Here is a 55,445-nt window from a genome sequence, read left to right as displayed (position 1 = left end):
CTTGTGGGCGGCTCGGGTGAGCGCCTCACGCGCAACCTTCTCGTTCGGGAAGGACAGCTCGAACATCACCCGACCGGGCTTGACGTTCGCGATCCACCACTCCGGGGAACCCTTACCGGAACCCATGCGGGTTTCGGCCGGCTTCTTCGTGAGCGGACGGTCCGGGTAGATGTTGATCCAGACCTTGCCGCCACGGCGGATGTGACGGGTGATGGCGATACGAGCGGACTCGATCTGCCGGTTCGTCACGTACGCGGGGGTGACGGCCTGGATGCCGTACTCACCGAACGCCAGCTCGGTGCCACCCTTGGCCATGCCATCACGCTTCGGGTGGTGCTGCTTACGGTGCTTGACCCGACGGGGGATCAGCATGGGGGTCAGGCCTCCGTTCCGGTGGTCTCCGCAGCCGGAGCCTCAGCGGTGGTCGCCTCGGCCTTGGGGGCCTGGGCGTCACCCTGGGGACGACGGCCACGGCCGCCGCGCTCGCCACCGCGGCGCTGCGGACGGTCGTTGCCACCACCACGGGCCGGGCGGTTGCCGGCACGGGCGGCGGCGTTGTCGGCGCGGACCTCGGCGATGTTCTTGACATTGCCCTTGTAGATCCACACCTTCACGCCGATGCGGCCGAAGGTCGTACGGGCCTCGAAGAAGCCGTAGTCGACGTTGGCGCGCAGGGTGTGCAGCGGGACGCGACCCTCGCGGTAGAACTCCGAGCGGGACATCTCGGCGCCGCCGAGGCGGCCACCGCACTGGATCTTGATGCCCTTGGCGCCGGCCTTCATCGTGCTCTGCATGCTCTTGCGCATGGCACGACGGAAGGAGACGCGGGAGGACAGCTGCTCGGCGACGGCCTGGGCCACCAGCTGAGCGTCCGTCTCCGGGTTCTTGACCTCGAGGATGTTCAGCTGGACCTGCTTGCCGGTCAGCTTCTCCAGGTCGCCGCGGATGCGGTCGGCCTCCGCGCCGCGACGGCCGATGACGATGCCCGGCCGGGCGGTGTGGATGTCGACGCGGACGCGGTCACGGGTGCGCTCGATCTCAACCTTCGAGATGCCGGCCCGCTCCATGCCCTGCGTCATCATCCGGCGGATGGCGACGTCTTCCTTGACGTAGTCCTTGTACAGCTTGTCGGCGTACCAGCGGGACTTGAAGTCCGTGGTGATGCCGAGCCGGAACCCGTACGGGTTAACCTTCTGGCCCATTACCGGGTCCCTTCCTTGCTGCTGACGACCACGGTGATGTGGCTGGTCCGCTTGCGGATCCGGTAGGCACGGCCCTGCGCACGCGGACGGAACCGCTTGAGGGTCGGGCCCTCGTCCACGAACGCCTCGCTGATGTACAGCGACTGGGCGTCGGTGTGGTCGTAGTTGTGCGCGGCGTTGGCAATGGCGCTGTCGAGCACCTTGCCCACCGGCACGCTCGCGGCCTGCGGGGCGAAACGCAGGACCGCCTGAGCCTCCGTGGCACTCATGCCACGGATGAGGTCCACCACGCGGCGGGCCTTCATGGGCGTGACGCGGATGTACCGCGCCTGGGCCCTGGCTTCCATGGTTGTCCCTTCGGTGTCTGTCTTCGTCGTCACTGTTCCGCTCCGCAGGTCAGCGACGACGCGACTTGCGGTCGTCCTTCTCGTGGCCGCGGAAGGTGCGGGTCGGCGCGAACTCGCCGAGCTTGTGGCCGACCATCGACTCGGTGACAAACACCGGGACGTGCTTACGGCCGTCGTGCACCGCGATCGTGTGGCCCAGCATCGCCGGGATGATCATCGAGCGGCGGGACCAGGTCTTGATGACGTTGTGGGTACCGGCCTCGTTCTGAACGTCCACCTTCTTGATCAGGTGGTCGTCGACGAAGGGCCCCTTCTTGAGACTGCGCGGCATCTAAACCCGCTCCTAGCGCTTCTTGTTCGTCTTGCGGCGGCGGACGATGTACTTGCTGCTGGCCTTCTTCGGCGAGCGAGTACGACCTTCCTTCTGGCCCCACGGGCTGACCGGGTGGCGACCACCGGAGGTCTTGCCCTCACCACCACCGTGCGGGTGGTCGACGGGGTTCATGGCCACACCGCGGACGGTCGGGCGGACGCCCTTCCAGCGCATACGGCCGGCCTTGCCCCAGTTGATGTTCGACTGCTCGGCGTTGCCGACCTCGCCGATGGTGGCGCGGCAGCGCGCGTCGACCAGCCGGACTTCACCGGAAGGCATGCGAAGGGTGGCCATGGAGCCCTCCTTCGCCAGCAGCTGCACGGAAGAACCCGCGGAACGGGAGATCTTCGCGCCGCCGCCGGGACGCAGCTCGATGGCGTGGACGGTCGTACCCACCGGGATGTAGCGCAGCGGCAGGTTGTTGCCCGGCTTGATGTCGGCGCCAGGGCCGTTCTCGATCCGGTCACCCTGGCTCAGCTTGGCCGGGGCCAGGATGTAGCGCTTCTCGCCGTCCGCGTAGTGGAGCAGCGCGATGCGCGCGGTGCGGTTGGGGTCGTACTCGATGTGCGCGACCTTGGCCGGCACGCCGTCCTTGTCGTGACGACGGAAGTCGATCACGCGGTAGGCGCGCTTGTGGCCACCACCCTGGTGGCGAACGGTCACACGACCGGCGTTGTTACGGCCGCCCTTGCTGTGCAGGGGGCGGACCAGCGACTTCTCCGGCGTGGACCGCGTGATCTCGACGAAGTCGGCGACGCTGGAGCCACGACGGCCCGGGGTCGTCGGCTTGTACTTGCGGATACCCATTTCTCAGTCCTCGGAATATTCCGGACTTCGACACGTTCCGGTCCCCGTTAGGAGACCGGGCCGCCGAAGATGTCGATGCGGTCGCCCTCAGCGAGGGTCACGATGGCGCGCTTGGTGTCCTTGCGCTTGCCGAAACCGGTCTTGGTGCGCTTGCGCTTACCCTGACGGTTGATCGTGTTGACCCCGGTGACCTTGACCGAGAAGACCGCCTCGACGGCCTGCTTGATCTGGGTCTTGTTGGCACGCGGGTCGACGACGAACGTGTACTTGTTCTCGTCCAGCAGCGCGTAGCTCTTCTCGGAGACCACCGGCTTGACCAGGATGTCGCGGTGGTCCGTGAAGGTCTTGCTGGTGATCGCGGTCTGCTCGGCCATCAGGCGTCGCTCCCTTCGGTCTCGGCGGCGCCGTTACCGGTGAAGCGGTCGAAGGCGGCCTTGGTGAAGACCACGTCGTCGGAGACGAGCACGTCGTACGTGTTCAGCTGGCCGGCCTCCAGGATGTGGACCTGGGGCAGGTTGCGGGCGGAGAGCCACGCGACCTCTTCGGCGCGGTCGGCGACGAGCAGCACGTTCTTGCGGTCGCTGATCTTGCCCAGCAGCGTCTTGGCGGACTTGGTCGACGGGGCCTCGCCCTCGACGACGCCGGTCACTACGTGGATGCGGTTGTGACGAGCCCGGTCGGTGAGGGCACCGCGCAGGGCGGCGGCCTTCATCTTCTTCGGGGTCCGCTGCGAGTAGTCACGCGGCACGGGACCGTGCACGACGCCACCACCGGCGAACTGCGGGGCGCGGGTCGAACCCTGACGGGCGCGGCCGGTGCCCTTCTGGCGGTACGGCTTCTTGCCGCCACCGCGGACCTCGCCACGCGTCTTGACCTTGTGCGTGCCCTGACGGGCAGCGGCCAGCTGCGCCACGACGACCTGGTGGATCAGCGGGATGCTGACCTTGGCGTCGAAGATCTCGGCGGGGAGCTCTACGGTCCCGGCCTTGTCGCCGGCGGGCGACAGAATGTCAATGGTGCTCATATCCTCAGGCCCCCTTGGCCGCGGTGCGGACCAGGACGAGGCCGCCGTTCGGACCGGGAACCGCGCCCTTGATGAGCAGCAGGCCCTTCTCCGCGTCAACGGCGTGAACGGTCAGGTTCTGGGTGGTCACCCGCTCGTTGCCCATGCGGCCCGCCATGCGCAGACCCTTGAACACACGGCCCGGGGTGGCGCAGCCACCGATGGAGCCGGGAGAGCGGTGCTTGCGCTGGGTGCCGTGTCCGGCGCCGAGGCCCTTGAAGTTGTGACGCTTCATGACACCGGCGAAGCCCTTGCCCTTGCTCTTGCCGGTGACGTCCACCTTCACGCCGGCCTCGAACACCTCGGCGGTGATCTCCTGGCCCAGGGTGTACTCGGCGGCGTCCGCGGTGCGGAGCTCCACCAGGTGGCGACGGGGGGTCACGTCGGCCTTGGCGAAGTGACCCTTGAGGGGCTTGTTCACCTTGCGCGGGTCGATCTCGCCGAAGGCGATCTGGACCGACTCGTAACCGTCGACGTCGTTCGTGCGGACCTGGGTCACGACGTTCGGGCCGGCCTTGACCACGGTCACCGGGACGACACGGTTGTTCTCGTCCCAGACCTGGGTCATGCCGAGCTTCTCGCCCAGGATGCCCTTGATCTGCTTAGCCATCTGTTCCGCGCCTCTCAGAGCTTGATCTCGATGTCGACGCCGGCCGGAAGGTCCAGGCGCATCAACGAGTCAACGGTCTTGGGCGTCGGGTCGAGGATGTCGATCAGGCGCTTGTGCGTGCGCATCTCGAAGTGCTCGCGCGAGTCCTTGTACTTGTGCGGCGACTTGATGACGCAGTACACGTTCTTCTCAGTGGGCAGCGGCACCGGGCCCGCGACCTGCGCACCAGTACGCGTCACCGTCTCGACGATCTTCTTCGCCGAGGAGTCGATGACCTCGTGGTCGTAGGCCTTGAGCCGGATGCGGATCTTCTGTCCCGCCATGGCTACTTCGTAGTCCTGTCTGCTAGTGAACGCTCTGGAACTCGGTGGTTCGACCGTCTTCTCCGACCCACGCGGTCGGGCGTGTCGCTTCCCTTCCCTTAAATCTCCGCATGGCGGAGACCCTCAGGGAGGGGATACGTGGGAGAAGACACCCACCGAGCACCTGGCGAGCACCCCGCTGACGCTTCCCGGAAGATTCCCGTACGTCCGTCCCGCGAGGGACGACGAGTACTGTGGGACTCGCTTCCGGTCCTCCCGACGGGAGGCGCGCAGCATCGGCGCTCGACCGAGCAACCCGGCTAGTCTGCCATACCGGACGCGTCGGACGCCAATCGGGGCGCAGTACCTTACCCCCCGCCCCCGTTCCTCCAAACCCGGGTCACAGTCCGGATGTGTAGACCAGCAGCCGCGGGGTGCCCGCCGGGGCGTCGACCGGGACGCCAGGGGTGGCGTTGGCCAGCAGCCAGGCGGCGAGGGAGGGCGTGGAGGCGTCCCCGAAGGTGTCCTTGTAGAGCGCCGCCACCCCGGTCACGTGCGGTGCGGCCATCGAGGTACCGCTCATGCGGACCAGGCCGCCCCCCATGGCCGCGGAGGTGATCCCCGTGCCGGGGGCACTGATGTCCACGCAGCCGCCCCAGTTGCTGAACGACGCCTTGTGGTCGGTCTCGTCGGTCGCCGCGACGGTGAACGCGCCGGGCGCCCCCGCCGGGGAGACCTCGCAGGCGTCCTCGTCGGAGTTGCCCGCGGCGACGACCGGGAAGACGCCCGCGGCGGCCAGGCCCTCCACCGCGCGGTCGGCCGTCTCGCTGCGCGCGCCGCCGGTCGACAGGTTGGCGACCGCCGGCTTCACCGCGTGCTCGGCCACCCAGTTCATCCCGGCGACCACCGTGGCCACCGAACCGCGCCCGTCGCAGCCCAGCACCCGCACCGAGACCAGCTTCGTCGCCCGGGCGACCCCGGTGGTGGCGCCGCCGACCGTCCCCGCGACGTGCGTGCCGTGCCCGTTGCAGTCGGCGCCGTTCCCGCCGTCCCCCACCGCGTCGAACCCCGGCACCGCCCGCCCGCCGAACTCCGCGTGCCCGAAGTCGATGCCCGTGTCGATCACGTACGAGGTGACCTCGGCGCCCGTCGCCCGCACGCCGAAGGCGGCGCCGTCGCGGGCCCGGCTGCCGATCCGGGCCAGGCCCCAGGACACCTCGGCGGCGGCCGCGGCCGTCTGCGTGTCCGGCTTCGGCGCCGCGACCTCGGCGTCCTGCTCCACGGTCTCCACCCCCGGCACCGCGCGCAGCCGGGAGACCTGCCCGTCGGTCAGCCGGGCGGCGAAGCCCACCAGCGCGCTGGTGAACGTGAACATCGCCCGCGCCTCGACGCTGCGCAGCACCGAGCCCGGGTCGGTGCCCGGCCGCAGCATCACCAGGTACTGCCCGGTGATGCCGCCGTGCGCCGCCATCCGCAGCGGGGCCCCGGGCGGCTCCGGCGCCGCGGCGGCCCCGCCGAGGGCGGGCAGGACGGCCGTCAGGACGGCGGCGACGACCACTGCCCGGCGCTGGGACAGGCGCATGGCGGGGCTCCTCGGGAACTCGTACGGGTGTGCACCGAACGTCACAAGTCGTAACACCGAGTGCTCAGGCCCTGCTCGCGCAGCGCGCCAATCGGGCGAGCGGGCGCGGCGGTCCGCCGCCACGCGGACACGCCGTCACGCGGACACGCCGTCACGCCGCCGGGTCAGGTGTCGCCCCGGTGACGTACGCGCGTCGCCCGAGTGGCGCACGCCGCAGGGGCGTCCGGCAACCTCGCGGACGGAACGGCCCTCTAGCCGGGCGTGAAGATCGTTGCCACCCGCCGGCGCCTCCTCTCCGCCGCAGCCGCCCTCGCCGCCGGCACCGCGGCCGCCGCCGTGGGCGGCTGCGCCCGGCCCGGGACCGCCGCGACCGGTCCGGCGCCCGGGCCCCTGGCGTTCCGAGCCGTGCCCGCCCGGGCACGGCTGCTGCAGGTGCTGGCGCACCCCGACGACGAGCTGTACTTCATGAATCCGGACACCGTGCAGCTCGTCGAGGCGGGCGTCCCCGTGGTGTCGGTCTACGTCACCGCGGGCGAGGCGCACGGCGTCAACCGCCCACCGGGGCAACCCCGTCCGGCCCCCGACAAGGCCGCCTACTCCGCCGCCCGCCACCAGGGACTGCGGCAGGCCTACGCCGCGATGCTCGGCACCGACGTCTTCACGCCCTGGCGGCGCGGCACCACACGGCTCGCCCACGGCCTCACCGCCGAGGTCGACACGCTGCGGGTGCGCGGCCGCGAGGCGGTGCTGGTCTTCCTCAACCTCGCCATGCACGGCACGACCGTCAGGGTCGGGCTGCCGCAGTTGTGGCAACTGCCCGGCATGACGCTGCCGACCTTCACCTCGGCGGGCTCACCGAACGCCACCAAGGGCACCTACACCCACGAGCTCCTGGTGGACGTGCTCGCCGGCCTGCTGCGCCGCCACCGGCCCACCGTCGTCCACACGCTCGACCCCGACCCGGACCTGGAGGCCAACGGGGCCACCTGGCGACGGGACATCGAGCAACTCGGCTACAGCGACCACTGGGACCACACCGCGACCGCGCTGTTCACATGGAAGGCGATCGCCCGGTACGCCGACACCGTGGCCCGCGAGGAAGGCGTCGCGCCCGCCTTCCTGACGACGGCCTACCGCGGCTACTACAACCGCCACTGGCCCCATAACCTCCCGCCCGCGCTGCTGCGCCGCAAGGCCGGCTACCTCGCGCCGTACGGCGGCGCCCCGGACTGGCCGTGCGGCGACCCCTCCGGCTGCGGCGACTACCAGGTCGGCCTGGGCAGGCCGTTGACCAACCGCAAGGGCTGGGTGCGCAGCACCCACTACCGGCACCCCGGCACCCGCCTCGTGCCGGGCACCGACGCGCGGGGGCGGCTGGTCGCCCACGGCGTGCTCGGCACGCGGGCGGTGCGCTGGCGGGAGACCGCCCCCGGCAGCGGGCGCTGGGGCCCGCCGCGGGACCTGGGCGGCGGACCGCTCGCCCCCGCGCTGAGCGTCGTCACCGACCCGGTGGGCGGCGGGCCGCTGCTGTTCGCGCTGCGCTTCGCCTCGCTGGAGAGCGACCGGGCGGCCGACACCCGCGACGTGGTGGTGCTGGAGGAGGGCCGCGACTGGCAGGGGCTCGGCTGCCCCGAGGACGACCCGGACCGGGGCCGCAGGATCGGCGTGCCCGTCGCGGTGGCTGCGCCGGACGGCCGGGTGCACCTGTTCGTGCGCAACGCCGCCAAGGGCCTGAGCACCCGCGTGCGAGACCCGGAAGGCGGCTGGTCCGGCTGGCGGGACCTGGGCGGCGGCGAGGTGCAGGACGGGCTGAGCGCGGTCGTGGACCACGAGGGGCGGGTGCATGTGTTCGCCGCCGGACGCACCGCCGTCCACCACTGGTCCCAGGACGCGCCGGGCCGGCCGCTCGCCTGCCGGGCGCTGACCGCACTGCCGGTCCCCGCCGATCCCCCGGCCGCCGCGGCGGAGCCCGACGGCTCCCTGTCGCTGGCGTACCGGCCGCCCGCGAGCGACGAACTCCTCGTCCACCGGCTCGGCCTCGTCCGCGCGGCGCTCGGGTCGGACCGTACCCGGCACTTCGACGGCTACGGCCCCCTCGCCCTGGCCCACGGGCTGCTCGCCGGCCGCGCCGGCGACGGCACCGCCCACGTCGCCGGCCTCGCGCACCCGGCCGCCGCGGCCCGCCCGGGCGCCCCCGGGTACGGGTTCCCGGCGCTGCACACCGGCCCCGGGGACCGGCCGGCCGTCGTGGGCTTCGGTACGGACGCGACGCCCTGGATCTGGCGGCCGCGACTGCGCACCCCGGTGTGAGGACCCGTCCCGACCCGTCCCCGGAACGACGGCGAGGGCCCCGGCCCACCGCGTGAACGGTGGGCCGGGGCCCTCGTACGGCTCGCCTACGGCAAGCGGCAGATCGCCGGGATCCTTACTTGAGGATCTTGGTGACCTGGCCGGCGCCGACGGTCCGGCCACCCTCGCGGATGGCGAACTTGAGGCCCTCCTCCATGGCGATCGGCTGGATCAGCGCGACCGTCATGGCGGTGTTGTCGCCCGGCATGACCATCTCGGTGCCCTCGGGGAGGGTCACGACGCCGGTCACGTCCGTGGTACGGAAGTAGAACTGCGGGCGGTAGTTGTTGAAGAACGGGGTGTGACGGCCACCCTCGTCCTTCGACAGGATGTAGGCCTGGGCCTCGAAGTCGGTGTGCGGCGTGACCGAACCCGGCTTGATGATGACCTGGCCGCGCTCGACGTCCTCGCGCTTGATGCCGCGGAGCAGCAGACCGACGTTCTCACCGGCCTGGCCCTCGTCGAGCAGCTTGCGGAACATCTCGATGCCGGTGACCGTGGTGGTGGTCTTCTCGGTCTTGATGCCGATGATGTCGACGGTCTCGTTGACCTTGAGGATGCCGCGCTCGATACGACCGGTGACGACGGTGCCACGACCGGTGATCGTGAAGACGTCCTCGATCGGCATCAGGAACGGCTTGTCGACGTCGCGCTCCGGGGTGGGAACGGCCTCGTCCACGGCCTTCATCAGGCCGAGGAGCTTCTCGCCCCACTCCTTGTCGCCCTCCAGCGCCTTCAGCGCGGAGACGCGGACGACCGGCAGGTCGTCGCCCGGGAACTCGTACTCGGAGAGCAGCTCACGGACCTCGAGCTCGACGAGCTCCAGGATCTCCTCGTCGTCCACCATGTCGGCCTTGTTCAGGGCGACGACGATGTACGGAACGCCGACCTGGCGGGCCAGGAGCACGTGCTCCTTGGTCTGCGGCATCGGGCCGTCGGTGGCGGCGACCACCAGGATGGCGCCGTCCATCTGCGCGGCACCGGTGATCATGTTCTTGATGTAGTCCGCGTGACCGGGGCAGTCGACGTGGGCGTAGTGGCGCGCCTCGGTCTGGTACTCGACGTGCGCGATGGAGATGGTGATACCGCGCTGGCGCTCCTCGGGAGCCTTGTCGATCTGGTCGAAGGCCGAGGCCTCGTTCAGGTCCGGGTACGCGTCGTGCAGCACCTTGGTAATGGCGGCCGTGAGGGTCGTCTTACCGTGGTCGATGTGACCGATGGTGCCGATGTTGACGTGCGGCTTAGTCCGCTCGAACTTCGCCTTCGCCACTGGGGTCCTCCTGTGGAGTTGCTGTACGCCTTACTTCATCGGCGCCAGGGTGATCTTTGCTGGGTTACGGGCGGCCGGGGCATCCGACGCTCCCCTTGCGGTTCGCGGCGGAATGCCCCCAAGCCTCCCGGTCAAGCCTAGTGCGGGAACAACTGCTGGATTACTCGCCCTTGGCCTTCGCGATGATCTCCTCGGCGACGTTCTTGGGAACCTCGGCGTAGGAGTCGAACTGCATCGAGTAGCTCGCGCGACCCGACGTCTTGCTGCGGAGGTCGCCGACGTAGCCGAACATCTCCGACAGCGGCACCAGGCCCTTGACGACCCGGGCGCCACTGCGCTCCTCCATGGCCTGGATCTGGCCACGGCGGGAGTTGAGGTCGCCGATGACGTCGCCCATGGACTCCTCGGGCGTGGTGACCTCGACGGCCATCATCGGCTCGAGGAGGACGGGGCTCGCCTTGCGGGCGCCCTCCTTGAAGGCCTGCGAACCGGCGATCTTGAACGCCAGCTCGGAGGAGTCGACCTCGTGGTAGCCACCGTCGAGAAGGGTGACGCGGACGCCGACCATCTCGTAGCCGGCCAGGATGCCGAACTTCATGGCCTCCTGGGCACCGGAGTCCACCGACGGGATGTACTCGCGGGGGATGCGGCCACCGGTGACCTTGTTGACGAACTCGTAGGAGGCGTCTCCGCCCTCCAGCGGCTCCAGCGCGATCTGCACCTTCGCGAACTGGCCGGTACCGCCGGTCTGCTTCTTGTGCGTGTAGTCGATCCGCTCGACCGCCTTGCGGATGGTCTCGCGGTAGGCGACCTGGGGCTTGCCCACGTTCGCCTCGACCTTGAACTCGCGCTTCATGCGGTCGACCAGCACCTCGAGGTGCAGTTCGCCCATGCCGCCGATGATCGTCTGGCCGGTCTCCTCGTCCGAGTGGACCTGGAAGGAGGGGTCCTCCTCCGAGAGACGCTGGATGGCGACACCCAGCTTCTCCTGGTCGCCCTTGGACTTGGGCTCGATCGCGACCTGGATGACCGGCGCCGGGAAGTCCATGGACTCCAGGATCACCGGGTTCTTGTCGTCGGACAGCGTCTCACCGGTGGTGGTCTGCTTCAGGCCCATGACGGCGACGATGTCGCCGGCGCCCACCGACTCGATCTCCTCACGCTTGTTCGCGTGCATGCGGTAGATCTTGCCGATGCGCTCCTTCTTGCCCTTGACGGAGTTCAGCACGGAACTGCCGGACTCCAGGCGGCCCGAGTACACCCGGACGAAGGTGAGCTTGCCGAGGTGCGGGTCGCTCATGATCTTGAACGCGAGGCCGGAGAAGGGCTCGTCGTCCGACGGCTTGCGCTTGATGATCTGCTCGGCGTCGCCGACCGCGTGGCCCTCGATGGCCTCGACGTCCAGCGGCGACGGCAGGTAGCGCACGACCGCGTCGAGCAGGGGCTGGACGCCCTTGTTCTTGAACGCGGTGCCGCAGAACACCGGGGTGACGGTGACGGAGCCCGCGCCGCCCTTGGAGGCGAGGGTGATGCGGCGGATGGCCGCCATCAGCTGCTCCTGGCTGGGCTCGGTGCCCTCCAGGTACAGCTCCATCATCTCTTCGTCGTTCTCCGCGACGGCCTCGAGCAGCTTGCCGCGCCACTCGTCGGCGGCCTCGGTGTGGGTCTCCGGGATGTCGACGATGTCGTACATCTCGCCCTTGGTGGCCTCGGCGGACCACACGAGGGCCTTCATCTGGACGAGGTCGACCACGCCCTTGAAGTCGGCCTCGGCACCGATCGGCAGCTGCATGACCAGCGGAACCGCACCGAGGCGGTCCACGATCATGTCGACGCAGCGGTGGAACTCGGCGCCGGTGCGGTCGAGCTTGTTGACGAAGCAGATGCGCGGCACACCGTAGCGGTCCGCCTGACGCCAGACGGTCTCGGACTGCGGCTCGACACCGGCGACACCGTCGAACACCGTCACGGCACCGTCGAGCACGCGCAGCGAGCGCTCCACCTCGACGGTGAAGTCGACGTGACCCGGGGTGTCGATGATGTTGATGGTGTGGTCGACGTTCTCCAGCGGCCAGTGGCAGGTCGTCGCGGCCGACGTGATCGTGATGCCGCGCTCCTGCTCCTGCTCCATCCAGTCCATGGTGGCAGCGCCGTCGTGGACTTCGCCGATCTTGTACGAGACACCGGTGTAGAACAGGATCCGCTCGGTGGTCGTCGTCTTGCCCGCGTCGATGTGGGCCATGATCCCGATGTTGCGGACCCTGGCCAGGTCAAGTGAAGTGGTAGCCATAAGGCTTCAGTCTTCTCTCGGTTCTCTCGATGGGGGCGCGGACTACCAGCGGTAGTGCGCGAAGGCCTTGTTGGACTCGGCCATCTTGTGGGTGTCCTCGCGACGCTTGACCGCGGCGCCCAGACCGTTGCTGGCGTCCATCAGCTCGTTCATCAGACGCTCGGTCATGGTCTTCTCGCGGCGGGCGCGGGAGTAACCCACCAGCCAGCGCAGCGCCAGGGTGTTGGCGCGGCCGGGGCGGACCTCGATCGGCACCTGGTAGGTCGCGCCACCGACACGGCGGGACTTGACCTCCAGGGAGGGCTTGACGTTCTCCAGGGCGCGCTTGAGCGTGATGACCGGGTCCTGCCCGGTCTTCTCGCGCAGGCCCTCGAGGGCGCCGTACACGATGCGCTCGGCGGTGGAGCGCTTGCCGTGCAGCAGGATCTTGTTGACGAGCGACGTCACCAGAGGAGAACCGTAGACCGGGTCGATGATGACCGGGCGCTTCGGGGCGGGGCCCTTACGAGGCATTCTTACTTCTCCTTCTTGGCGCCGTAGCGGCTGCGGGCCTGCTTGCGGTTCTTGACACCCTGGGTGTCGAGCGAGCCGCGGATGATCTTGTAGCGAACACCCGGCAGGTCCTTCACACGGCCACCACGCACGAGCACGATGGAGTGCTCCTGCAGGTTGTGACCCTCACCCGGGATGTAAGCGGTGACCTCGATGCCGCTGGTCAGTCGCACACGAGCGACCTTGCGCAGGGCAGAGTTCGGCTTCTTCGGGGTGGTCGTGTAGACGCGCGTGCAGACGCCGCGGCGCTGGGGGGAGCCCTTCAGCGCAGGCGTCTTGTTCTTCTCGACCTTGTCCTGCCGGCCCTTTCGGACCAGCTGCTGGATCGTAGGCACCGTTTCTCCGGTTTCTGTGTGCCGACTCGATACTTCTAACCTGGGGTTTCAGCGGCTCACGCCGACCCACGCGGTCGGGTGTGTCGCGCACCTCATACGATTTCCGTCGAAGCGAAAATGCGTATTTGTCGGCGTATCGGCCTCGGTGTCCCGTACGGACAAGTGCACGCACGAGAACCCGGGCACACCCCAGGCACAAGGTCAGAGCGTACCCAGCGCTCAGCCTTCGGTCAAAACATATGGTCTCGGCCGATGCCGCACCCTCCCGCCGGGCCCCTCCGGGGCTCGCGTGAACGCACTCAGCCGTGACTGACCGCCACTACCACCATAACGACGATCGCGGTGATCGCGACCGTGAACGCGGTCAGAAGGTATCCCATCACCAGACCGCACACCGCGAGCGCGTCGCCCCGCTCACCCGTGCGCCGGATCTCCCGCCGCGCCATGTGTCCCAGCACCACGGCCGGTATCCCCGGGACCAGCAGCCCGAACATCCCCACCGCGCCGCAGACCAGCGAGGCGACCGCCTTGGCGTTGACGGGCGGTGGCGGCGTGGGCAGCCGGCGGGGGCGCGGGATGTCCGCGGTGAGTCCGTACAGCTCCTGGAAGGTCACCGCCTGGTAGGCCAGCCCGACCCGGTCCTCGAACTCCGGCTGGGTCAACCGGCCTTCGGCGAACGCCACCTTGAGCACGTCCACCGTACGCTCACGATCATCGTTGGCAGCCCGCATCGCTCCATTATGCCCGGAAAACCACGTTCCGAGGGTGTCCCGTCGCACGGTCGGCCGGACCGTGCCGCCCCTCCCCCGGCCGGACCGCCCCGCAGGGCCCCACAGGCCCTTCAGGGAAGGCGGAAAGCCGCTGGGCGGCCACCCCCGAAGGGATGGCCGCCCAGCGGCTTCGAGCGGACGACTCAGCCGTTGTACGGGCCGTAGTCGTAGTCCTCCAGCGGGACGGCCTGGCCGGAGCCGGTGCCGAACGGGCTGTAGTCGATGTCGTCGTAGCCGACGGCCGAGTACATCGCGGCCTTGGCCTCCTCGGTCGGCTCGACCCGGATGTTGCGGTAGCGGGACAGACCCGTACCGGCCGGGATGAGCTTGCCGATGATGACGTTCTCCTTGAGGCCCAGCAGGGAGTCGGACTTGGCGTGGATCGCCGCGTCCGTCAGGACCCTGGTCGTCTCCTGGAAGGAGGCGGCCGACAGCCAGGACTCGGTGGCCAGCGAGGCCTTGGTGATACCCATCAGCTGCGGACGGCCGGAGGCCGGGTGGCCACCCTCCGCCACGACCCGACGGTTCTCGGTCTCGAAGCGGCCGCGCTCGACCAGCTCGCCCGGCAGCAGCTCCGCGTCGCCGGACTCGATGATCGTCACCCGGCGGAGCATCTGCCGGATGATGATCTCGATGTGCTTGTCGTGGATCGACACGCCCTGCGAGTTGTAGACCTTCTGGACTTCCCCGACCAGGTGGACCTGGACGGCCCGCTGACCCAGGATGCGCAGCACGTCGTGCGGGTTGGTGGCACCCACGGTCAGCTTCTCGCCGACCTCGACGTGGTCGCCCTCGCCGACCATCAGACGGGCACGCTTGGAGATCGGGTAGGCGATCTCCTCGGCACCGTCGTCCGGGGTGATGACGATCTTCTTGGTCTTCTCGGTCTCCTCGATCCGGATGCGGCCGGCCGCCTCCGAGATCGGGGCGACACCCTTGGGGGTACGCGCCTCGAAGAGCTCGACGACACGCGGCAGACCCTGGGTGATGTCGTCACCGGCCACACCACCGGTGTGGAAGGTACGCATCGTCAGCTGGGTGCCGGGCTCACCGATGGACTGGGCGGCGATGATGCCGACCGCCTCGCCGATGTCCACCAGCTTGCCGGTCGCGAGCGAACGGCCGTAGCACATCGCGCAGGTGCCCACCGCGGACTCGCAGGTCAGGACCGAGCGGGTCTTGACCTCCTCGACGCCGTTGTGGATGAGCTGCTCGATGAGCACGTCGCCCAGGTCGGTGCCGGCCGTGGCCAGCACCTTGCCGTCGACCACGACGTCCTCCGCGAGGCAGCGCGCGTACACGCTGGTCTCGACGTCCTCCGTCTTGCGCAGCGAACCGTCCTCGGCACGCTCGGCGATCGCCAGCTTGAGGCCGCGCTCGGTGCCGCAGTCCTCCTCGCGGATGATGACGTCCTGGGAGACGTCGACCAGACGACGCGTCAGGTAACCGGAGTCGGCGGTACGCAGGGCGGTGTCCGCGAGACCCTTACGGGCACCGTGGGTGGAGATGAAGTACTCCAGCACGGTGAGACCCTCACGGAACGACGCCTTGATGGGCCGCGGGATGGTCTCGTTCTTCGCGTTGGACACCAGGCCACGCATACCCGCGATCTGACGCATCTGCATCATGTTTCCGCGGGCGCCCGAGTCGACCATCATGAAGATCGGGTTGGTCTTCGGGAAGTTCGCGTTCATCGCCTCGGCGACCTCGTTGGTCGCCTTGGTCCAGATCGCGATCAGCTCCTGCGTGCGCTCGTCCTTGGTGATCAGACCGCGCTCGTACTGCTTCTGGACCTTCTCGTCCTGTGCCTCGTAGCCCGCGATGATGGCCTTCTTGGCCTCGGGCACGACGACGTCGGAGATGGCCACGGTGACACCGGAACGGGTCGCCCAGTGGAAGCCGGACGCCTTCAGGTTGTCGAGCGTCGCCGCCACGATGACCTTCGGGTAGCGCTCGGCGAGGTCGTTGACGATCTCGGAGAGCTGCTTCTTGCCGACCGGGTAGTCCACGAACGGGTAGTCCTCGGGCAGCAGCTCGTTGAAGAGCGCACGGCCCAGGGTCGTGTTCAGCCGGAAGGAGTCACCGAGCTGCCAGGGCTCCTCGCCCTCGACGTCCGCCGGCGGGGTCCAGCCACGCGGCGGGACGGTCCCGATCGGGAACCGGATGTCGATCCTCGACTGCAGCGAGAGCTCGCGCGCGTCGAAGGCCATGATCGCCTCGGCGGTCGAGCCGAACGCCCGGCCCTCGCCCCGGAGCTCGCGCTCCTCCGCGTCCGTGGTGAGGAAGAACAGACCCAGGACCATGTCCTGCGTCGGCATCGTCACCGGACGGCCGTCGGCGGGCTTGAGGATGTTGTTCGAGGACAGCATCAGGATGCGGGCCTCGGCCTGCGCCTCCGCGGACAGCGGCAGGTGCACGGCCATCTGGTCGCCGTCGAAGTCCGCGTTGAACGCGGTGCAGACGAGCGGGTGGATCTGGATGGCCTTGCCCTCGACCAGCTGCGGCTCGAAGGCCTGGATGCCCAGGCGGTGCAGGGTCGGCGCACGGTTCAGCAGCACCGGGTGCTCGGCGATGACCTCTTCGAGCACGTCGTACACGACCGTGCGGCCGCGCTCGACCATGCGCTTGGCCGACTTGATGTTCTGCGCGTGGTTGAGGTCCACCAGGCGCTTCATCACGAACGGCTTGAAGAGCTCCAGCGCCATGGCCTTGGGCAGACCGCACTGGTGCAGCTTGAGCTGCGGGCCGACGACGATGACCGAACGGGCCGAGTAGTCGACGCGCTTGCCGAGCAGGTTCTGACGGAACCGGCCCTGCTTGCCCTTGAGCATGTCGGACAGCGACTTCAGCGGACGGTTGCCGGGGCCCGTGACCGGGCGACCACGACGGCCGTTGTCGAAGAGCGCGTCCACGGCCTCCTGGAGCATGCGCTTCTCGTTGTTCACGATGATCTCGGGGGCACCGAGGTCGAGGAGGCGCTTGAGGCGGTTGTTGCGGTTGATGACGCGGCGGTACAGGTCGTTCAGGTCGGAGGTCGCGAAGCGGCCACCGTCCAGCTGCACCATCGGACGCAGGTCCGGCGGGATCACCGGGACGCAGTCCAGCACCATGCCCTGGGGCTTGTTGGTGGTCTGCAGGAAGGCGGAGACGACCTTGAGGCGCTTGAGCGCACGGGTCTTCTTCTGGCCCTTGCCGGTACGGATGATCTCGCGGAGCTTGGCGGCCTCCTCGTCCAGGTCGAAGGACTCCAGGCGCTTCTGCAGCGCCGCGGCACCCATCGAACCCTGGAAGTAGGTGCCGAAGCGCTCCCGCAGCTCGCGGTAGAGCAGCTCGTCACCCTCCAGGTCCTGGACCTTGAGGTTCTTGAAGCGGGACCACACCTCGTCGAGGCGGTCCAGCTCGCGCTGGGCACGGTCGCGCAGCTGCTTCATCTCACGCTCGGCGCCCTCGCGCACCTTGCGGCGCACGTCGGACTTGGCGCCCTCGGCCTCCAGCTCGCCGAGGTCGGCCTCGAGCTTCTTCTGCCGGGACTCGATGTCCGCGTCACGGCGCTGCTCGATCTGCTGGCGCTCGACGGAGACCTGGGCCTCCAGCGAGGACAGGTCGCGCGTGCGCCGCTCGTCGTCCACCCACGTGATCATGTAGGCGGCGAAGTAGATGACCTTCTCGAGGTCCTTCGGGGCGAGGTCGAGCAGGTAGCCCAGCCGCGACGGAACGCCCTTGAAGTACCAGATGTGGGTCACGGGAGCGGCCAGCTCGATGTGGCCCATCCGCTCACGACGCACCTTGGCGCGAGTGACCTCGACGCCGCAGCGCTCGCAGATGATGCCCTTGAAGCGGACACGCTTGTACTTGCCGCAGTAGCACTCCCAGTCCCGGGTGGGGCCGAAGATCTTCTCGCAGAAGAGTCCGTCCTTCTCGGGCTTCAGGGTGCGGTAGTTGATGGTCTCAGGCTTCTTGACCTCGCCGTGGGACCACTGCCGGATGTCGTCCGCGGTCGCAAGGCCGATCCGCAGCTCGTCGAAGAAGTTGACGTCGAGCACTTTGTCGTCAATCCCTCTTTCGGGGTCGAAAGTCAAACATGTCTGAACGGTCCGGGGGAGGCGGGGAGCCGCTCACTGGCGGCTCCCCGGCCGGCCCGTCAGACCTCTTCGACGCTGCTCGGCTCGCGCCGGGACAGGTCGATTCCGAGCTCCTCCGCCGCGCGGAAGACGTCCTCGTCCGTGTCGCGCATCTCGATGGACATGCCGTCCGAGGACAGCACCTCCACGTTGAGGCAGAGCGACTGCATTTCCTTGATGAGCACCTTGAAGGACTCGGGAATGCCCGGCTCGGGGATGTTCTCGCCCTTGACGATGGCCTCGTAGACCTTCACGCGGCCCAGGACGTCGTCGGACTTGATGGTGAGGAGTTCCTGCAGCGCGTAGGCCGCGCCGTACGCCTCAAGGGCCCACACCTCCATCTCACCGAAGCGCTGACCACCGAACTGCGCCTTACCACCCAGCGGCTGCTGGGTGATCATCGAGTACGGACCGGTGGAACGGGCGTGCAGCTTGTCGTCCACCAGGTGGTGCAGCTTGAGGATGTACATGTAGCCGACCGAGATCGGGTCCGGGAACGGCTCGCCGGAGCGGCCGTCGAAGAGCCGGGCCTTGCCGGAGGGCAGCACCATGCGCCGGCCGTCGCGGTTCGGGATCGTGGCCTCGAAGAGACCGGCGATCTCGTCCTCGCGGGCACCGTCGAACACCGGGGTGGCGACGTTGGTGCCGGGAGCGACCTGGTCGGCGCCGATGGCCGCCAGGCGGCGCGCCCACTCGTCGCCGAGGCCGGAGACGTCCCAGCCCTGCGCGGCGAGCCAGCCGAGGTGGATCTCCAGGACCTGTCCCGGGTTCATCCGGGACGGGACGCCCAGCGGGTTGAGGATGATGTCGACCGGGGTGCCGTCCTCCAGGAACGGCATGTCCTCGATCGGCAGGATCTTGGAGATGACGCCCTTGTTGCCGTGACGGCCGGCGAGCTTGTCACCGTCGGTGATCTTGCGCTTCTGCGCCACGTAGACGCGGACCAGCTGGTTCACGCCCGGCGGCAGCTCGTCGCCCTCCTCGCGGTCGAAGACGCGCACACCGATGACCTTGCCGGTCTCGCCGTGCGGCACCTTCAGCGAGGTGTCACGGACCTCACGGGCCTTCTCACCGAAGATCGCGCGCAGCAGGCGCTCCTCCGGGGTCAGCTCGGTCTCGCCCTTCGGGGTGACCTTGCCGACCAGGATGTCGCCGGCGACGACCTCGGCACCGATGCGGATGATGCCGCGCTCGTCGAGGTCGGCCAGGACCTCCTCGGAGACGTTCGGGATGTCCCGGGTGATCTCCTCGGGGCCGAGCTTGGTGTCACGGGCGTCGACCTCGTGCTCCTCGATGTGGATCGAGGAGAGGACGTCGTCCTGCACCAGGCGCTGGCTGAGGATGATCGCGTCCTCGTAGTTGTGGCCCTCCCACGGCATGAACGCCACCAGGAGGTTCTTGCCGAGCGCCATCTCACCGCGCTCGGTGGACGGGCCGTCGGCCAGCACCTGGCCGGCGATCACGCGGGCGCCCTCGTCCACGACGACCTTCTGGTTGAAGGACGTGCCCTGGTTCGAGCGGGAGAACTTGGCCACCCGGTAGGTGTTGTACGTGCCGTCGTCGTTGGCGACGGTGACGTAGTCCGCGGAGACCTCCTGGACCACACCGTCCTTGTCGGCCTTGATGACGTCACCGGCGTCGACCGCGCAGCGGTACTCCATGCCGGTGCCGACCAGCGGGGCCTGCGCCTTGAGCAGCGGCACGGCCTGGCGCATCATGTTCGATCCCATGAGCGCGCGGTTGGCGTCGTCGTGCTCGAGGAACGGGATCATGGCGGTCGCGACCGACACCATCTGGCGCGGCGAGACGTCCATGTAGTCCACGTCCTCGCCGGGGACGTAGTCGATCTCGCCACCACGGCGGCGGACCAGGACGCGGGACTCCGCGAAGTGGTCGTCGTCCGTCAGCGGGGCGTTCGCCTGGGCGATGACGTAGCGGTCCTCCTCGTCGGCCGTGAGGAAGTTGACCTCGTCGGTGACGACACCGTTCTCGTCGACCTTGCGGTACGGGGTCTCCACGAAACCGAACGCGTTGACCCGGCCGTAGGAGGCCAGCGAGCCGATCAGACCGATGTTCGGGCCTTCGGGGGTCTCGATCGGGCACATGCGTCCGTAGTGGGACGGGTGCACGTCACGGACCTCGAAGCCGGCCCGCTCACGGGACAGACCACCGGGGCCCAGCGCGGACAGACGGCGCTTGTGGGTCAGGCCCGACAGCGGGTTCGTCTGGTCCATGAACTGGGACAGCTGGCTGGTGCCGAAGAACTCCTTGATGGAGGCGACGACCGGCCGGATGTTGATCAGGGTCTGCGGCGTGATCGCCTCGACGTCCTGGGTGGTCATCCGCTCGCGGACGACGCGCTCCATGCGGGCCAGACCCGTGCGGACCTGGTTCTGGATGAGCTCGCCGACGTTGCGCAGACGACGGTTGCCGAAGTGGTCGATGTCGTCGACCTCGACGACCACGGAGGAACCGTTGTCGCCGGTGGTCTCGGTCTCGCCCGCGTGCAGCTTGACCAGGTACTTGATCGCCGAGATGACGTCCTCGACGGTCAGCACACCGGCGTCCAGCGGCGCGTCGGCACCCAGCTTCTTGTTGATCTTGTAGCGGCCGACCTTGGCCAGGTCGTAGCGCTTGGGGTTGAAGTAGAGGTTCTCCAGCAGCGTCTGCGCGGCCTCACGGGTCGGCGGCTCGCCCGGACGCAGCTTGCGGTAGATGTCGAGCAGCGCGTCGTCCTGGCCCTGGGTGTGGTCCTTCTCCAGGGTGGCGCGCATCGACTCGTACTCGCCGAACTCCTCGAGGATCTGCTCGGTGGTCCAGCCGAGCGCCTTCAGGAGGACGGTGACGGACTGCTTGCGCTTGCGGTCGATGCGGACACCGACCATGTCGCGCTTGTCGATCTCCATCTCCAGCCAGGCACCACGCGAGGGGATGACCTTGGCGGAGTAGATGTCCTTGTCGGACGTCTTGTCGATCTGGCTGTCGAAGTAGACACCCGGCGAGCGCACCAGCTGGGACACCACGACACGCTCGGTGCCGTTGATGACGAAGGTGCCCTTGTTGGTCATGAGCGGGAAGTCGCCCATGAAGACCGTCTGGGACTTGATCTCGCCGGTCTCGTTGTTGGTGAACTCGGCCGTGACGAAGAGCGGCGCGGCATAGGTGAAGTCGCGCTCCTTGCACTCGTCGATCGAGTTCTTCGGAGGCTCGAAACGGTGGTCGCGGAAGGTCAGCGACATCGACCCGGAGAAGTCCTCGATCGGCGAGATCTCCTCGAAGATCTCCTCCAGACCGGACTTGGTGGGGACGTCCTGACCACTGTCCAGGGCCGCCTCGACGCGAGCCTTCCAGGCGGCGTTGCCGAGAAGCCAGTCAAAGCTCTCGGTCTGCAGCGCGAGGAGGTTCGGGACCTCGAGCGGCTCCTTGATCTTCGCGAAAGAGATGCGCAGCGGGGCGGTGCTTGCGCCGTTGTTCGTATTGGCAGTCGAGGCGTTGCGCGAGGCGGCCAAGAGGGGGTCCTTCCGAGGGCTCGGACTCACTACGCGCGTACCGGCTTCCGCCCCCGGGCGCAGACAAGGATGCCCTGGTCAGGACGGTTCCTCATGTGTGCTCAGGCTTGGGCTTGCCCCTGGTGACGGGCCAGGCGGCAGCTAACAGGCAGCGCAAAGGGTCAGTGTAGCCACTTGGCACACTGATGTCCAGTGCAGAGTTTCGGAGACCGGTGCTGCACCAATCTCGTCCTCCGGAGGGGTCCGTGGGATCCCCTTGTTGTGAGCCGTCATGCCCTCATTCGCGCTTGCCAGGTGAGGCATTCCCGCATCGCCCTCGATCCATGCCTCGGTCCATGGCCGATGTGACGACGCGTCCTGAGAATCGCGCGCCACGTGCGGTTCGTCAAGGGCTCCGCCCCGCGGAGATCGTCACAGCTGAAGGAAGCCGACGGTCCCGGAGCGGTGATGATCACCCTACCCGGGCCGGTCGCCGGAGCGGGTGACGCACCACGCAAACGACCGAGGGCGGCCACCCGAAAGGGTGGCCGCCCCGCGGCTGATCAGCCCCCCGGAAGGGGCAGGGATCACTTGACCTCGACGGACGCGCCCGCGGCCTTGAGGGACTCGGCGGCCTTCTCCGCGGCCTCCTTGTTGACCTTCTCGAGGACCGGCTTCGGGGTGCCGTCGACGAGGTCCTTGGCCTCCTTCAGACCCAGGGAGGTCAGCTCGCGCACGACCTTGATGACCTGGATCTTCTTCTCGCCGGCGCCGGTGAGGATGACGTCGAACTCGTCCTGCTCCTCGACGGCCTCGGCGGCGGCGCCACCAGCGGCACCACCGGCGACGACGGCGGCGACCGGGGCGGCGGCGGTGACGTCGAACTTCTCCTCGAAGGCCTTCACGAACTCGGAGAGCTCGATGAGGGTCATCTCCTCGAACTGCGCGAGCAGGTCGTCCTGGCTGAGCTTCGCCATGATGGCGGTCCTTCCACTAATTCGGCGGGTGCCGGATGTACATGTCGGCGGGCGTACGGGCCCGCTAGAGCACGGGAGTGGTTACTCCGCGTCCTCGGCGGGAGCCGGCGTACCGGCACCGCCCTGCTCGGCCTTCGCGCGCAGCGCTTCCACGGTGCGGACGAGCTTCGACGGCAGGGCCTGGAAGACAGCAGCGGCCTGGCCCTGCTTGGCCTTCATGGCACCCGCCAGCTTGGCGAGCAGCACCTCGCGGGACTCGAGGTCCGCGAGCTTCTTGATCTCATCGGCGGACAGCGGCTTGCCGTCAAGCACACCGCCCTTGATGATGAGGTTCGGGTTCTCCTTGGCGAAGTCACGGAGACCCTTCGCCGACTCCACCGGGTCACCGGTGACGAAGGCGACCGCCGTCGGACCCGCGAACAGGTCGTCCAGGGCGGTGATCCCGGCCTCGTTGGCCGCGATCTTGGTCAGCGTGTTCTTCACCACGGCGTACTGGGCGTTCTCACCGAGCGAACGGCGCAGCGTCTTGAGCTGCGCCACGGTGAGACCGCGGTACTCGGTCAGCACGGCGGCGTTGGAGCTGCGGAACTTGTCCGTCAGCTCTGCGACCGAACCGGCCTTGTCGGGCCTCGCCATAGAGCCTCGGCCTCCTTCCGGGTGATTCGGACCGCACGGGAAGGGGCCGGGCAAAAACAAACGCCCCGGCGCAGGCGCACGGGGCGTGACTCGACCGGAACCGCGATGCGATTACGGGAGTACATCCACTGTCACCTGCGCGGGCCGTCCGCATCAGCGGATCCTTCGGCTGCCGCACCCTCGCGGGCGCGCCAACAACCAGCGGTCTTTGGCTTCCCCAGAAGGGTACGCGAACGGCTCCGCGCCAGGCAAATCCGTTCCCGGGGCAGGTCAGCCGCCCAGGCCGGTGGTGCCCCCGTCCAGTCCGGACGCCTTCATGTCCCCCAGCATCCCGAACAGGTCGACCGTGTCCTTCGCCGGCGGCGCCTGGACGTTCACCGCGGCGCCGTAGTCGGAGTAGGAGGCGCTCATGCGGACCGTGCCCTCGGGCGTCTTGGTCCCCACGACCATCTTCACCGGGTAGTGGTCCCGGTTGACCCAGACCTCGGTGTCGTAGCCCTTGACGCCCGCCTTCTTGAGGTTGGCGATCAGGGCCTCACGCTCCTTCGCGGAGAGGACGTCGGACGACGTGTTGGCGTCCACCATCTCCTCGAAGGTCAGCGTGCCCTTGTAGTGGTCCGCCTCGACGCCGCCGACCTTCTCCGATCCGACGTGCTTGAGGTTGGGCGACTGGAGCAGCAGGGCGAGCTGCTCGGCCGGGTCCTGGTTCGTGCTGTCCAGGCCGCCGGTCATCTTCTGCTGGAGCTCCTTGCTGCCGCTGACCTCGGCCGCGGCCTTCAGGTCCAGCTTCATCCAGCGCTTGCCGCCCATCTCGGCGGCGGACTTCTCCCCCATGTCCATGTACATGGCCTGGTCCAGCATGATCATCCGGATCTGGGAGGGGGCGTCCGGGTCCGCGGCCGTGAGGGCGGCGCCGTCCATGGTGACGTCCATGACCGCCGGGTCCCATCCCTGCACGCCGGCGATGCGCATGGTGCCGCCGCCCTGGGCGCCGGCCGGCACGGTGATCGTCATACGGACCTTGGCGGACTTGGCCTCCGAGGTCTTGCGGAAGGCGGCCTGGATGGCCTCGGTGATGTCCCCCTGCGTCTGGACGGCCTCGTGGGGCGCGTCGGCCTTCTTGCGCTTCTTGCTGCCGCCGTCGCCGTCGTCGCAGCCCGCGAGCCCGACCACGACGGCCACGGCCGCCAGACCGACGCCCACACGCTTCGCTGCCGACAAGCTCATGAAAACCCCACCCCATGCCGTCCGTCGTCCACTGGTCCCGGTGGAACCGCTCGTCACGTTAACGCACCGCGCCGACACAGTCGTACGAAAAAACCGGCCCCGCACCTCCGGAGAGGAGCGGGGCCGGCTTCACAGCTGCACGGGCCTGGCGGCCCGACCCGGTCAGACGGCGGCCGGGTCCTCCTCGACGAGGAGGTTGCGGGTGCGGTTCGGGTCGAGCGGGATGCCGGGGCCCATCGTGGTGCTGATGGCGGCCTTCTTGATGTAGCGACCCTTGGCGGCGGACGGCTTCAGACGCAGGATCTCGTCCAGGGCGGCGCCGTAGTTCTCGACCAGCTGCTGCTCACCGAACGAGGTCTTGCCGATGATGAAGTGCAGGTTCGAGTGCTTGTCGACGCGGAACTCGATCTTGCCGCCCTTGATCTCCGTGACGGCCTTGGCCACGTCGGGGGTGACGGTGCCGGTCTTCGGGTTCGGCATCAGACCACGGGGGCCGAGGACGCGGCCGAGGCGGCCGACCTTGCCCATGAGGTCCGGGGTGGCGACGACGGCGTCGAAGTCCAGACGGCCCTTCGCGACCTCGTCGATCAGCTCGTCGGCGCCGACGATGTCGGCGCCCGCGGCACGCGCGGCCTCGGCACGGTCACCGGTCGCGAAGACCAGGACCCGGGCGGTCTTACCGGTGCCGTGCGGAAGGTTCACGGTGCCACGGACCATCTGGTCGGCCTTGCGCGGGTCGACGCCCAGACGGAAGGCAACCTCGACGGTGCCGTCGAACTTGCTGGTGGAGGTGTCCTTGGCCAGACGGACGGCCTCGAGGGGCGCGTACAGACGCTCCCGGTCGATCTTGGCGTCCGCAGCCCGGAGGGACTTGCTGCGCTTGCTCACTACTGCTCCTGTGTGTCTTGAGGAGTCGTGGTGCGGACCGAGCAGGTCCTACCACGGCACTGCTGGTGGAGTGGTCAGCCCTCGACCGTGATGCCCATGGAACGCGCGGTGCCGGCGATGATCTTCTCGGCGGCGTCCAGGTCGTTCGCGTTGAGGTCGGGCAGCTTGGTCGTGGCGATCTCGCGGACCTGGTCGCGCGTAAGCTTCGCGACCTTGGTCTTGTGCGGCTCGCCGGAGCCCTTCTCCACACCCGCGGCCTTGAGGATCATGCGGGAGGCCGGCGGGGTCTTGGTGATGAAGGTGAAGGAGCGGTCCTCGTAGACCGTGATCTCCACCGGGATCACCCAGCCACGCTGCGACTCGGTGGCCGCGTTGTAGGCCTTGCAGAACTCCATGATGTTCACGCCGTGCTGGCCCAGCGCCGGGCCCACCGGCGGGGCCGGGTTGGCCGCACCAGCGTTGATCTGGAGCTTGATAAGCCCCGTGACCTTCTTCTTCTTGGGAGGCATGTGCTCTCTCCGGGTCCTAGTGAGAGTTTTCCTGCCTGCGAGCAGGCATACCGCACCACGATAGCGGGTATCGTGCCGAGCCCTGAAACCGGGCAGGTCAGACAACCCCTCCCGCACCACGCGGGACCCCCGCCACGGGCATTTCCCGGGAACCGGACGGCGGCCCGCCGGCCGTCGCCGGACACGGAAGAGCCCCCGTCCCGGCGGGTGACCGCGGGCGGGGGCGCTTCGGTGGTTCGGGACCTGCTAGTTCTTCTGGATCTGGTCGAAGCTGAGCTCGACCGGCGTCTCGCGGCCGAAGATCTCCACGAGGCCCTTGACCTTCTTCGAGTCCGGGTTGATCTCGTTGATCGTGGCCTGCAGCGTCGCGAACGGGCCGTCGGTGACCGTGACCGAGTCACCGACCTCGAAGTCCAGCACCTGGACCTCGACCTTGCGCTTCGGCACGGCACCGCCCTCGCCGCCCTCGGCAGCGGCGGCGGCCTGCTCCTCGACCTCCGGGGCCAGCATCTTGGTGACCTCGTCCAGCGTCAGCGGGTACGGGTCGTAGGCGTTGCCGACGAAGCCGGTGACGCCGGGGGTGTTGCGGACGACGCCCCAGGACTCGTTCGTCAGGTCCATGCGCACCAGCACGTAGCCGGGCAGCTTGTTCTGACGGACGGTGCGGCGGTCGCCGTTCTTGATCTGGACGACCTCTTCCTGGGGCACCTCGGCCTGGTAGATGTAGTCCTCGACGTTCAGCGAGACGGCGCGCTGCTCCAGGTTGGACTTCACGCGGTTCTCGTAACCGGCGTAGGTGTGGATCACGTACCACTCGCCGGGGAGGACGCGCAGCTCCTCGCGGAACGCGGCGACCGGGTCCACCGGGGCCTGCTCCTCCGCCGCTTCCTCACCTGTCGCCTCGTCGGCCTCGTCCGCCTCGGCCTCGTCCACCTCGTCCTCGTCGACGACCTGGACGGCAGCCTGCTCGGCGGGCTCGCCGGCGGCCTCGTCTGCAGCCTCCGCCTGGTCGATGTCGCCGTCGGCTGCCTCGACGATGTCGAGCGCGGTGTCGTCGCCCTCGACGGTCTCGTCGGCGTCGTACAGGTTCGGGTCAGACACGGTCGCTGCTTCTTCCTTCACGATGTGGAACAGGCGGTCGGGCGCCGCGGGCGCCCTCCGCGGGAGGAATCACCCGAAGACGTACGAGACGCCCTTGTTGAATCCCCAGTCAATCACGGTAACGAGCGCGATGATGACCACAACGAAGACAATCACCACGCTGGTGTACGTCATGAGCTCGCTGCGCGTGGGCCAGACGACCTTGCGGAGCTCCGCGACGATCTGGCGGTAGAAGAGCGCGAGGCGCGCGAGGGGCCCCTTCTTGCCACGCTTGCCGCCGCGGCGGGGCTTCTTGGAGGTGGCGTCCGCGGATTCACTGTCGGGACGACCACTTTCAGGCGTCGCGGTGGAGCCCAGGGCTTCCGTCACTCGTCCTCACCTGAATCCGGGTCGTTGCCGAAACAATCCTCAAAGCGTCTGCCTGCTTGTAGCAGGGCCGGAGGGACTCGAACCCCCAACCGCTGGTTTTGGAGACCAGTGCTCTACCAATTGAGCTACGACCCTTTGAGTGCCCCCCAACGTACCGCATCCGAGCGGCTGCACGATGTGCGCAGCCAAGATCAGCTCGCGGGGGCCATCGACGGATGAGTGTACGTGTTCGCGGGCCGGGCGTCGAATGCGTCGCGTGTCCGGGCGCGGTTCGGAGCGGTTGCGCGCGGTTCTGCCCGGAACGTGAACTCGTGTGCTCCGGTGCCGCCGGGTCTGCGACGATGCAGACATGACCGCTGCAACTGAACGACGCGTGTCGGCCCGCATCGGGTCGATCTCCGAGTCCGCGACGCTCGCCGTGGACGCGAAGGCCAAGGCCCTCAAGGCCGCCGGGCGACCGGTCATCGGCTTCGGTGCCGGCGAGCCCGACTTCCCGACGCCCGACTACATCGTCGAGGCGGCCGTGGAGGCGTGCCGCAATCCGAAGTTCCACCGCTACACGCCGGCCGGCGGCCTGCCGGAGCTGAAGGCCGCGATCGCCGCCAAGACGCTGCGCGACTCCGGCTACGAGGTCGACGCCTCCCAGATCCTGGTCACCAACGGCGGCAAGCAGGCCATCTACGAGGCCTTCGCCGCCATCCTCGACCCGGGTGACGAGGTCATCGTCCCTGCGCCGTACTGGACGACCTACCCCGAGTCGATCCGGCTGGCCGGCGGTGTCCCGGTGGAGGTGGTCGCCGACGAGACCACCGGCTACCGGGTCTCCGTCGAGCAGCTGGAGGCCGCCCGCACGGAGAAGACCAAGGTCGTGCTCTTCGTGTCGCCGTCCAACCCGACCGGCGCCGTCTACACCGAGGCCGAGACCGAGGCGATCGGCCGCTGGGCCGTCGACAACGGCCTGTGGGTGCTGACGGACGAGATCTACGAGCACCTGGTCTACGGGGACGCCGCCGCGGTCTCGCTGCCGGCGCTCTTCCCCGAGCTGCGCGACAAGTGCGTCGTGGTCAACGGCGTCGCCAAGACCTACGCCATGACCGGCTGGCGCGTGGGGTGGATCATCGGCCCCAAGGACGTCGTCAAGGCGGCCACCAACCTCCAGTCGCACGCCACCTCCAATGTGAGCAACGTCGCGCAGGTCGCCGCCCTGGCCGCCGTCTCCGGTGACCTGGTGGCCGTGGCCGAGATGCGGAAGGCCTTCGACCGGCGCCGCCAGACCGTCGTGCGGATGCTCAACGAGATCCCCGGTGTCGTCTGCCCCGAGCCGGAGGGCGCCTTCTACGCGTACCCGTCGGTCAAGGCGCTGCTCGGCAAGGAGATCCGCGGCAAGCGGCCGCAGAGCTCCGTGGAGCTCGCCGAGCTGATCCTGGAGGAGGCCGAGGTCGCCGTCGTCCCGGGCGAGGCCTTCGGGACCCCCGGCTACCTGCGCCTGTCGTACGCCCTCGGTGACGAGGACCTCGTCGAGGGCGTCTCCCGGATGCAGAAGCTGCTGGGCGAGGCCAAGGCCTGAGCGCGGGCCCAACCCGTCCCGCGGGCCCCTGACCTGCCGGTCAGGGGCCCGCGTGTGTGTGCGGGCAAGCCCTCGTTCGGGGAAAGCGGCCGAAAGCGGTACCGGCACCCCCCACCGGTGCGGCAGGATCTGTGGATGGCACGCGATGTATCCCTCCTCCCCAAGGCGCACCTCCACCTGCACTTCACCGGCTCGATGCGGCCCGCGACCCTGCTGGAGCTCGCCGACAAGTACGGTGTGCACCTCCCCGAGGCGCTGACCTCGGGCGAACCGCCCAGTCTGCGCGCGACCGACGAGCGCGGCTGGTTCCGCTTCCAGCGCCTGTACGACATCGCGCGTTCCGTGCTCCGCTCCCCCGACGACATCCGGCGTCTGGTCCGCGAGGCCGCCGAGGAGGACGCCCGCGACGGGTCGGGGTGGCTGGAGATACAGGTCGACCCCACCTCGTACGCACCCCGCCTGGGCGGCCTGATCCCGGCCATGGAGATCATCCTGGACGCGGTGGAGACCGCCTCCCGGGAGACGGGCGTGGGCATGGCCGTCCTCGTCGCCGCCAACCGCACCAAGCACCCGCTGGACGCCCGTACGCTGGCCCGCCTCGCGGTGCGCTACACCGACCGCGGGGTGGTCGGCTTCGGGCTCTCCAACGACGAGCGCCGTGGCCTGGCCCGGGACTTCGACCGGGCGTTCGCCATCGCCCGGGAGGGCGGGCTGCTGGCGGCGCCGCACGGCGGCGAGCTGGCGGGCGCGGGCAGTGTCCGCGACTGCCTGGACGACCTGCACGCCGGCCGGGTCGGGCACGGCGTGCGGGCGGCCGAGGACCCACGGCTGATGGCCCGGCTCGCCGAGCGCGGGGTCACCTGCGAGGTCTGCCCGTCGTCCAACGTGGCCCTCGGCGTCTACGACCGGCCCGAGCAGGTGCCGCTGCGGACCCTCTTCGACGCCGGCGTGCCGATGGCGCTGGGCGCCGACGACCCGTTGCTGTTCGGCTCGCGGCTCGCCGCGCAGTACACGCTCGCGCGGGAGGCCCACGGCTTCACGGACGAGGAGCTGGCGGAGCTGGCCCGGCAGTCGGTACGCGGCTCCGCGGCCCCCGAGGGCGTGCGGACCAAGCTCCTGGCGGGGATCGACGACTGGCTCGGCGGCTGATCGGGACCGGGACGGAGCGGGCGACGGCGGCCGGGCCGCCGTCGCGCACCCGAGGCCGGTGGATCAGAGGCTCACGCCGACCGTCACCGGCTCGTTGACCAGCGTGATCCCGAAGGCCGCGTGGACGCCCCCGATGACCTCCCGGGCGAGCGCGAGCAGGTCGGCGGTCGTCGCCCCGCCCCGGTTGGTGAGGGCCAGGGTGTGCTTGGTGGAGATCCGCGCGGGGCCGGTGCCGTAGCCCTTGGTGAAGCCCGCCTTGTCGATCAGCCAGGCGGCGGAGGTCTTGGTGCGGCCGTCGCCCGCGGGGTAGGCGGGGGGCGCGGCGTCCGGGCCGAGCCGGTCCTGGACACGGGCCAGGAAGTCCGCCCAACCGGCCTCGGTGAGGACCGGGTTGGTGAAGAAGGAGCCCGCCGACCAGGTGTCGTGGTCCTCGGGGTCCAGCACCATGCCCTTGCCCGAGCGCAGCTTGAGCACCGTCTCGCGGGCGGTGTCCAGCGGCACCCGGTCGCCCGGGCCGGCGCCGAGGGCGCGGGCGACCTCGGCGTACTTCAGCGGGCCGGACATGCCGTCGGCGTCCTCCAGGCGGAAGCGCACCCGCAGCACGACGTAGCGGGCGGGGTCGGCCTTGAAGCGGCTGTGCCGGTAGGAGAAGGCGCACCCGGCGTTGTCCAGGACGACCGTCTCGCCGGTGGTCCGGTCGTACGCGATCACCTCGCTGATCGTGCCGGCGACCTCCTGGCCGTACGCGCCCACGTTCTGGATCGGTGTGGCCCCGGCGGAGCCCGGGATGCCGGCCAGGCACTCGACGCCGGCCAGGCCCGCCTCGACGGTGCGGGCGACGGCGTCCGTCCACACCTCGCCCGCCGCCAACTCCAGCTCGGTGCCGTTCAGCTCGAAGCCGCGGGTGGCGATGCGCAGCGCGGTGCCGGCGAAGCCCTCGTCGGCGATCACCAGGTTGCTGCCGCCGCCGATGACCAGCAGCGGCGTCCCGGCCGCGTCCGCCTCCCGTACGGCCTCGACGACCTCGGCGTCCGTGGTCGCCGTCACCAGGCGCGTGGCGGGGCCGCCGAGGCGGAAGGTGGTCAGGGGCGCGAGCGGGGCGTCGTTGAGTACGTGCACGGCATTCAGGGTACGGGGCGGGCCGGCCCGGCCAGGGGCGCCGCCCGTCCCGTACGGGTCACAGCGCTTCGAGGACCGTCGCGTTGGCCAGCCCGCCCGCCTCGCACATGGTCTGCAGCGCGTAGCGCGCGCCCCGGGCCCGCATGGCGTGGACGAGGGTGGTCATCAGCCGGGTGCCGCTGGCCCCGAGCGGGTGGCCGAGCGCGATGGCACCGCCGTTGACGTTGACCTTGGCGGGGTCGGCGCCGGTCTCCTGGAGCCAGGCGAGGACCACACTGGCGAAGGCCTCGTTGACCTCGAACAGGTCGACGTCCGCGAGGTCCAGTCCGGCGCGGCGCAGCACGCGTTCGGTGGCCGGGATGACGCCGGTCAGCATCAGCAGGGGGTCGGAGCCGGTGACCGCGAAGCTGTGCAGCCGGGCGAGCGGGCGCAGGCCCAGGCGCTCGGCGGTCTCGCCGCTGGTGATCAGCACGGCGGAGGCGCCGTCGTTGACCGGGCTGCTGTTGCCGGCCGTGACCGACCAGTCGATCTGCGGGAAGCGCTCGGCGTAGCCGGGGTCGGCGAAGGCGGGGCGCAGTCCGGCGAGGATCTCCGGGGTGGTCGTGGGGCGGACGGACTCGTCCGTGGTGAGCCCGGCGAGCGGCGCGACCTCCGCGTCGAAGGCGCCGGCCGACCACGCCGCGGCGGCCCTGCGGTGCGACTCGGCGGCGAAGTCGTCCATCGCCTCCCGGCTGAGCGACCACTTGGCGGCGATCAGCTCCGCGCTGATGCCCTGCGGCACGAGTCCGCCGGGGAAGCGTTCGGCGACGCCCGGGCCGAACGGGTCCGCGCCGGGTGGCACGTTGGACCACATGGGCACCCGGCTCATGGACTCCACGCCGCAGGCCACGACGACGTCGTAGGCGCCGGCGATGACGCCCTGCGCGGCGAAGTGCACGGCCTGCTGGGAGGAACCGCACTGCCGGTCGACCGTGGTGGCCGGGACGGAGTCGGGGAAGCCCGCCGAGAGCCAGGCCCAGCGGGTGGTGTTCATGGCCTGCTCGCCGACCTGGTCGACGGTGCCGCCGATGACGTCGTCGACGAGCGCCGGGTCGATCCCGCTGCGGCCGACGAGCTCCTTCAGGGTGTGCGCGAGCAGCTCCACCGGGTGCGTCCCGGCGAGCGCCCCACCCGGCTTGCCCTTGCCGATGGGGGTGCGGACGGCTTCCACGACGACGGCGTCGCGCATGGCGTTCTCGCCTCCTGTGAGGGGGGTGTGCGGGGCGGCACCAGTTAGTTTGATTTTCCAACTCTCTGGTGGGGTCGAGGGTAGGGCGAGTGGGTTTGGAATCACAACCCGCTGTGTGAGACTGGTCCGGTGAGCCCGACCACACCTGTGCCCCCGCTGCCGGGGCGCCCCTGCTCCGCCGCCGCGGCCCTGCACGTCGTCGGCGAGAAGTGGGCGCTGCTCGCGGTCCGGGAGATCCTCTACGGCAACCGGCGCTTCGACGCCGTCGCCCGCAACACCGGTGCCCCGCGCGACCGCCTCACCGCCCGGCTGCGCGCCCTGGAGGAGGCCGGCATCGTCGAACGGCGGGCCTACAGCGAGCGGCCGCCGCGGTACGAGTACCACCTGACGGAGGCGGGGCGCGATCTCGCGCCGGTCATCCGGGCGCTGGTGGCGTGGGGCGACAAGTGGGCGGTGGACGAGCCGCCGGTCGTCCTCCGGCACCGGGACGACCACCCCCTGGACGCGGTCGAGCACTGCCGCACGTGCGGGGAGGAACTCCACGACCGCGACCTCGCCCTCGACATCCGCAGCGAGGGCTGGACCACCGCGGGGCCGGCGGCGTCCGGCTGAATCGGGACGGGCGGCCCGTGCGGCGGGCGACCCGTAAGGCGGGCGGCCGGCAGGGCGGGTGCGCCGAGGTGACGCACCCACCCCCGGGCGATGCAACCGTCAGGGCGTCGCGTCGACCAGCGGCTCGACCGGGGCCGGGGCCGCCTCGGCGGCTGCCGCGGCAGCCGCCTTCGCGGCGCGCCGGGACGGGACGAGGAGCGCCGCGAGCGCGCCGACCGCGACGGCGGCCGCACCCACCCAGAGGGCCGGGGTGAGGCCGTCGACGAACCGCGTCCCGGACTCGTAGCCGCCCTGGGCGGAGAAGACCGCCGCGAGCGTCGCGACGCCGAGCGCCCCGCCGACCTCGCGCAGCGCGTTGTTGGCGCCCGAGGCGATCCCCTGCTCCTCCGGCCGCACGCTGCCCATGACGATGTTGGCGCTCGGGGCGAAGTACATCGCCATCCCGACGCCGCTCACGATCAGCGCCGGCACCTGCGCCGCGTACGACATGCCCGGCTCGACGACCAGGGCGAACCAGCCGAGACCGACCGCCTGCAGGGCAAGTCCGGCGGCGACCACCGGCCGGCCGCCCACGCGGTCGGAGAGGAAGCCCGCGATGGGCGCGACGATCATCGGCATGCCCGTCCACGGCAGCATGCGCAGCCCCGCCTCCGTCGGGGAGTAGCCCGCGACCCCCTGGAGGAACTGGCTGAGCAGGAAGATCGAGCCGAACATGCCGAGGAACATCAGCAGGCTGGCCGCGTTGATCGCGGCGAAGGCCCGGCTGCGGAAGAGCCGCATCGGCAGGATCGGGTTGCGGGCCCGCATCCCGTGCCGGACGAAGCCCGCCAGCAGCACACCGCCGCCGACGAGGCCGCCGAGGACCGGACCGCTGGTCCAGCCGTCGGCGTTGCCGCGGACGAGGGCGTAGACGATGCCGAACAGGCCCACGCTGGCGAGCACCGTGCCGGTCGCGTCGAGCCGCGGGTCGGGACCGCGGCTCTCGGCGAGCCGCAACCGGGCGAGGGGCAGCAGGAGAAGACCGATCGGGACGTTCAGCCAGAAGATCCACTGCCAGGAGATGTGCTCGGTGAGCGAGCCGCCGATCAGCGGTCCGGCGGCGACCGCGAGGCCGTTGACGGCCCCCCAGATGCCGAACACCATGCCGCGCCGCTCGGGCGGCACGGTGGCGGAGAGCAGGGTAAGGGTGAGGGGCATCAGGATCGCGGCGCCGACGCCCTGGACGGCGCGGGCGGCGATGAGTTCGCCCATACCGGGGGCGAGCGCGGCGGCGGCCGAGGCAGCGGAGAAGACGCCGAGGCCCACGAGGAACATGCGGCGGCGGCCGAAGCGGTCGCCCATGGCGGCGCCGAACATCAGGAGGACGGCGAAGGTGAGCGTGTAGGCGCTGACCGTCCACTCCAGGTCCTCCAGCGCCCCGCCGAGGTCCGCGCGGATGGAGGGCAGCGCCGTGGTGACGACGAGGTTGTCGAGCGCCGCCATGAAACCGGCGACGCTGGTGATGACGAGGGCCCAGACGACGCTGCCGCGCCTGGCCTCCGTCGGGTGCTGTGCCATGAACTCCCCCACCTGATTAGTAATTGATCAATAACTTTCTTGGACATGAGTGGGCCCGGGCAGGACCCGCGCGACCCGTCAGCCCTTCTCCGGGAAGCGGTCCGCGTAGAGGCCGTCGATCCCGGCCCAACTGCGCTCGTGCTGTGGGACACCGAGCGCCACCAGTACGTTCACGAGCATCCCCGTGCCGAAGAACTCCGCCGCGTCGCGGTCGCCCACCCCGGTACGCGTCGTGATGTAGTCCCACAGGCCCAGCCAGCCGCGCCGGCAGGCCTCGCGGATCTCCTCGTCGTCGACGGCGGCCACGTACATCTGCAGCTGCATCCGCAGGACGTCGCCGCCCCCGACGAGCTCCCGGTACGAACCGCACATCGCCTCGTACGCCTCCTCCCCCTCCAGCCCTTCGGCCGCCTTCTCGAAGTGCGCCTCGATCGTCTCGACGCACCGCGCCGCGGCGGCCAGGAACAGCGCCTTCTTGTTGGGGAAGAGCCGGAAGAGGTACGGCTGCGACACTCCCATGCGCTTGGCGATGACGCCGGTGGAGGTGCCGTTGTAGCCACCCGTGCCGAACTCCGTCATCGCCGCGCGGACCGCCGCCTCGCGGCGCTCTTCCGCGCTCATCCGCATCCCGTCACCTGCCATGCGAAGTAAGTTATCAGTCAATAACAAGCCGGGACAAGAGGAAGGCGGCGGGAACGCCCGCCGCCTTCTCCTCACGGCCACAGGAGCCGGACCACCTCATGAGGCCTACCCCGCGGGCCCCAATGCGCGGGCCCCAATGCGCGGGCTACGCGAGCCGGACCACCGCGCGGGACATGCCCAGCACCTTCTGGGCGGCGCTGACGGCCGTCAGGTCCACCCGGACCGTGCGCTCGTCGTCGTCCAGCTTGGCCGCGACCTTGGCGCTGACCTCGATCAGCGCACCCGTGCCGTCGTTCGGCACCACGACCGGCTTGGTGAAGCGCACGCCGTACTCCACGACCGCGCCCGGGTCGCCGGCCCAGTCCGTCACCACGCGGACCGCCGAGGCCATGGTGAACATGCCGTGCGCGATGACGTCCGGCAGGCCGACCTCCTTGGCGAACTTCTCGTTCCAGTGGATCGGGTTGAAGTCACCGGAGGCGCCGGCGTACCGCACGAGCGTGGCACGGTCCACCGGGAAGGAGCCGCCCGGCAGTTCGGTGCCGACCTCGACCTCGTCGTAGGAGATCTTCGCCGTCATCGGTTCACTCACCCTCCGGCGCGCGCGCCACCAGTTTCATCAGCGCCGTCACCACGTGCTCGCCGCTCTCGTCGTGGACCTCGCCGCGGACGTCCAGGACGTCGTTGCCCGCGAGCGACTTGATGGCATCGATGGCGACCGTCACCGAGAGGCGGTCACCGGCGCGGACGGGCCGGGTGTAGCTGAACTTCTGGTCGCCGTGCACCACACGGTCGTAGTCCAGTCCCAGCTCCGGGTCGAGGACGACCTGCCCCGAGGCCTTGAACGTGATCACGAACGGGAAGGTCGGCGGCGCGATCACGTCCGGGTGGCCCAGCGCCTTGGCGGCGTCGGGGTCGGTGTAGGCCGGGTTCGGGTCACCGACGGCCTCGGCGAACTCGCGGATCTTCTCCCGGCCCACCTCGTACGGAGCAGTGGGCGGATACGTCCGCCCCACGAAGGACTGGTCCAGCGCCATCGGCACCTCCGGAACTCGGTCTGCGCGTCGACGGGTCCGCCAACGCCAAGAGGCCGCCCCCGGTGACAGGGACGGCCTCTTTGGGTCTTACGGCCTGGGTCAGCGCGTCTCGCGGTGCGCGGTGTGCGCGTTGCAGCGCGGGCAGTGCTTCTTCATCTCAAGACGGTCCGGGTCGTTGCGCCGGTTCTTCTTGGTGATGTAGTTCCGCTCCTTGCACTCCACGCAGGCCAGCGTGATCTTCGGGCGGACGTCGGTGGCGGCCACGTGAGTGCTCCTTGACGAACGGCAATAAGGTTTGAACACGGAAAGAGTAGCCGATTGAAGGACCGATCCCACAATCGGCTACGCGGGGTAGCGGCGACCGGACTTGAACCGGTGACACAGCGATTATGAGCCGCTTGCTCTACCGACTGAGCTACGCCGCTTCGATGAAGAGATCACCCGCCGGGTGGCGGGTCATCCGATCATCAGAGCCCCAATACGGAATCGAACCGTAGACCTTCTCCTTACCATGGAGACGCTCTGCCGACTGAGCTATTGGGGCGAGCGAGGAAGACATTACACGGTCCGCCGCCGAAGGTGAAATCCGTATCTTGCGGACGGTCGCGGGACCACCTCCCACCTCCGCGGCCCCAGCCGCTCGGCCCCATACGTCACTTGACGTCACCAGTACGACTATTCGCTCTTCCCGGACGTACCGGGCGGCGCGCCCTAGGCTCGGAACCGCGTGATCTTGCCTCCGGCCCCGAGGAGCGCGATGACCGACAGCCAGCCGCAGCAGCCCACCGACCCGCCGCTCGGCGAAGCCGCCCCAGCCCCCGCCCTCCTGCTCTGCGGTGCCCGCCTCGCCGACGGCCGCACCGTCGACGTCCGCCTGGCCGGAGCGCGCATCGAGGCCGTCGGCACCGCCGGCAGCCTCCACGAGGGCACCCGGGTCGACCTCGGCGGCTACCTCCTGCTGCCCGCACCCGCAGAACCCCACGCCCACCTCGACACCGCCCTGACCGCCGGCTCCGCCGGCCCTCCGTCGTACGACGCCGAGGACGTGCAGCGCAGGGTCACCGAGGGCGCCCTCCACCAGCTCGGCCACGGGGCGACCGCGGTCCGCACCCACATCCGCATCGGCGACGTCCAGGGGCTGCGCGCCCTGGAGGCCGCGCTGCAGGCCCGGCGGGCACTGCGCGGCCTGGTCGACGTGCAGACCGTGGCCGTGCCCCGGGTCCTGACCGGGCCCGCCGGCGCGGACGGCCTCGCCGTGCTCCGCGACGCCCTCAAGATGGGCGCCGACGTGGTGGGCGGCTGCCCCGACCTCGACCCCGACCCGGCCGGCTACGCGGAGGCCGTGCTCGGCGTCGCCGCCGAGTTCGGCCTCCCCGTCGACCTGCACACCGACGCCGCCGACCCGGCCCGGCTCTCCCGGCTCGCCGCGATGGCAGGGGGGCTGCGCCCCGGCGTCGCCCTCGGCCCCTGCGGGGGCCTGGCCCGGCTGCCGTACGACACCACCGTCCGGCTCGCCGGACAGCTCGCCGCCGCCGGGGTCTCGCTGACCGCCCTCCCCCAGGGCGCCTGCGGCGCGCTGGAGTCGGTGCGCCGGGGCGGCACCGCACCGGTGCGCACGCTGCGTGCGGCCGGCGTCCGGATCGCCGCGGGCAGCGGCGCCCTGCGCGACCTGACCAACCCCGTCGGCCGCGGCGACCCCCTGGAGGCCGCCTTCCTGCTCGCCTCGCACGGCGAGTGCGCCCCCGGCGAGGCGTACGAGTCGGTCAGCAGGGACGCCCGTGCCGTCATGGGGCTGCCCGAGGTGCGGGTGGAGGCGGGCTTCCCCGCCGAACTGCTCGCGGTGCGGGCCGACCGGCTGGAGAGCGCGCTGTCGCTCGCGTACAGCCGGATCGTCATCCACCGCGGGCGGGTCGTCTCCCGGACCAGCGCGGTACGCGAGTACACCGACACCCTCGCGCTCGACCTGCCGCGTCAGTCGAGGAGTCGCCGTGACCCGGCATGAACGGCACGCCGGGCGTAGCGTCGGTGGCATGCGCACTGTGATCGCTGGTGGACATGGACAGATCGCGCTGCGGCTGGAACGCCTGCTCGCCGCGCGCGAGGACGAGGTGGCAGGCATCATCCGCAGGCCGGAACAGGCCGGTGACCTGCGCGAGGCCGGCGCCGAGCCGATCGTGCTCGACCTGGAGTCGGCGTCGGTGGACGAGGTGGCCCGGGCGCTGTCCGGTGCCGGCGCGGTCGTCTTCGCGGCGGGCGCGGGGCCGGGCAGCGGCCTCGCGCGCAAGGAGACCGTGGACCGGGACGCCGCCGTACTGCTGGCGGACGCGGCGGAACGCGCGGGCGTACGCCGTTACCTGATGGTCTCCGCGATGGGGGCCGACGCCGATCCACGCCCCGGCACGGACGAGGTCTTCGCCGCCTATCTGCGGGCCAAGGGCGCCGCCGACGCCGAGGTGCGCCGGCGCACCGGCCTGGAGTGGACGATCGTGCGCCCCGGCCGTCTGACCGACGACCCCGGCACGGGGCGGGTCCGGCTCGCCGCCTCGACCGGGCGCGGTTCGGTGACGCGCGACGACGTCGCGGCGGTCCTCGCGGAGTTGCTGGAGACCCCTTCGACGGCCGGGCTCACGCTGGAACTGATCGAGGGTCACACCCCGGTGTCGGTCGCGGTGAAGGACGTCGCCGGCAACTGAACCGGGCCCGCGGCGGGCGGCTTCCCCCCCCCGTGGCCCCGATTCCGCGCGGCGCGGATGCGGGCACGGGCGGGCGGGTAGAGGGGGGAACGGCCGGGATGCGATCAGCCCGGCTCTGGGCTGCACTTGATCGTATCGGGACGGCCGGCGCCATCCCCCCGACGTCACGGAGACATCATGCCGATGAAACCCCCGGCACCCCCGTTCACCCGCGAGACCGCGATCGAGAAGGTCCGCCTCGCGGAGGACGCCTGGAACAGCCGCGACCCCGAGAAGGTGTCCCTCGCCTACACGCCGGACAGCCGGTGGCGGAACCGCGGCGAGTTCGTCAACGGGCGGGAGGAGATCGTCGCCTTCCTCACCCGCAAGTGGACGAGGGAGCAGGAGTACCGGCTCATCAAGGAACTGTGGGCCTTCGACGGCAACCGCATCGCGGTCCGCTTCGCCTACGAGTGCCGCGACGACTCCGGCAACTGGTACCGCTCCTACGGCAACGAGAACTGGGAGTTCGACGACGAGGGCCTGATGCGCGTACGGCTGGCCAGCATCAACGACACCCCCATCGCCGAGTCGGAGCGCGCCTACCACTGGCCGCTGGGGCGGCGGCCCGACGATCACCCGGGTCTGTCCGACCTCGGGTTCTGAGTGGCCCGCGCCTGCTGCCGCAACTCCACCCGGGCCGCGGGCGAGCGGCCCGCGCCGGTGTGCCAGTACGGGTGCCAGAACAGCCGGCAGGACAGCCACAGCAGGCGTCGTCTCAGGATCGCCGCGTGGGCCGGCTCTGCGGCGAGCTGCGCGTAGGTGAGGTGCCATTCGCGCTGCGCCTGCACCAGATCGGGCGGGAACACGGTGTTGGCCATGCCCGTTATTCAATCACGTGTTCGATTTTCTCCGCACGCCCCCACGCGTCACTCGTAGGGGTGAGCTTGCGGCGGGGGCACCCACGCGTCCGACCGGCGCCGGATGTCCCACGACCCCGGGGCTCCCCCGCACCCCGGGGTCGTACGGGTGCGTGCCGCCGGTACGGGGACCGGCCTAGAGGTTCAGGACGACCAGCGCCCCCACGCCGCCGAGGGCGAGCGCGACGACCGCGTCGGCCCAGCCGCCCCTCCCCCAGCGGAACCAGCGGTCCAGCGCGAGCCGCCCGGGGCCGATGGCGGCGACGCCCAGGGCCACGACGACGATCGCCAGGTTGTACTCGATGCCGCCCTGCTCGTCCCACAGCCCGCGGGCACCGGTCACGGTGACCATGGCGTTGATCATGACGCCGATCAGCGCCGCGGCGGCGAGCGGGGTGAACAGCCCGAGGGCCAGACCCACGCCGCCCAGGAACTCCGAGGCCCCGCCGATGGCGGCGTAGACCTTGCCCGGCGAGAAGCCCAGCTGCTCGAAGCCCTTCCCGGTGCTGGTGAGCCCCTGGCCGCCGAACCACCCGAAGAGCTTCTGCAGCCCGTGCCCCGCCATCAGGACGCCGAAGGTGAGCCGGATCAGCAGCAGGCCGCAGTCGCCGGCGGTCACCCGCGGCTGCGGCGGCACGGCGTCCTCGGTCTGCGGCGGGACGCGCAATCGCTCAGCTATGTAGTTCATGGGGAACCCTCTTCCGCCCCCGGGGCACCGGCGGGCGGTGCCGGCCGATCCCCGGGGACCAGCGGAGCGTGTCGGTGCAGTGATCGCGGATCACACGCACATCCCTCCTCCCTTTCCAGGAGTGCGCGACGGTGTGCCGCTTTCAACCACTTTCCCCTCTTTCGTACATCTCATCCCGAAATATCGGAAGTGCTGAGTGGTACCGGGGCCGCGCCGCGCGGGGCCCGGTCGTGCGGGGGCGTCCGGGCGCGGAAGCGGGAGAAGGGGCCGAGCGGATCGTGACCGGGTGGTGCTCGCCGGCGGCCCCGCTGACCGGAGTGGACCGCGCCGGCGCTCCGCGCACCGAGTGCGGGCGATCCGGCCGCCGTGGAGGCCGGGACCACGGGCCCGGCCGGCCCCGGAGCAACCGCCGGCCGCCCGACGCCACCGCAGGACTGCGGCCTCAACTCCCATCGTTGCGAACGAAGTTGTACGGCCGTGCAACCCTCCGCGCAGATTCGGGAGTACCTACGAACGGACGTCCAACGTGGCGGCCGCCGCATCCGGTGGTCACCGCGGGCCGGCGCGCGGGCCCACCGCGCCGGCCGTCAAGGACCGCCCGGCGCCGTGCCGGGCGGCAGCTTCGAAGGAGAAATGCTCCGTGGCTCTCAGTTTTGCCAGGAAGGCGGGCATCGCGACCGCCGCGGCCGTCGCCATCGGCGCGGTGTCCCTCGGCGCCACCGCGGTGGCGGCGCCGTCGGGCCAGGCGGCCCCGGCCGCGCAGCGGGCCGGCGCACCCGCCGCCGTGGCCGCCGCGGCGGTCGCCGCGCCGAAGAAGCAGGCGTCCCCGGTCGTCACGCAGCTGATCGGCAAGGGCCGGGTGGACGGCAAGCTCTGGTCGGTGTCGCTGGAGTTCCACAAGACGTTGCCGGAGGGCTACGAGCTGCCGACCGCGCCCGACGGCACGCCCGCGTCCGGCACCGCACTGCTGTGCCAGCGCATGTACATCGACGGGGTGCGCATCGACCACCAGGGCGGACCCTGGTCCGACTGCCAGCCCGTCACCGGCGCCCACGACCCCGCCGGCTCCGGCGGCATGGGCCTGTGGGGCTTCCAGGACAAGGGCACCAGCGGCACCCGCCTCATGGTCTCCAACCCCGAAGCGGCCGTCGCGTACGGCGTCATCACCTTCAGCGACGGCACCCACCGGAAGGCCGCCACGGTCACCGTCCCCGGCACGGACTACCGCGCCTGGGCGATCGCCATACCCGACGGCAAGACCATCGACACCGTCGACCAGTACGACAAGCGCCACCAGCGCCTCACCCACGACACCTACTGGCGCTGACCCCGGGAAGAAGGACGGGCACCTCCTGCCGTGCAGCAATGTGACGACCGAGCCGAGGACGTCGGACCGGACGCGGAGTTCACCCGGTTCGTCGCCGCCCGCTGGCGCGCCCTGACCCACACCGCGTACCTGCTCACCGGGGACTTCCACGAAGCGGAAGACCTCGTGCAGTCGACGCTGGCCAAGGTCTACCCGCACTGGGGGCGGTTGCGGCCCGAGCACGCCGAGCACTATGTGCGGCGGGCGCTGGTCAACACCAACCGCAGCCGGTACCGCCGCCGCAGGATCGCCCACCTCCTCCTCCCGTCGCTGCCCGACACCCGCACCGTCCCCGAGGACGGTGCGGGTGTCGGGGCCGTGGACGGCTACGACGCCCTGGCCCGGCTGCTCGCCGGGCTGCCGGAGCGGCAGCGGGCGGTCGTCGTGCTGCGCTACTGCGAGGACCTGTCGGCGGAGGAAGTGGCGGACGTCCTCGACTGCTCGGTCGGCACGGTGAAGAGCCAGGCCTCCCGGGCCCTGGACAAACTGCGCAACCGGACGACGCTCGCCCGCCTCCACCCGCCCAGCCGCCCCGCAGAGGCACGATGACTCCCGACCACGACCGACGACGCCCCGCCCAAGAGGACTGGCTGCGCGACGCCTTCGCCCGGTCGCGCGACGCCTACCCCTCTTCCCAGGCCCCCGTGGACCGGATCCTCGCCACCGCGCGGGCGCGCAGGAAGCGCCACCGCGCCGCCGCCGCGGTCGGCGCCGTGACCGGTGCGGCCTGCGTCCTCGCCGTCGCCCTGGCCCTCCCGTTCCACGGCCCCCGTCCCCCCGCCGGACCCGCGCAGCGTCCCTCGCCCGCGTCGAGCCCCACGGTCACCGCGAAACCGGGACCCGTCACCGTGGCTGTCGGCGGCGGCACGACGGACGGCACTGCCTGGTCGGTGGCCCTGGAGTTCCACAAGACGTTGCCGGAGGGCTACGAGCTCCCGACCGCACCCGACGGCACGCCCGCGTCCGGCACCGCACTGCTGTGCCAGCGCATGTACATCGGCGGCGTACGCATCGACCACCAGGGCGGCCCCTGGTCCGACTGCCAGCCCGTCACCGGCGCCCACGACCCCGCCGGCTCCGGCGACACGGGCCTGTGGGGCCTGCACGACAAGGGCACCACCGGCACCCGCCTCATGGTCTCCAACCCCGAAGCCGCCATCGACTACGGCATCGTCACCTTCAGCGACGGCACCAGCCTCAAAGCCCCCACCGTCACGGTCCCCGGCACCGACTACCGCGCCTGGGCGATCGCCATACCCGACGGCAGGACCATCGACACCGTCGACCAGTACGACAAGCGCCACCACCGCCTCACCCACGACACCTACTGGCGCTGACCCCGAAGCGCGCAGCCGCTGTCACATTCCGCTCGGCCGCCCTGTCCTCATGGACGAGGCACACCGGCCACGGAAGGTGGGGTTCCCCGTCATGGGCGTCGAGCAGTCGCAGCGGGCCGAAGGCCGCATCCCCACGGACCACCCGGCCCGGTACCTGGCTCAACTGTGCACGCGGGCGGGCGTGACGGACACCGCCGCACAGCACGAGGACCACGCCGCGTGGTCCGACACGCACGGGACCATCGAGGCCGAGGGCGGCCGGTGCACCCTGGAGGCCGGGCCCGGCTCGCTGACGCTCCACGTCGAAGCGGCGGACCAGGAAGGTCTCCGGCGCATCCAGCACCTGGTCGCCGGACGGCTGCGGGAGATCGGCGGCCCCGAAGCACCGGAAGTCACCTGGCAGCCGGCCGCAGCCGCCACGCCACGCCCGCGAACGCGAGGGACGAAGCTCGGCATCGCGGCCGTCGTCGTCCTGGTCGTCGCCGCCCACCTGGGCCTCGGCGGCCTCCTGCTCACGTCCGGCCCCTGGAAGCACTGGGCCCTCGGCGCCCTCCTGGCCGTCCTCCTGGCCAAGGCCGTCCACCTGCTCCGGCGTCGCGCCGGTCACCGCGGCAAAGCCCGCCGGCACCGCTGATCCGCGGCAGCCGCCGTAGCCGGCGGCACACGTCACGGCCGGTCGCGGGAACGCCGTCCGCTCGCATCACGTCGAGACCGCCGGCTCTCCATCAGCCGCCCCGCCGACGCGTGACGCCGAGGGACTCGGCGAGTTTCTCGACCCGGCGAGTGGAGACCCCGAGGAGGTAGGCGGTGGCGACCACCGAGATCAGGGCCTGTTCGGCCCTGCGGCGTCGTTCCAGGAGCCAGTGCGGGAAGTAGCTGCCGCTGCGGAGCTTGGGGATGGCCAGCTCGACGGTGCCGGCCCTGGTGTCCCACTCGCGCGGGCGATATCCGTTGCGGTGGTTGACGCGCTCACCGCTGACCTGCCCGTATTCCGCGCTGCAGAGGGCATCGGCCTCCGCGGACATCAGCGCGTCGGCGAACGTCTTGACCATCGCGCGCAACAGATCGGGACTCGCCGCGGCGAGGTTCTCCTCGGCGAGGGCGTGCAAGGGCAGACTGTCAGGTGCGGTCATCGTGCTGATCTCCTTCGAGGCTTCGACACTTCGAAGATCAGCCGGTGGCCGTTTGTCTATGCGGGCACCAACCCGGACGCCGGGGCAACCCCCGCATCAGGTCCAACCCGTTACACCACTTCCAAGGACGCAACCTGAGCCGGAAGATGAGGTAGGGGTAAGGCCGTCTTGCCGACCATCGGTACGCCCGCATGCACACGGAGGATGTGTGCCCGTAATCGCGCACGGGTGCCTGCCCCACTGAGAGCGCGAAGCACATAGCTGAAACAGAAGGGCGGGACACCCGGGACTGTCACCCCGCCGAACGTGTGGGGTCGTTTCAGCAGGTCAGGATTGCTTTCGAGACACCGGGACACACCTCGACCTCGTGGAAACGAAGTGTCGTGTCTAGGAGGGCAAGAAGCCGGGCTTCGCGCGACCGAGGTCTTGTAGGTGCTCAGGTACTCCTGGGCCGCCGGCTCGGTGCTGTAGCGGTTGCGGACAACGGCGGCGAGTTCACGGCTGACCACTGATGAGCGACGGAACGGACTGACGCTCGCCCTTCAGGGCTGCCTCGCCATAGCTGACCGCCTGCTCAAGGTCGCCCTCCCGCGCGGCGGCGACTCCGAGGGTCACCTTGGCCTCGGCGTTGCGCATCGGGGAGCGCTCCGTGCCGTCGAAGTCCGTGCCGGTGCGGATCACCTCGGTCGCCAGGGTGCGGGCCAACTTGTCCTCGCCCACCAGGCGGTAGCAATCCATGGCGTAGAAGTCGAACTTGTACGGGTCGACCACGAAGTGGTGGTCCAGGTTGTCCGGGTGCAGGAGTCCTTCGAGTAGGCGGCGCCCGCGGTCCAGGGCGACCTCCGTCTGCCGGCGATCCCCGAGCCGGGCCCACGCCTTGGCCTCCTGGGCGGCAAGCTGCACCGCGACGCCGTGGCTCCCCGCCGCCTCTGTTCCAGCCCGCGCAGCTGCGATGACCCCGTGGTAGTCCCCGGTCGTCAGGGCGAACCACGCCTTCATTTCGTGCGCCCACCCGCCGATCTCGGCATGGTCGGCTTCCTGGGCGATCTGGAGCGCGGCCCGCCGCGTGGCTTCGGCGCCGTGCCGGTTGCCGCTGTCGTACTCGACGCAGCCCACGAGCAGGGCGAGCCATCCGGACAGAGCCAGGACCTCGCGGTGCTGGGCGAGGGTGAGGTTCTGCCGAGTCAGGTCCACCACCCGACGGAGCCATTGCCTGCCCTCAATGAGCAGCTGCTCGCTGGGCATGAACGGGTACTCCGAGCACAGCCGGTCGCCCGTGATCCGCAGGGCGTCAAGGGTCGCGTTGTCCACGTCGGACTTGGCCAGCCGTCCGCAGAGCTGGTGGCGTTGCTGCGCTGGCACGTGACGGTGCACGGCGCTGGGCCGGACGGCCGGATCTTCCGTACAACACGCGGCGGCATGGTGCAGGAGAGCGGCTACGGCGAGGTCTGGGCGCGCGCCCGAGCGGAAGCCCTCTCCCCTGCGGAGCAGGCAACGAAGCTGGCGAAACGCCCCTACGACCTCCGCCACGCCGCCGTGTCCACGTGGCTTAGCTCGGGCGTAGAACCACAGCTGGTGGCGGAGCGCGCCGGCCACAGCGTCGCTGTGCTCTTCCGGGTGTACGCGAAGTTCCTGAAGGGCGGAGACGAAGCCGCCAACGCGAAGATCTCTACCCGTCTGCGAGAACACGGCGGCTCCGCTTTGTAGTCGCAGCAAGGGCGGCGGGTGCATCTGGGTAGTCGCCGCCCTTGCTGTCCGGCAATGCCAGCACGGTCGCCTCGGCTTCGATGCGCGTACAGCTCAGACCACGCCCCCGCGGCCGGGTCTACTGCAGGCTCAGGACTGACGCGCTCCATCCCAAAGCTTCGGGTGTGTGCCACTGTGGCTGCTCTCCCGTTCGGGCCATGTTTTGACCTGCCAAGAACGCTTGCCGACGATCGGCGTTGCGTTCCTGAACCCGCTCCCAAAGCGCACGCGCCTGTGGCACACAACCGGAACTGACGAGGAACTCGAGCAGATCCTGAGCAAAGCCCCACGCGGTGAGCAGAGCGTCAGGCGCCGTACGAGCGATCTGCTCGGGGTCGGCCGAATTGGCGAACCATGGGAGAGCAGTGTCACGAAGGTGGCCTGCGAACCGCTCCAGCCTTGCCTGTCGCTCCTCGGGGCGAGTGAGCGCCACAGAGTATTCGGTGGACAAGTTCAGGAAGCTGGATGCGCAGACGATCGCTTCAACAGACTCGGGGCGGCGAACGGTCAGCTCGGGGTTGGCCCGGCGCCACGCGCCCAGGCCGTCATCGAAGACGGTCAGGCTTGCCACGGTGAACTCGATCAAGTGTCCCGATCGGTTCCACTTGCTCTTCTCTACCGCCATCACCTCGCGGCGCTCCGAGACCCGCCGCTCCAGCGCCTGCCGCGAGCTGACCCAAGCGAAACCATCAAGCATCTGCGCCAGACAAGCGGCCCCAGCGCGGACGACGTCGGCCGGTTTCTCCGACCGCACCAAGGCCATGAGTGCATCAGGTTGCGGCGATTTCACCCCACCCATGATGCCGCACGGAGATCCGCCGGCCTGAACCTCTAGTCGGCATCGTGGTCTGACCTCACCCAGGCCAGCTGCGCATCACTCAACTCAGGCGTGAACCCGCCGGGGAACATCAGCATGAGCGGCTGCGGCCACATGTTCTCGGCCCCGTGCAGCTCGCAGTGCAGTTCGATGCGGTGTGGACCATGACCGCAGGCCTCGTGCCGGTAGACCCGGTCGTGGGCCTGACAGACGTACCAGAAAACCGAGCACTCGTCCTCTTCGAGAGGGTCGTAGAAGCCGGGATCACGGACCACCTGTGTCACCGGCTCCTGGCGATTGAGCCTGGGAATCGGCCGAGGATCACGCCACAGCAGTCGGGAGGGGAGCACGCGCCCATCCTGCCGCAGCGGGGAGTCCCCCACGGATGCCCCACAGCCGCAGGCCAGGCGCCGGATTCCCGTCCACGCCCCGTCCACAACCGCTGGTAGCGACCGTGCAAGAACGGGACGGAGCGAGACAGTGACGCGCACCCGCCGGAGCAACCAAAACAGCCCCTGATCCGCGTTTCCGCAGCTCAGGGGCTGTGTTTCCACTGTGGCGGCGCCAGGATTCGAACCTGGGTAGGCTAAGCCGACGGATTTACAGTCCGCTCCCATTGGCCACTCGGGCACACCGCCTGGGAAGTGTCTCCGCGGGCCGCTTGTGTGCGGTCCCCGTGGCGACGTCGTAAACAATACCCGATGCGCGGGGGTGCTCCGCCACCCTATTGATCAGCGCTTCGGGCGGGTCCGGTGGCTAGGCTTGCGGGGGCGGCCCGGAGGCGGGTCGCGGACCCGACGGATCAGAGCCAAGGAGCCAACTGAAGATGGCCGACTCCAGTTTCGACATCGTCTCGAAGGTCGAGCGGCAGGAGGTCGACAACGCCCTCAACCAGGCCGCCAAGGAGATCTCGCAGCGCTACGACTTCAAGAACGTCGGCGCGTCGATCTCGTGGTCCGGGGACAAGATCCTGATGCAGGCCAACTCCGAGGAGCGGGTCAAGGCCATCCTGGACGTCTTCGAGACCAAGCTGGTCAAGCGGGGTATCTCGCTGAAGTCGCTGGACGCGGGCGAGCCCCAGCTGTCCGGCAAGGAGTACAAGATCTTCGCGACCATCGAGGAAGGCATCTCGCAGGAGAACGCCAAGAAGGTCGCCAAGATCATCCGCGATGAGGGGCCCAAGGGCATCAAGGCGCAGGTCCAGGGCGAGGAGCTGCGCGTGACGTCCAAGAGCCGGGACGACCTGCAGGCCGTCATCGCACTGCTGAAGGGCAAGGACCTCGACTTCGCGCTGCAGTTCGTGAACTACCGCTGAGCGAGGCCCTGCCGAGGCCCCGGCCGGGAGGAGGCGGCCGGGGCCTTCGCCACGCGCACGACGGGGCGCATTCGGAGGGTGCCGCCCGGGAAGCCGCCGCAGGTGCGTAATGTCTTCCTGTTAGGTCTCCCCAGGACCGCCCCGCCCGTCGACGGCGGACCCGGGGCAGCGTCTCGAGGATGGAGCCGGGCATGCACAGCCGCACCGCTTTGGTCGAGGACCTGATGAGCCGCTTCCCGCACGTCCCCCGCGAGGCGGTCATCAAGGAGGACCTGCTGCGCGGCGGGATCGCGTTCGACGAGTCGGCGCTCAGCGGCAACGAGGACGGCGACGTCAAGCCGAAGTCGTACTTCATCTTCTCCTTCGACCACCGCACCCTCCCCGAGTTGGGCGCCGCCGCGCTGAAGCGGCCGCCGGAGGAGATCGTGCTCACCGGCGGGCCGTACGACCTGCGCCGCACGGTGGTGTCGGTGCGGGTGAACCCGGCCTCGCCGTACCGCGTGCGGGCGGGCGGGCGCGGGGTGCTCGGGCTCTACCTCGACGGGGTGCGCATCGCGGACGTCGGCCTGCCGCCGATGCCGGCGTACTACCGGCACACCCTGGAGAACGGGAAGTCGGTGATGGAGGTCGCGCCGACGATCCAGTGGGGCTACCTGATCTACCTGACGGTCTTCCGCGTGTGCCAGTACTTCGGCGCCAAGGAGGAGTGCCAGTACTGCGACATCAACCACAACTGGCGCCAGCACAAGGCGGCCGGCCGCCCCTACACGGGCGTGAAGCCGGTCGAGGAGGTGCTGGAGGCGCTGGAGATCATCGACAAGTACGACGAGACGAAGTCCTCCACCGCCTACACCCTGACCGGCGGGGCGATCACCTCCAAGGTCGCCGGGCGCGACGAGGCGGACTTCTACGGCCACTACGCGAAGGCCATCGAGGAGCGTTTCCCCGGCCGCTGGATCGGCAAGGTCGTCGCGCAGGCGCTGCCCAAGGAGGACGTGCAGCGCTTCAAGGACTACGGCGTGCAGATCTACCACCCCAACTACGAGGTGTGGGACCGCCGTCTGTTCGAGCTGTACTGCCCCGGCAAGGAGCGTTACGTCGGCCGGGACGAGTGGCACCGCCGCATCCTGGACTCGGCGGAGATCTTCGGCCCGCGCAACGTGATCCCCAACTTCGTGGCGGGCGTGGAGATGGCGGAGCCGTTCGGCTTCACCAGCGTCGGGGAGGCGATCGACTCCACGGCGGAGGGCCTGCGCTTCTTCATGTCGCGGGGCATCACGCCGCGTTTCACGACCTGGTGCCCGGAGCCGACGACCCCGCTGGGCAAGGCGAACCCCGAGGGCGCGCCGCTGGAGTACCACATCCGCCTGCTGGACGTGTACCGCTCGACGCTGGAGGAGTACGGGCTGAGCTCGCCGCCCGGGTACGGCCCGGCCGGTCCCGGCAACGCGGTGTTCTCGGTGAGCTCGTTCATGGACAGCCTGCCGGCGTCGGCGCCCGCCGGAGTGAGCTGAGTGCCGGGCCTGCTGATCGCGCATCACACGCCGTCGCCCAACCTGCAGGCGATGTTCGAGGCGGTGGTCGCGGGCGCGACCACCGACGAGATCGAGGGCGTGGACGTGGTACGGCGGGCCGCCCTCGCGGCCACGGCCTCCGACGTGCTCGCGGCGGACGGCTACCTGCTGGGCACGACGGCGAACCTCGGCTACATGTCGGGGGCGCTCAAGCACTTCTTCGACCAGGTCTACTACCCCTGCCTGGACAGCACGCGCGGCCGCCCGTTCGGCTTCTACGTGCACGGCGGCAACGACGTCACGGGGACGGTGCGCGGGATCCGGTCGATCACCACGGGCCTGGGCTGGGAGCAGGCGGCGGCGGAGGTGACGGTCACCGGGGAGCCGTCCAAGGCCGATCTGCGGGCCTGCTGGGAACTGGGCGCGACGCTGGCCGCCGGCCTGGCGGAGTGACCGCACGGGCCCGGCGCCGACGTGCCGGGCCCATGCCCCCGTCCTACCGTGGAGGTGGAGGGAAGGGGGCAGCACCTATGGCACCCCGTGTCCTGGACGACGCGGCCCTGGACGCCCTGCGCGACGGCTTCGCCGGCGAGGTCGTCGCACCGGGGGACGCGTCGTACGACGAGAGCCGCACCCTGTTCAACGCGATGATCGATCGCCGGCCGTCCGTGATCGCCCTGTGCGAGACGGTGGACGACGTCGCCGCGGCCATCCGCTTCGGCCGCGAACGCGGCCTGGAGGTCTCCGTCCGCGGGGGCGGGCACAGTGTCTCCGGCAACGCGCTGACCGACAGCGGCATCGTCGTCGACCTGCGGCGCATGCACGCCGTGGTGGTCGACCCGGCGGCGCGCACGGCGCGGGTGGGCGGGGGCGCCACGATGAGCCACCTGGACCGGGCGACGCAGCCGTTCGGCCTGGCCACCACGGGGGGCCGGGTGTCGACGACCGGGGTGGGCGGTTTCACCCTCGGCGGCGGATCGGGCTGGCTGGAGCGGAAGTTCGGGCTGGCCTGCGACAACCTGGCGGAGGCCGAGCTGATGACGGCGGACGGCACCATGGTGCGGGCCGCCGAGGACGAGAACCCGGAGCTGTTCTGGGCGCTGCACGGGGGCGGCGGCAACTTCGGTGTCGCCACCTCGCTCACGCTGCGGCTGCACCCGCTGCCCGCCGCCACCCTGGCCGTGCTGCTGTGGCCGCCCGAGGCCGGTCCCGAGGTGCTGCGCGCCTACCGCACCTTGCTGGCGTCGGCGCCGGACGAGGTGGGCGGGGGCGTGCTCTTCCTGACCGGGCCGCCGGAGGAGTTCGTTCCCGAGCACCTGGTGGGCACGCTGGCCTGCGCCGTGGTCTTCACGTACGCGGGCACCGAGGACGCGGCGCGCGAGGTGCTGGAACCGCTGCTCGCGCTCGCCCCGCACGGCCGCATGGTGGCGGAGATGCCGTACGCGGACCTGCAGTCGGCGCTCGACGACCCGCCGGGCTACCGGAACTACTGGTCGGCGGAGTACCTGGACGACTTCCCGGACGCGGCCGTGGAGCGCTTCTGCGCGCGTGCCCGGGACATGGTGGTCCCCTCCCCCTCCCAGCACGTGCTGTTCCCTGTGGGCGGAGCCGTGGCGCGCCCTCCGGCCGACTACCCGCTGCCCTGGCGCCGGGCGCCGTGGGTCGCGCACCCCTTCGGCCTGTGGGCGGATCCGGCGGACGACGAGCGGGCCCGGAAGTGGGCGCACGACGTCCGCGCCGACCTGCGCCAGTGGTCCTCGGGCGCGGTCTACCTGAACTTCATCGGCAACGAGGGCGAGGGCCGGGTGATCGCCGGTCTCGGCGCGCACAACCTGGGGCGGCTGGGCCGGGTGAAGACCGAGTACGACCCGGAGAACGTGTTCCGGCTCAACCACAACATCGAGCCGGGCTGAGGCCCTGCCGGGGCGTGCCGGGCGCCGGGTTCAGCGGGTGGCGTACGGGGCGTCCACGGGGACGATCTCGCGGCCGAGCGGCACCAGGGAGATAGGCACCATCTTGAAGTTGGCGATGCCGAACGGGATGCCGATGATCGTCAGGCAGAAGCCGATGCCCGCGATCACGTGGCCGATGGCGAGCCAGATCCCCGCGAAGACCAGCCAGATGATGTTGCCGAGCAGCGACCCGACCCCCGCGTCGCGGCGTTCCACCGTGGTGCGGCCGAAGGGCCACAGCACGTAGTTGGCGATCCTCAGGGACGCGATCCCCCAGGGGATGGTGACGATGAAGATGAACATCAGCAGGCCCAGCAGGGCGTAGCCGATCGCCATCCACAGGCCCCAGATCACCAGCCACACGACGTTCAGGACGATGTTGACCGCCTTCATGGCCCAAGCCTCCCATGCGTCCGGTGGCCCCGCCCGTCAGGTGGGCGGGAGCCGCCGCTCCGTCAGGCGTCCCCCACAGGGCCCGTACCCGCGTACGGGCCGGACCGCACGCCGGTGTCAGCGGCGGTGGCCGGCCATCTCCTCGAGGCGGGCGATGCGCTCGCCCATCGGGGGGTGGGTGGAGAAGAGCTTGGAGACGTCGCCGGGGCGGAACGGGTTGGCGATCATGAGGTGGCTGGTCGTCTCCAGCCGGGGCTCGGGCGGCAGCGGGGCGCGCTTGGTGCCCGTCTCCAGCTTGCGCAGCGCGGAGGCGAGGGCGAGTGGGTCGCCGGTGAGGCGGGCGCCGGAGGCGTCGGCCTCGTACTCCCGGGAGCGGCTGACGGCGAGCTGGATGAGGGAGGCGGCGACGGGGCCGAGGATCATCATCAGCAGCAGGCCGAACAGGCCGGGGCCCTCGTCGTCGTCGGAGCGGCCGACGGGGATCAGCCAGGCGAAGTTGACCAGGAACACGACCACGGAGGCCAGGGCGCCCGCGACGGAGGAGATGAGGATGTCGCGGTTGTAGACGTGGCTCAGTTCGTGGCCGATGACGCCGCGCAGTTCGCGCTCGTCGAGGAGGCGCAGGATGCCCTCGGTGCAGCACACGGCGGCGTTGCGCGGGTTGCGGCCGGTGGCGAAGGCGTTGGGGGCCTCGGTCGGGGAGATGTAGAGCCGCGGCATGGGCTGCCGGGCGGAGGTGGAGAGTTCGCGCACCATGCGGTAGAGCGCCGGCGCCTCGAACTCGCTGACCGGGCGGGCGCGCATGGAGCGCAGCGCGATCTTGTCGCTGTTCCAGTACGCGTAGGCGTTGGTCCCGAGGGCTACGACGAGTGCGACGATCAGTCCCGTACGGCCGAAGAAGCTGCCGATGACCAGGATGAGAGCCGACATTCCGCCCAGGAGCGCGGCGGTCTTCAGGCCGTTGTGCCGGCGGTGCACGGTACACCCTCCAAGTTGTGCATCGGGAGGACCTTCTCTCCTCGTCCAAGGAGAACCTCCCGTAGGGGCCAACGCCACCGGAGGGGCGTTAGTTCCCTTGTGCACCTTCCTGCCGGGTGCTCAGAGCAGGGTCGCGGAGGCGAAGCGGAGGACGAGCTGGGGCGCTCCGGACAGTACGACTCCGACGACGGCGGTGAGCGCGATGGCGGCGCCGAGCGGGCGCGAGGGGCCCGCCGGGCGGACCGCTGCGGCCGGCTCCGTGCCGGGCTTCGCGAAGAGCAGGAACGTCCACCGCAGGTAGTACACGAGGGCGATCACGACGTTGACGGCCATGACCGCGGCCAGCCAGCCGAGGCCCGCGTCGACGGCCGAGGAGAAGACGGCGACCTTGGCGAACAGGCCGATGACGCCGGGCGGCAGGCCGGCCAGGCAGAGCAGGAAGAAGGCCATGGCGAGCGCGGCGAGGGGGTGGCGGCCGTGGAGGCCCCGGTAGTCGGTGAGCCGGTTCTGCGGGGCGGAGCGGCCGACGAGCGCGGCGACGCCGAAGGCGCCGAGGTTCACGGCGGCGTACATCAGCGCGTAGGCGAGGGTGGTGCCGACCTGGCGGTCGGGGTCGGTGTACGCGGCGGCGGCGATCGGGACCAGCAGGTAGCCCGCCTGGCCGATGGACGACCAGGCCAGCAGGCGGACGGCGCTGCGCGGGCGGTCGGGGCGCTGCACCAGCGCGGCGACGTTGCCGACGGTCATCGTGAGGGCGGCCAGGACGGCGACGGCGGGGCCCCAGACGTGCGCGTACGGCCGGAAGGCGACGACCGTGACGAGGATGAGGCCGGCGAACCCGGCGGCCTTGCCGACGACAGACAGGTAGCCGGCGACGGGGAGCGGGGCACCGGTGTAGGTGTCGGGCACCCAGAAGTGGAAGGGGGCGACGGCGAGCTTGAAGGCGAAGCCGACGACGGTGAGGGCGGCGCCCGCGGCGGCCAGCGTGTCCAGGCGGGGGTCGACGTTCTGCAGTCCCTTGGCCATGGCCTCCAGGTGGAGGGTGCCGGTGGCGGCGTAGACGAAGCTGACGCCCAGCAGGGTGACGGCGGTCGCGGCGACCGAGGAGAGGAAGAACTTCAGGGCCGCCTCGCTCGACAGCCGGTCGCCGCGGCGCAGGCCGACCAGGGCGAACGAGGGGAGCGTGGTGACCTCCAGGGCGATCACGAGGGTCGCCAGGTCGCGGGAGGCGGGCAGCAGCGCGGCGCCTGAGGCGGAGGAGAGCAGCAGGAACCAGAACTCGCCGGCGGGCAGCTCGTCGAGGGTGTGCACCGACAGCAGGGCGGCGACGAGCGCTCCGGCCAGCACCAGCAGCTGCACGACGAGCGTGAAGCGGTCGGCGACGTAGGAGCAGTCGGCGGGGCTGCCGACGAGGCAGAAGGTGGTGCGGTCGCCGTCGAGCAGCGGCAGCAGGCTGAGCCCGGCCAGCACGAGTCCGGCGAGGGTGATCGCCACCAGGGGCCGCTTGCGGCCCTCGGGCAGGAAGAGGTCGGCGACCAGCACGACGATCGCGGCCACCGCCACGATGCCGGGCGGGGCGATCGCGGCCCAGTCGACCGACTGGACGACGGAGGTGGCGAGGGTGCTCATCAGCTGCCTCCGAGCAGGGTGCGCACGGCCGGGTCGGTGAGGCCGAGCAGGGCGGCGGGCCACAGGCCGGCGAGGACGGTCAGGACGACGAGCGGGGTCCAGGCCGCGAACTCGTAGCCCCGGACGTCCGCGAGCTCCGGCGCGGCGTGGACGGTGTCGCGTTCGCCCATGCACACGCGGCGTACGACGACGAGCAGGTACGCGGCGGTGAGCAGGGTGCCGAAGGCGGCGACCGCGGTGAAGACCAGGTAGGCGCCGCGGTCCAGGCCCGGGGCGGGCTTGAAGGAGCCGAACATCGCCAGCATCTCGCCCCAGAAGCCGGCCAGGCCCGGCAGGCCCAGGGAGGCGACGGCCGCGAAGGCGAGCAGGCCGCCCATGCGGGGTGCCTTGCCGTACAGCGCGGCGCCGGTCTGCCCGGCGAGGGTTTCCAGGTCGGTGGAGCCGTAGCGGTCCTTGAGGGCGCCGACCAGGAAGAAGAGCAGGCCGGTGATGAGCCCGTGGGCGATGTTGGCGAAGAGCGCGCCGTTGACGCCGGTGGGGGTCAGGGTGGCGATGCCCAGCAGCACGAAGCCCATGTGGCCGACGGAGCTGTAGGCGATGAGGCGCTTGAGGTCGCCGCCCCCGCCGCGCCGGGCGAGGGCCAGGCAGGCCAGCGACCCGTAGACGATGCCGACGACCGCGAAGGCGGCCAGGTAGGGCGCGAAGGTCTGCATGCCCTCGGGGGCGGCCGGCAGCAGGATCCGTACGAACCCGTACGTGCCCATCTTGAGCAGGACGCCGGCCAGGAGCACCGAGCCGACCGTGGGGGCGGCGGTGTGGGCGTCCGGGAGCCAGCTGTGCAGCGGCCACATGGGAGCCTTGACGGCGAGGCCGAGGCCGATGGCGAGGACGGCGATCAGCTGCGTG

The 55,445-nt window shown here is 70.3% G+C and carries 55 protein-coding genes, 4 tRNA genes and 2 pseudogenes (2 of these 61 running past the window's edge); 16 read left to right on the top strand and 45 right to left on the bottom strand.

The features are described 5' to 3' along the window. From rplP to ACZ7MY_RS30135, 10 genes are all read right to left on the bottom strand, one after another. A protein-coding gene (rplP, locus tag ACZ7MY_RS30180) for a 50S ribosomal protein L16 (RefSeq protein ID WP_499513426.1) crosses the window boundary here: on the bottom strand, positions 1–372 show its 5' portion. It extends 48 nt beyond the left edge of the window; the window shows 372 of its 420 coding nt (coding positions 1–372); the start codon lies at positions 370–372; its stop codon lies beyond the left edge, outside the window. A 5-nt stretch (positions 373–377) separates the two neighbouring features. Further along, positions 378–1,202 (bottom strand): 30S ribosomal protein S3, encoded by an 825-nt coding sequence (gene rpsC / locus ACZ7MY_RS30175; RefSeq protein ID WP_089226444.1) that lies wholly within the window; start codon positions 1,200–1,202, stop codon positions 378–380. After that, complete coding sequence (gene rplV / locus ACZ7MY_RS30170) at positions 1,202–1,549, bottom strand: 50S ribosomal protein L22 (RefSeq protein WP_018558874.1); 348 nt, start codon at positions 1,547–1,549, stop codon at positions 1,202–1,204. Before rplV ends, rpsC begins: the two co-directional genes overlap by 1 nt. Positions 1,550–1,598: 49 nt before the next feature. Further along, the gene (gene rpsS / locus ACZ7MY_RS30165) at positions 1,599–1,880 is read right to left on the bottom strand and encodes a 30S ribosomal protein S19 (protein WP_018558873.1); all 282 of its coding nucleotides are present in this window, start codon (positions 1,878–1,880) and stop codon (positions 1,599–1,601) included. Between the two features lie 12 nt (positions 1,881–1,892). Next, a complete protein-coding gene (gene rplB / locus ACZ7MY_RS30160) occupies positions 1,893–2,729 on the bottom strand; it encodes a 50S ribosomal protein L2 (protein ID WP_018558872.1) in 837 nt (278 codons plus the stop codon). Positions 2,730–2,776: 47 nt separating this feature from the next. Then, positions 2,777–3,103 (bottom strand): 50S ribosomal protein L23, encoded by a 327-nt coding sequence (gene rplW, locus ACZ7MY_RS30155; RefSeq protein WP_018558871.1) that lies wholly within the window; start codon positions 3,101–3,103, stop codon positions 2,777–2,779. Beyond that, positions 3,103–3,753, bottom strand: coding sequence for a 50S ribosomal protein L4 (gene rplD, locus ACZ7MY_RS30150; RefSeq protein WP_499606446.1), 651 nt, complete (start codon positions 3,751–3,753; stop codon positions 3,103–3,105). The genes rplW and rplD overlap by 1 nt, the downstream gene beginning before the upstream one ends. A gap of 4 nt (positions 3,754–3,757) precedes the next feature. After that, positions 3,758–4,402 carry a 50S ribosomal protein L3 gene (rplC, locus tag ACZ7MY_RS30145; protein WP_018558869.1) on the bottom strand — a complete coding sequence of 215 codons (645 nt, stop codon included), beginning with the start codon at positions 4,400–4,402 and terminating at the stop codon, positions 3,758–3,760. A gap of 14 nt (positions 4,403–4,416) precedes the next feature. Continuing rightward, on the bottom strand, positions 4,417–4,725 hold the full coding sequence (rpsJ, locus tag ACZ7MY_RS30140) for a 30S ribosomal protein S10 (protein WP_014144312.1): 309 nt from the start codon (positions 4,723–4,725) through the stop codon (positions 4,417–4,419). Between the two features lie 379 nt (positions 4,726–5,104). Then, positions 5,105–6,286 carry a S8 family peptidase gene (locus ACZ7MY_RS30135; RefSeq protein WP_499606445.1) on the bottom strand — a complete coding sequence of 394 codons (1,182 nt, stop codon included), beginning with the start codon at positions 6,284–6,286 and terminating at the stop codon, positions 5,105–5,107. Between the two features lie 261 nt (positions 6,287–6,547). Here ACZ7MY_RS30135 and ACZ7MY_RS30130 point away from each other — a divergent pair, with 261 nt between their 5' ends. Next, positions 6,548–8,596 (top strand): PIG-L family deacetylase, encoded by a 2,049-nt coding sequence (locus tag ACZ7MY_RS30130; RefSeq protein ID WP_499606444.1) that lies wholly within the window; start codon positions 6,548–6,550, stop codon positions 8,594–8,596. 115 nt (positions 8,597–8,711) lie between these two features. On the opposite strand, the gene tuf is transcribed toward ACZ7MY_RS30130, so the two are convergent. The 15 genes from tuf to ACZ7MY_RS30055 all read right to left on the bottom strand — a co-directional run bounded on the left by tuf (position 8,712) and on the right by ACZ7MY_RS30055 (position 27,303). Further along, a complete protein-coding gene (gene tuf, locus ACZ7MY_RS30125; protein ID WP_319135252.1) occupies positions 8,712–9,905 on the bottom strand; it encodes an elongation factor Tu in 1,194 nt (397 codons plus the stop codon). Between the two features lie 160 nt (positions 9,906–10,065). Next, the gene (fusA, locus tag ACZ7MY_RS30120) at positions 10,066–12,195 is read right to left on the bottom strand and encodes an elongation factor G (protein WP_499606443.1); all 2,130 of its coding nucleotides are present in this window, start codon (positions 12,193–12,195) and stop codon (positions 10,066–10,068) included. A 42-nt stretch (positions 12,196–12,237) separates the two neighbouring features. Continuing rightward, complete coding sequence (gene rpsG, locus ACZ7MY_RS30115) at positions 12,238–12,708, bottom strand: 30S ribosomal protein S7 (RefSeq protein ID WP_018558864.1); 471 nt, start codon at positions 12,706–12,708, stop codon at positions 12,238–12,240. 2 nt (positions 12,709–12,710) lie between these two features. Continuing rightward, positions 12,711–13,082 (bottom strand): 30S ribosomal protein S12, encoded by a 372-nt coding sequence (gene rpsL / locus ACZ7MY_RS30110; protein WP_014144289.1) that lies wholly within the window; start codon positions 13,080–13,082, stop codon positions 12,711–12,713. Between the two features lie 299 nt (positions 13,083–13,381). Then, entirely contained in the window at positions 13,382–13,813 is a 432-nt protein-coding gene (locus ACZ7MY_RS30105) for a DUF1707 and DUF4190 domain-containing protein (RefSeq protein WP_499606442.1), read from the bottom strand. Between the two features lie 182 nt (positions 13,814–13,995). Then, on the bottom strand, positions 13,996–17,895 hold the full coding sequence (locus ACZ7MY_RS30100; RefSeq protein ID WP_499606441.1) for a DNA-directed RNA polymerase subunit beta': 3,900 nt from the start codon (positions 17,893–17,895) through the stop codon (positions 13,996–13,998). A 98-nt stretch (positions 17,896–17,993) separates the two neighbouring features. Then, complete coding sequence (gene rpoB / locus ACZ7MY_RS30095; protein ID WP_499606440.1) at positions 17,994–21,482, bottom strand: DNA-directed RNA polymerase subunit beta; 3,489 nt, start codon at positions 21,480–21,482, stop codon at positions 17,994–17,996. Positions 21,483–22,048: 566 nt separating this feature from the next. Further along, positions 22,049–22,438, bottom strand: a complete 390-nt coding sequence (rplL, locus tag ACZ7MY_RS30090) for a 50S ribosomal protein L7/L12 (RefSeq protein WP_499606439.1) — start codon at positions 22,436–22,438, stop codon at positions 22,049–22,051. A gap of 81 nt (positions 22,439–22,519) precedes the next feature. After that, on the bottom strand, positions 22,520–23,074 hold the full coding sequence (rplJ, locus tag ACZ7MY_RS30085; RefSeq protein WP_089226434.1) for a 50S ribosomal protein L10: 555 nt from the start codon (positions 23,072–23,074) through the stop codon (positions 22,520–22,522). 270 nt (positions 23,075–23,344) lie between these two features. Further along, positions 23,345–24,301: an SCO4651 family lipoprotein gene (locus ACZ7MY_RS30080; RefSeq protein WP_499606438.1), complete on the bottom strand. Its 957-nt coding sequence runs from the start codon at positions 24,299–24,301 to the stop codon at positions 23,345–23,347. A gap of 162 nt (positions 24,302–24,463) precedes the next feature. Then, complete coding sequence (gene rplA / locus ACZ7MY_RS30075) at positions 24,464–25,189, bottom strand: 50S ribosomal protein L1 (RefSeq protein ID WP_499606437.1); 726 nt, start codon at positions 25,187–25,189, stop codon at positions 24,464–24,466. A gap of 74 nt (positions 25,190–25,263) precedes the next feature. Next, a complete protein-coding gene (gene rplK / locus ACZ7MY_RS30070; RefSeq protein WP_319135229.1) occupies positions 25,264–25,698 on the bottom strand; it encodes a 50S ribosomal protein L11 in 435 nt (144 codons plus the stop codon). Positions 25,699–25,944: 246 nt separating this feature from the next. Next, positions 25,945–26,799 (bottom strand): transcription termination/antitermination protein NusG, encoded by an 855-nt coding sequence (nusG, locus tag ACZ7MY_RS30065; RefSeq protein ID WP_499606436.1) that lies wholly within the window; start codon positions 26,797–26,799, stop codon positions 25,945–25,947. Positions 26,800–26,868: 69 nt separating this feature from the next. Continuing rightward, positions 26,869–27,168 carry a preprotein translocase subunit SecE gene (gene secE, locus ACZ7MY_RS30060; RefSeq protein WP_499606435.1) on the bottom strand — a complete coding sequence of 100 codons (300 nt, stop codon included), beginning with the start codon at positions 27,166–27,168 and terminating at the stop codon, positions 26,869–26,871. A gap of 62 nt (positions 27,169–27,230) precedes the next feature. Beyond that, positions 27,231–27,303 (bottom strand) — tRNA-Trp (locus ACZ7MY_RS30055). Between the two features lie 214 nt (positions 27,304–27,517). On the opposite strand from ACZ7MY_RS30055, the gene ACZ7MY_RS30050 reads away from it, so the two are divergent. Then, the gene (locus ACZ7MY_RS30050) at positions 27,518–28,735 is read left to right on the top strand and encodes a pyridoxal phosphate-dependent aminotransferase (protein WP_499606434.1); all 1,218 of its coding nucleotides are present in this window, start codon (positions 27,518–27,520) and stop codon (positions 28,733–28,735) included. 135 nt (positions 28,736–28,870) lie between these two features. Beyond that, the gene (locus ACZ7MY_RS30045; protein WP_499606433.1) at positions 28,871–29,884 is read left to right on the top strand and encodes an adenosine deaminase; all 1,014 of its coding nucleotides are present in this window, start codon (positions 28,871–28,873) and stop codon (positions 29,882–29,884) included. Between the two features lie 63 nt (positions 29,885–29,947). Here ACZ7MY_RS30045 and ACZ7MY_RS30040 read toward each other — a convergent pair whose 3' ends face one another. After that, complete coding sequence (locus tag ACZ7MY_RS30040; RefSeq protein ID WP_499606432.1) at positions 29,948–31,003, bottom strand: UDP-N-acetylmuramate dehydrogenase; 1,056 nt, start codon at positions 31,001–31,003, stop codon at positions 29,948–29,950. Positions 31,004–31,061: 58 nt separating this feature from the next. Beyond that, complete coding sequence (locus ACZ7MY_RS30035; RefSeq protein WP_499606431.1) at positions 31,062–32,231, bottom strand: thiolase family protein; 1,170 nt, start codon at positions 32,229–32,231, stop codon at positions 31,062–31,064. A 129-nt stretch (positions 32,232–32,360) separates the two neighbouring features. On the opposite strand from ACZ7MY_RS30035, the gene ACZ7MY_RS30030 reads away from it, so the two are divergent. Then, positions 32,361–32,843, top strand: coding sequence for a winged helix-turn-helix transcriptional regulator (locus tag ACZ7MY_RS30030; RefSeq protein WP_499606430.1), 483 nt, complete (start codon positions 32,361–32,363; stop codon positions 32,841–32,843). 99 nt (positions 32,844–32,942) lie between these two features. Here the strand turns inward: ACZ7MY_RS30030 and ACZ7MY_RS30025 are convergent, their stop codons facing one another. The 7 genes from ACZ7MY_RS30025 to ACZ7MY_RS29995 all read right to left on the bottom strand — a co-directional run bounded on the left by ACZ7MY_RS30025 (position 32,943) and on the right by ACZ7MY_RS29995 (position 36,623). Further along, complete coding sequence (locus ACZ7MY_RS30025) at positions 32,943–34,400, bottom strand: DHA2 family efflux MFS transporter permease subunit (RefSeq protein WP_499606429.1); 1,458 nt, start codon at positions 34,398–34,400, stop codon at positions 32,943–32,945. Between the two features lie 78 nt (positions 34,401–34,478). After that, positions 34,479–35,042 (bottom strand): TetR/AcrR family transcriptional regulator, encoded by a 564-nt coding sequence (locus ACZ7MY_RS30020; protein WP_499606428.1) that lies wholly within the window; start codon positions 35,040–35,042, stop codon positions 34,479–34,481. 145 nt (positions 35,043–35,187) lie between these two features. Next, on the bottom strand, positions 35,188–35,622 hold the full coding sequence (locus tag ACZ7MY_RS30015) for a MaoC family dehydratase (RefSeq protein WP_499606427.1): 435 nt from the start codon (positions 35,620–35,622) through the stop codon (positions 35,188–35,190). A 4-nt stretch (positions 35,623–35,626) separates the two neighbouring features. Next, positions 35,627–36,079, bottom strand: a complete 453-nt coding sequence (locus tag ACZ7MY_RS30010; RefSeq protein WP_499606426.1) for an FAS1-like dehydratase domain-containing protein — start codon at positions 36,077–36,079, stop codon at positions 35,627–35,629. A 99-nt stretch (positions 36,080–36,178) separates the two neighbouring features. Further along, on the bottom strand, positions 36,179–36,343 hold the full coding sequence (gene rpmG / locus ACZ7MY_RS30005) for a 50S ribosomal protein L33 (RefSeq protein WP_004571794.1): 165 nt from the start codon (positions 36,341–36,343) through the stop codon (positions 36,179–36,181). 88 nt (positions 36,344–36,431) lie between these two features. Further along, a tRNA-Met gene (locus tag ACZ7MY_RS30000) sits at positions 36,432–36,504 on the bottom strand. Between the two features lie 46 nt (positions 36,505–36,550). Next, positions 36,551–36,623, bottom strand: a tRNA-Thr gene (locus tag ACZ7MY_RS29995). A 213-nt stretch (positions 36,624–36,836) separates the two neighbouring features. Here ACZ7MY_RS29995 and ACZ7MY_RS29990 point away from each other — a divergent pair. From ACZ7MY_RS29990 to ACZ7MY_RS29980, 3 genes are all read left to right on the top strand, one after another. Then, on the top strand, positions 36,837–38,081 hold the full coding sequence (locus tag ACZ7MY_RS29990; protein ID WP_499606425.1) for an amidohydrolase family protein: 1,245 nt from the start codon (positions 36,837–36,839) through the stop codon (positions 38,079–38,081). Between the two features lie 28 nt (positions 38,082–38,109). Further along, positions 38,110–38,772 (top strand): NAD(P)H-binding protein, encoded by a 663-nt coding sequence (locus ACZ7MY_RS29985; protein WP_499606424.1) that lies wholly within the window; start codon positions 38,110–38,112, stop codon positions 38,770–38,772. A gap of 177 nt (positions 38,773–38,949) precedes the next feature. Further along, positions 38,950–39,417: a nuclear transport factor 2 family protein gene (locus ACZ7MY_RS29980; protein ID WP_499606423.1), complete on the top strand. Its 468-nt coding sequence runs from the start codon at positions 38,950–38,952 to the stop codon at positions 39,415–39,417. On the opposite strand, the gene ACZ7MY_RS29975 is transcribed toward ACZ7MY_RS29980, so the two are convergent. Beyond that, positions 39,387–39,632, bottom strand: a complete 246-nt coding sequence (locus ACZ7MY_RS29975; protein WP_499606422.1) for a DUF8825 domain-containing protein — start codon at positions 39,630–39,632, stop codon at positions 39,387–39,389. The genes ACZ7MY_RS29980 and ACZ7MY_RS29975 overlap by 31 nt on opposite strands. 175 nt (positions 39,633–39,807) lie before the next feature. After that, positions 39,808–40,359, bottom strand: coding sequence for a DoxX family protein (locus ACZ7MY_RS29970; protein WP_499606421.1), 552 nt, complete (start codon positions 40,357–40,359; stop codon positions 39,808–39,810). Positions 40,360–40,999: 640 nt separating this feature from the next. On the opposite strand from ACZ7MY_RS29970, the gene ACZ7MY_RS29965 reads away from it, so the two are divergent. The 4 genes from ACZ7MY_RS29965 to ACZ7MY_RS29950 are packed head-to-tail and all read left to right on the top strand — an operon-like array spanning position 41,000 to position 43,696. Beyond that, positions 41,000–41,686, top strand: coding sequence for a hypothetical protein (locus tag ACZ7MY_RS29965; protein ID WP_499606420.1), 687 nt, complete (start codon positions 41,000–41,002; stop codon positions 41,684–41,686). A gap of 30 nt (positions 41,687–41,716) precedes the next feature. Next, positions 41,717–42,274, top strand: coding sequence for a SigE family RNA polymerase sigma factor (locus tag ACZ7MY_RS29960; RefSeq protein WP_499606419.1), 558 nt, complete (start codon positions 41,717–41,719; stop codon positions 42,272–42,274). Next, positions 42,271–43,062: a hypothetical protein gene (locus ACZ7MY_RS29955; protein ID WP_499606418.1), complete on the top strand. Its 792-nt coding sequence runs from the start codon at positions 42,271–42,273 to the stop codon at positions 43,060–43,062. Before ACZ7MY_RS29960 ends, ACZ7MY_RS29955 begins: the two co-directional genes overlap by 4 nt. 49 nt (positions 43,063–43,111) lie before the next feature. After that, positions 43,112–43,696, top strand: a complete 585-nt coding sequence (locus ACZ7MY_RS29950; RefSeq protein WP_499606417.1) for a DUF2218 domain-containing protein — start codon at positions 43,112–43,114, stop codon at positions 43,694–43,696. 109 nt (positions 43,697–43,805) lie between these two features. On the opposite strand, the pseudogene ACZ7MY_RS29945 reads toward ACZ7MY_RS29950, so the two are convergent. Next, positions 43,806–44,195: pseudogene (locus ACZ7MY_RS29945) on the bottom strand (transposase); the annotation flags it as partial. A 495-nt stretch (positions 44,196–44,690) separates the two neighbouring features. Then, positions 44,691–45,557 carry an NsdA family TPR-like regulatory protein gene (locus tag ACZ7MY_RS29940; RefSeq protein ID WP_499606416.1) on the bottom strand — a complete coding sequence of 289 codons (867 nt, stop codon included), beginning with the start codon at positions 45,555–45,557 and terminating at the stop codon, positions 44,691–44,693. Here ACZ7MY_RS29940 and ACZ7MY_RS29935 point away from each other — a divergent pair. Continuing rightward, a pseudogene (locus ACZ7MY_RS29935) lies at positions 45,468–45,902 on the top strand (site-specific integrase); the annotation flags it as partial. The gene ACZ7MY_RS29940 and the pseudogene ACZ7MY_RS29935 overlap by 90 nt on opposite strands. A 118-nt stretch (positions 45,903–46,020) precedes the next feature. Here ACZ7MY_RS29935 and ACZ7MY_RS29930 read toward each other — a convergent pair. From ACZ7MY_RS29930 to ACZ7MY_RS29920, 3 genes are all read right to left on the bottom strand, one after another. Further along, complete coding sequence (locus ACZ7MY_RS29930) at positions 46,021–46,731, bottom strand: hypothetical protein (RefSeq protein WP_499606415.1); 711 nt, start codon at positions 46,729–46,731, stop codon at positions 46,021–46,023. A gap of 41 nt (positions 46,732–46,772) precedes the next feature. Next, positions 46,773–47,108, bottom strand: coding sequence for a hypothetical protein (locus tag ACZ7MY_RS29925; RefSeq protein WP_499606414.1), 336 nt, complete (start codon positions 47,106–47,108; stop codon positions 46,773–46,775). Positions 47,109–47,314: 206 nt separating this feature from the next. Continuing rightward, positions 47,315–47,396, bottom strand: a tRNA-Tyr gene (locus tag ACZ7MY_RS29920). 188 nt (positions 47,397–47,584) lie between these two features. On the opposite strand from ACZ7MY_RS29920, the gene ACZ7MY_RS29915 reads away from it, so the two are divergent. The 4 genes from ACZ7MY_RS29915 to ACZ7MY_RS29900 all read left to right on the top strand — a co-directional run bounded on the left by ACZ7MY_RS29915 (position 47,585) and on the right by ACZ7MY_RS29900 (position 51,500). Continuing rightward, on the top strand, positions 47,585–48,073 hold the full coding sequence (locus ACZ7MY_RS29915) for a YajQ family cyclic di-GMP-binding protein (protein WP_018558836.1): 489 nt from the start codon (positions 47,585–47,587) through the stop codon (positions 48,071–48,073). A 191-nt stretch (positions 48,074–48,264) separates the two neighbouring features. Beyond that, entirely contained in the window at positions 48,265–49,587 is a 1,323-nt protein-coding gene (locus tag ACZ7MY_RS29910) for a radical SAM protein (protein WP_499606413.1), read from the top strand. Further along, positions 49,588–50,040 (top strand): flavodoxin family protein, encoded by a 453-nt coding sequence (locus ACZ7MY_RS29905; RefSeq protein WP_499606412.1) that lies wholly within the window; start codon positions 49,588–49,590, stop codon positions 50,038–50,040. A gap of 77 nt (positions 50,041–50,117) precedes the next feature. Further along, the gene (locus tag ACZ7MY_RS29900; protein WP_499606411.1) at positions 50,118–51,500 is read left to right on the top strand and encodes an FAD-binding oxidoreductase; all 1,383 of its coding nucleotides are present in this window, start codon (positions 50,118–50,120) and stop codon (positions 51,498–51,500) included. Positions 51,501–51,530: 30 nt separating this feature from the next. Here the strand turns inward: ACZ7MY_RS29900 and ACZ7MY_RS29895 are convergent, their stop codons facing one another. From ACZ7MY_RS29895 to ACZ7MY_RS29880, 4 genes are all read right to left on the bottom strand, one after another. Continuing rightward, entirely contained in the window at positions 51,531–51,932 is a 402-nt protein-coding gene (locus ACZ7MY_RS29895; protein WP_499606410.1) for a YccF domain-containing protein, read from the bottom strand. A gap of 117 nt (positions 51,933–52,049) precedes the next feature. Beyond that, complete coding sequence (gene htpX / locus ACZ7MY_RS29890; protein ID WP_499606409.1) at positions 52,050–52,910, bottom strand: zinc metalloprotease HtpX; 861 nt, start codon at positions 52,908–52,910, stop codon at positions 52,050–52,052. A 120-nt stretch (positions 52,911–53,030) separates the two neighbouring features. Beyond that, complete coding sequence (locus tag ACZ7MY_RS29885) at positions 53,031–54,539, bottom strand: NADH-quinone oxidoreductase subunit N (protein ID WP_499606408.1); 1,509 nt, start codon at positions 54,537–54,539, stop codon at positions 53,031–53,033. Continuing rightward, positions 54,539–55,445 carry the 3' portion of an NADH-quinone oxidoreductase subunit M gene (locus ACZ7MY_RS29880; RefSeq protein WP_499606407.1) on the bottom strand. The gene runs 659 nt beyond the window's last position, so 907 of the gene's 1,566 nt are visible here — the last part of the coding sequence; its start codon lies beyond the right edge, outside the window; it ends in the stop codon at positions 54,539–54,541. Before ACZ7MY_RS29880 ends, ACZ7MY_RS29885 begins: the two co-directional genes overlap by 1 nt.

This window comes from Streptomyces sp. NPDC111520, assembly GCF_055635295.1.
Note: the sequence above shows the minus strand (reverse complement) of the source record. Positions and strands in the feature narration are given on the sequence as shown.

Bases quoted from the DNA above. Each gene is read 5' to 3' on its own strand.
- rpsC (WP_089226444.1), bottom strand. From the start codon at position 1,202: ATGGGCCAGAAGGTTAACCCGTACGGGTTCCGGCTCGGCATCACCACG.
- rplV (WP_018558874.1), bottom strand. From the start codon at position 1,549: ATGGAAGCCAGGGCCCAGGCGCGGTACATCCGCGTCACGCCCATGAAG.
- rpsS (WP_018558873.1), bottom strand. From the start codon at position 1,880: ATGCCGCGCAGTCTCAAGAAGGGGCCCTTCGTCGACGACCACCTGATC.
- rplB (WP_018558872.1), bottom strand. From the start codon at position 2,729: ATGGGTATCCGCAAGTACAAGCCGACGACCCCGGGCCGTCGTGGCTCC.
- rplW (WP_018558871.1), bottom strand. From the start codon at position 3,103: ATGGCCGAGCAGACCGCGATCACCAGCAAGACCTTCACGGACCACCGC.
- rplD (WP_499606446.1), bottom strand. From the start codon at position 3,753: ATGAGCACCATTGACATTCTGTCGCCCGCCGGCGACAAGGCCGGGACC.
- rplC (WP_018558869.1), bottom strand. From the start codon at position 4,402: ATGGCTAAGCAGATCAAGGGCATCCTGGGCGAGAAGCTCGGCATGACC.
- rpsJ (WP_014144312.1), bottom strand. From the start codon at position 4,725: ATGGCGGGACAGAAGATCCGCATCCGGCTCAAGGCCTACGACCACGAG.
- ACZ7MY_RS30135 (WP_499606445.1), bottom strand. From the start codon at position 6,286: ATGCGCCTGTCCCAGCGCCGGGCAGTGGTCGTCGCCGCCGTCCTGACG.
- fusA (WP_499606443.1), bottom strand. From the start codon at position 12,195: ATGGCTACCACTTCACTTGACCTGGCCAGGGTCCGCAACATCGGGATC.
- rpsG (WP_018558864.1), bottom strand. From the start codon at position 12,708: ATGCCTCGTAAGGGCCCCGCCCCGAAGCGCCCGGTCATCATCGACCCG.
- ACZ7MY_RS30105 (WP_499606442.1), bottom strand. From the start codon at position 13,813: ATGCGGGCTGCCAACGATGATCGTGAGCGTACGGTGGACGTGCTCAAG.
- rplL (WP_499606439.1), bottom strand. From the start codon at position 22,438: ATGGCGAAGCTCAGCCAGGACGACCTGCTCGCGCAGTTCGAGGAGATG.
- rplJ (WP_089226434.1), bottom strand. From the start codon at position 23,074: ATGGCGAGGCCCGACAAGGCCGGTTCGGTCGCAGAGCTGACGGACAAG.
- ACZ7MY_RS30080 (WP_499606438.1), bottom strand. From the start codon at position 24,301: ATGAGCTTGTCGGCAGCGAAGCGTGTGGGCGTCGGTCTGGCGGCCGTG.
- rplK (WP_319135229.1), bottom strand. From the start codon at position 25,698: ATGCCTCCCAAGAAGAAGAAGGTCACGGGGCTTATCAAGCTCCAGATC.
- ACZ7MY_RS30050 (WP_499606434.1), top strand. From the start codon at position 27,518: ATGACCGCTGCAACTGAACGACGCGTGTCGGCCCGCATCGGGTCGATC.
- ACZ7MY_RS30045 (WP_499606433.1), top strand. From the start codon at position 28,871: ATGGCACGCGATGTATCCCTCCTCCCCAAGGCGCACCTCCACCTGCAC.
- ACZ7MY_RS30035 (WP_499606431.1), bottom strand. From the start codon at position 32,231: ATGCGCGACGCCGTCGTCGTGGAAGCCGTCCGCACCCCCATCGGCAAG.
- ACZ7MY_RS30025 (WP_499606429.1), bottom strand. From the start codon at position 34,400: ATGGCACAGCACCCGACGGAGGCCAGGCGCGGCAGCGTCGTCTGGGCC.
- ACZ7MY_RS30020 (WP_499606428.1), bottom strand. From the start codon at position 35,042: ATGGCAGGTGACGGGATGCGGATGAGCGCGGAAGAGCGCCGCGAGGCG.
- ACZ7MY_RS30015 (WP_499606427.1), bottom strand. From the start codon at position 35,622: ATGACGGCGAAGATCTCCTACGACGAGGTCGAGGTCGGCACCGAACTG.
- ACZ7MY_RS30010 (WP_499606426.1), bottom strand. From the start codon at position 36,079: ATGGCGCTGGACCAGTCCTTCGTGGGGCGGACGTATCCGCCCACTGCT.
- ACZ7MY_RS29990 (WP_499606425.1), top strand. From the start codon at position 36,837: ATGACCGACAGCCAGCCGCAGCAGCCCACCGACCCGCCGCTCGGCGAA.
- ACZ7MY_RS29985 (WP_499606424.1), top strand. From the start codon at position 38,110: ATGCGCACTGTGATCGCTGGTGGACATGGACAGATCGCGCTGCGGCTG.
- ACZ7MY_RS29980 (WP_499606423.1), top strand. From the start codon at position 38,950: ATGCCGATGAAACCCCCGGCACCCCCGTTCACCCGCGAGACCGCGATC.
- ACZ7MY_RS29975 (WP_499606422.1), bottom strand. From the start codon at position 39,632: ATGGCCAACACCGTGTTCCCGCCCGATCTGGTGCAGGCGCAGCGCGAA.
- ACZ7MY_RS29970 (WP_499606421.1), bottom strand. From the start codon at position 40,359: ATGAACTACATAGCTGAGCGATTGCGCGTCCCGCCGCAGACCGAGGAC.
- ACZ7MY_RS29955 (WP_499606418.1), top strand. From the start codon at position 42,271: ATGACTCCCGACCACGACCGACGACGCCCCGCCCAAGAGGACTGGCTG.
- ACZ7MY_RS29950 (WP_499606417.1), top strand. From the start codon at position 43,112: ATGGACGAGGCACACCGGCCACGGAAGGTGGGGTTCCCCGTCATGGGC.
- ACZ7MY_RS29915 (WP_018558836.1), top strand. From the start codon at position 47,585: ATGGCCGACTCCAGTTTCGACATCGTCTCGAAGGTCGAGCGGCAGGAG.
- ACZ7MY_RS29910 (WP_499606413.1), top strand. From the start codon at position 48,265: ATGCACAGCCGCACCGCTTTGGTCGAGGACCTGATGAGCCGCTTCCCG.
- ACZ7MY_RS29900 (WP_499606411.1), top strand. From the start codon at position 50,118: ATGGCACCCCGTGTCCTGGACGACGCGGCCCTGGACGCCCTGCGCGAC.
- ACZ7MY_RS29895 (WP_499606410.1), bottom strand. From the start codon at position 51,932: ATGAAGGCGGTCAACATCGTCCTGAACGTCGTGTGGCTGGTGATCTGG.
- ACZ7MY_RS29885 (WP_499606408.1), bottom strand. From the start codon at position 54,539: ATGAGCACCCTCGCCACCTCCGTCGTCCAGTCGGTCGACTGGGCCGCG.